General features: G+C 34.3%; 62 protein-coding genes and 3 pseudogenes (2 of these 65 cut by a window edge). 19 read left to right on the top strand and 46 right to left on the bottom strand.

Annotated features, from left to right (window positions below):
• Window positions 1-964, top strand: partial view of a calcium/proton exchanger gene (gene cax / locus JNUCC25_RS08545; protein WP_013056387.1) — the 3' portion only. Its footprint begins 80 nt before the window's first position; only the last 964 of its 1,044 coding nucleotides appear in the window; the start codon falls outside the window, past its left edge; its stop codon occupies window positions 962-964.
• Between the two features lie 308 nt (window positions 965-1,272).
• On the opposite strand, the gene JNUCC25_RS08540 is transcribed toward cax, so the two are convergent.
• The 4 genes from JNUCC25_RS08540 to JNUCC25_RS08525 all read right to left on the bottom strand — a co-directional run bounded on the left by JNUCC25_RS08540 (window position 1,273) and on the right by JNUCC25_RS08525 (window position 3,541).
• The gene (locus tag JNUCC25_RS08540) at window positions 1,273-1,650 is read right to left on the bottom strand and encodes a hypothetical protein (protein WP_029324366.1); all 378 of its coding nucleotides are present in this window, start codon (window positions 1,648-1,650) and stop codon (window positions 1,273-1,275) included.
• 309 nt (window positions 1,651-1,959) lie between these two features.
• Window positions 1,960-2,142 carry a hypothetical protein gene (locus JNUCC25_RS08535; RefSeq protein WP_098239462.1) on the bottom strand — a complete coding sequence of 61 codons (183 nt, stop codon included), beginning with the start codon at window positions 2,140-2,142 and terminating at the stop codon, window positions 1,960-1,962.
• A gap of 159 nt (window positions 2,143-2,301) precedes the next feature.
• Window positions 2,302-2,790, bottom strand: a complete 489-nt coding sequence (locus JNUCC25_RS08530; RefSeq protein ID WP_029324360.1) for a hypothetical protein — start codon at window positions 2,788-2,790, stop codon at window positions 2,302-2,304.
• A 163-nt stretch (window positions 2,791-2,953) separates the two neighbouring features.
• Complete coding sequence (locus JNUCC25_RS08525) at window positions 2,954-3,541, bottom strand: NDxxF motif lipoprotein (RefSeq protein ID WP_029324358.1); 588 nt, start codon at window positions 3,539-3,541, stop codon at window positions 2,954-2,956.
• Between the two features lie 192 nt (window positions 3,542-3,733).
• On the opposite strand from JNUCC25_RS08525, the gene JNUCC25_RS08520 reads away from it, so the two are divergent.
• The 4 genes from JNUCC25_RS08520 (at window position 3,734) to JNUCC25_RS08505 (ending at window position 8,950) form a co-directional block, all read left to right on the top strand.
• Entirely contained in the window at window positions 3,734-4,627 is an 894-nt protein-coding gene (locus tag JNUCC25_RS08520) for an AraC family transcriptional regulator (RefSeq protein WP_013056385.1), read from the top strand.
• A gap of 473 nt (window positions 4,628-5,100) precedes the next feature.
• Window positions 5,101-6,603: a spore germination protein gene (locus JNUCC25_RS08515; protein ID WP_029324355.1), complete on the top strand. Its 1,503-nt coding sequence runs from the start codon at window positions 5,101-5,103 to the stop codon at window positions 6,601-6,603.
• Window positions 6,604-6,633: 30 nt separating this feature from the next.
• Window positions 6,634-7,827, top strand: a complete 1,194-nt coding sequence (locus JNUCC25_RS08510) for a Ger(x)C family spore germination protein (protein WP_029324353.1) — start codon at window positions 6,634-6,636, stop codon at window positions 7,825-7,827.
• A 19-nt stretch (window positions 7,828-7,846) separates the two neighbouring features.
• Window positions 7,847-8,950, top strand: coding sequence for a GerAB/ArcD/ProY family transporter (locus JNUCC25_RS08505; protein ID WP_029324350.1), 1,104 nt, complete (start codon window positions 7,847-7,849; stop codon window positions 8,948-8,950).
• Between the two features lie 9 nt (window positions 8,951-8,959).
• Here the strand turns inward: JNUCC25_RS08505 and JNUCC25_RS08500 are convergent, their stop codons facing one another.
• The 4 genes from JNUCC25_RS08500 to JNUCC25_RS08485 all read right to left on the bottom strand — a co-directional run bounded on the left by JNUCC25_RS08500 (window position 8,960) and on the right by JNUCC25_RS08485 (window position 12,216).
• Window positions 8,960-9,331, bottom strand: a complete 372-nt coding sequence (locus JNUCC25_RS08500; RefSeq protein ID WP_029324349.1) for a hypothetical protein — start codon at window positions 9,329-9,331, stop codon at window positions 8,960-8,962.
• A gap of 546 nt (window positions 9,332-9,877) precedes the next feature.
• Window positions 9,878-10,000, bottom strand: a complete 123-nt coding sequence (locus JNUCC25_RS08495; protein WP_013056379.1) for a hypothetical protein — start codon at window positions 9,998-10,000, stop codon at window positions 9,878-9,880.
• Window positions 10,001-10,304: 304 nt separating this feature from the next.
• Window positions 10,305-11,012 (bottom strand): polysaccharide deacetylase family protein, encoded by a 708-nt coding sequence (locus JNUCC25_RS08490; protein WP_140456726.1) that lies wholly within the window; start codon window positions 11,010-11,012, stop codon window positions 10,305-10,307.
• Window position 11,013: 1 nt separating this feature from the next.
• A complete protein-coding gene (locus tag JNUCC25_RS08485; protein ID WP_140456725.1) occupies window positions 11,014-12,216 on the bottom strand; it encodes an MGDG synthase family glycosyltransferase in 1,203 nt (400 codons plus the stop codon).
• A gap of 484 nt (window positions 12,217-12,700) precedes the next feature.
• On the opposite strand from JNUCC25_RS08485, the gene JNUCC25_RS08480 reads away from it, so the two are divergent.
• From JNUCC25_RS08480 to JNUCC25_RS08470, 3 genes are all read left to right on the top strand, one after another.
• Complete coding sequence (locus JNUCC25_RS08480; protein ID WP_181160230.1) at window positions 12,701-13,993, top strand: VTT domain-containing protein; 1,293 nt, start codon at window positions 12,701-12,703, stop codon at window positions 13,991-13,993.
• A gap of 93 nt (window positions 13,994-14,086) precedes the next feature.
• On the top strand, window positions 14,087-14,806 hold the full coding sequence (locus JNUCC25_RS08475) for a response regulator transcription factor (protein ID WP_140456723.1): 720 nt from the start codon (window positions 14,087-14,089) through the stop codon (window positions 14,804-14,806).
• Window positions 14,784-16,136 (top strand): sensor histidine kinase, encoded by a 1,353-nt coding sequence (locus tag JNUCC25_RS08470; protein ID WP_029324339.1) that lies wholly within the window; start codon window positions 14,784-14,786, stop codon window positions 16,134-16,136. The genes JNUCC25_RS08475 and JNUCC25_RS08470 overlap by 23 nt, the downstream gene beginning before the upstream one ends.
• 219 nt (window positions 16,137-16,355) lie before the next feature.
• On the opposite strand, the gene JNUCC25_RS08465 is transcribed toward JNUCC25_RS08470, so the two are convergent.
• The 3 genes from JNUCC25_RS08465 to JNUCC25_RS08455 all read right to left on the bottom strand — a co-directional run bounded on the left by JNUCC25_RS08465 (window position 16,356) and on the right by JNUCC25_RS08455 (window position 19,122).
• Window positions 16,356-16,589 carry a hypothetical protein gene (locus JNUCC25_RS08465; protein ID WP_140456722.1) on the bottom strand — a complete coding sequence of 78 codons (234 nt, stop codon included), beginning with the start codon at window positions 16,587-16,589 and terminating at the stop codon, window positions 16,356-16,358.
• Between the two features lie 674 nt (window positions 16,590-17,263).
• A complete protein-coding gene (locus tag JNUCC25_RS08460) occupies window positions 17,264-18,055 on the bottom strand; it encodes a phosphotransferase enzyme family protein (RefSeq protein ID WP_029324334.1) in 792 nt (263 codons plus the stop codon).
• A gap of 290 nt (window positions 18,056-18,345) precedes the next feature.
• On the bottom strand, window positions 18,346-19,122 hold the full coding sequence (locus JNUCC25_RS08455; protein WP_140457068.1) for an SDR family oxidoreductase: 777 nt from the start codon (window positions 19,120-19,122) through the stop codon (window positions 18,346-18,348).
• A gap of 442 nt (window positions 19,123-19,564) precedes the next feature.
• Between JNUCC25_RS08455 and JNUCC25_RS08450 the strand changes: the two genes are divergently transcribed.
• Entirely contained in the window at window positions 19,565-20,404 is an 840-nt protein-coding gene (locus JNUCC25_RS08450) for an alpha/beta fold hydrolase (RefSeq protein WP_098526663.1), read from the top strand.
• 318 nt (window positions 20,405-20,722) lie between these two features.
• Here the strand turns inward: JNUCC25_RS08450 and JNUCC25_RS08445 are convergent, their stop codons facing one another.
• From JNUCC25_RS08445 to JNUCC25_RS08415, 7 genes are all read right to left on the bottom strand, one after another.
• A complete protein-coding gene (locus tag JNUCC25_RS08445) occupies window positions 20,723-21,136 on the bottom strand; it encodes a YjdF family protein (protein WP_098322036.1) in 414 nt (137 codons plus the stop codon).
• A gap of 526 nt (window positions 21,137-21,662) precedes the next feature.
• A complete protein-coding gene (locus JNUCC25_RS08440) occupies window positions 21,663-21,893 on the bottom strand; it encodes a hypothetical protein (protein WP_063671160.1) in 231 nt (76 codons plus the stop codon).
• A 250-nt stretch (window positions 21,894-22,143) separates the two neighbouring features.
• Window positions 22,144-22,833 (bottom strand): alpha/beta fold hydrolase, encoded by a 690-nt coding sequence (locus JNUCC25_RS08435; RefSeq protein WP_013056370.1) that lies wholly within the window; start codon window positions 22,831-22,833, stop codon window positions 22,144-22,146.
• A gap of 165 nt (window positions 22,834-22,998) precedes the next feature.
• Window positions 22,999-23,922: a LysR family transcriptional regulator gene (locus JNUCC25_RS08430; protein ID WP_025601740.1), complete on the bottom strand. Its 924-nt coding sequence runs from the start codon at window positions 23,920-23,922 to the stop codon at window positions 22,999-23,001.
• Between the two features lie 404 nt (window positions 23,923-24,326).
• Window positions 24,327-24,902 carry a hypothetical protein gene (locus JNUCC25_RS08425; protein WP_025601741.1) on the bottom strand — a complete coding sequence of 192 codons (576 nt, stop codon included), beginning with the start codon at window positions 24,900-24,902 and terminating at the stop codon, window positions 24,327-24,329.
• A gap of 95 nt (window positions 24,903-24,997) precedes the next feature.
• Window positions 24,998-25,216: a hypothetical protein gene (locus tag JNUCC25_RS08420; protein WP_143256310.1), complete on the bottom strand. Its 219-nt coding sequence runs from the start codon at window positions 25,214-25,216 to the stop codon at window positions 24,998-25,000.
• 227 nt (window positions 25,217-25,443) lie between these two features.
• A complete protein-coding gene (locus JNUCC25_RS08415; RefSeq protein WP_025601743.1) occupies window positions 25,444-25,749 on the bottom strand; it encodes a hypothetical protein in 306 nt (101 codons plus the stop codon).
• A gap of 131 nt (window positions 25,750-25,880) precedes the next feature.
• Between JNUCC25_RS08415 and JNUCC25_RS08410 the strand changes: the two are divergent.
• Window positions 25,881-25,985, top strand: a pseudogene (locus tag JNUCC25_RS08410) (GNAT family acetyltransferase); the annotation flags it as partial.
• Window positions 25,986-26,183: 198 nt separating this feature from the next.
• Here JNUCC25_RS08410 and JNUCC25_RS08405 read toward each other — a convergent pair.
• Window positions 26,184-26,687 carry a DinB family protein gene (locus tag JNUCC25_RS08405; protein WP_053487079.1) on the bottom strand — a complete coding sequence of 168 codons (504 nt, stop codon included), beginning with the start codon at window positions 26,685-26,687 and terminating at the stop codon, window positions 26,184-26,186.
• A 96-nt stretch (window positions 26,688-26,783) separates the two neighbouring features.
• Here JNUCC25_RS08405 and JNUCC25_RS08400 point away from each other — a divergent pair, with 96 nt between their 5' ends.
• Both JNUCC25_RS08400 and JNUCC25_RS08395 read left to right on the top strand, forming a co-directional pair.
• The gene (locus JNUCC25_RS08400) at window positions 26,784-27,218 is read left to right on the top strand and encodes a hypothetical protein (RefSeq protein ID WP_029324321.1); all 435 of its coding nucleotides are present in this window, start codon (window positions 26,784-26,786) and stop codon (window positions 27,216-27,218) included.
• 274 nt (window positions 27,219-27,492) lie between these two features.
• Window positions 27,493-28,107, top strand: a complete 615-nt coding sequence (locus JNUCC25_RS08395) for a DUF998 domain-containing protein (protein WP_140456721.1) — start codon at window positions 27,493-27,495, stop codon at window positions 28,105-28,107.
• A 112-nt stretch (window positions 28,108-28,219) separates the two neighbouring features.
• Here the strand turns inward: JNUCC25_RS08395 and JNUCC25_RS08390 are convergent, their stop codons facing one another.
• Together JNUCC25_RS08390 and JNUCC25_RS08385 are read right to left on the bottom strand one after the other, a co-directional pair.
• Window positions 28,220-28,816 carry a YdcF family protein gene (locus JNUCC25_RS08390; RefSeq protein WP_013056361.1) on the bottom strand — a complete coding sequence of 199 codons (597 nt, stop codon included), beginning with the start codon at window positions 28,814-28,816 and terminating at the stop codon, window positions 28,220-28,222.
• A 145-nt stretch (window positions 28,817-28,961) separates the two neighbouring features.
• On the bottom strand, window positions 28,962-29,873 hold the full coding sequence (locus JNUCC25_RS08385; RefSeq protein WP_057274689.1) for a C40 family peptidase: 912 nt from the start codon (window positions 29,871-29,873) through the stop codon (window positions 28,962-28,964).
• A gap of 315 nt (window positions 29,874-30,188) precedes the next feature.
• On the opposite strand from JNUCC25_RS08385, the gene JNUCC25_RS08380 reads away from it, so the two are divergent.
• A complete protein-coding gene (locus tag JNUCC25_RS08380; RefSeq protein WP_029324317.1) occupies window positions 30,189-30,701 on the top strand; it encodes a DUF2062 domain-containing protein in 513 nt (170 codons plus the stop codon).
• A 166-nt stretch (window positions 30,702-30,867) separates the two neighbouring features.
• Here JNUCC25_RS08380 and JNUCC25_RS08375 read toward each other — a convergent pair whose 3' ends face one another.
• The 18 genes from JNUCC25_RS08375 to JNUCC25_RS08290 all read right to left on the bottom strand — a co-directional run bounded on the left by JNUCC25_RS08375 (window position 30,868) and on the right by JNUCC25_RS08290 (window position 49,305).
• Window positions 30,868-32,337 (bottom strand): hypothetical protein, encoded by a 1,470-nt coding sequence (locus tag JNUCC25_RS08375; RefSeq protein ID WP_035439291.1) that lies wholly within the window; start codon window positions 32,335-32,337, stop codon window positions 30,868-30,870.
• Window positions 32,338-32,437: 100 nt separating this feature from the next.
• Window positions 32,438-32,821 carry a YkvA family protein gene (locus JNUCC25_RS08370; protein WP_013056357.1) on the bottom strand — a complete coding sequence of 128 codons (384 nt, stop codon included), beginning with the start codon at window positions 32,819-32,821 and terminating at the stop codon, window positions 32,438-32,440.
• Between the two features lie 104 nt (window positions 32,822-32,925).
• On the bottom strand, window positions 32,926-33,363 hold the full coding sequence (locus JNUCC25_RS08365) for an NUDIX hydrolase (protein WP_029324315.1): 438 nt from the start codon (window positions 33,361-33,363) through the stop codon (window positions 32,926-32,928).
• Between the two features lie 285 nt (window positions 33,364-33,648).
• On the bottom strand, window positions 33,649-34,113 hold the full coding sequence (gene rpiB, locus JNUCC25_RS08360) for a ribose 5-phosphate isomerase B (protein WP_013056355.1): 465 nt from the start codon (window positions 34,111-34,113) through the stop codon (window positions 33,649-33,651).
• 75 nt (window positions 34,114-34,188) lie between these two features.
• Entirely contained in the window at window positions 34,189-34,323 is a 135-nt protein-coding gene (locus JNUCC25_RS08355; protein WP_107917869.1) for a GapA-binding peptide SR1P, read from the bottom strand.
• A gap of 114 nt (window positions 34,324-34,437) precedes the next feature.
• Window positions 34,438-35,394 (bottom strand): 6-phosphofructokinase, encoded by a 957-nt coding sequence (gene pfkA, locus JNUCC25_RS08350; RefSeq protein ID WP_029324311.1) that lies wholly within the window; start codon window positions 35,392-35,394, stop codon window positions 34,438-34,440.
• 106 nt (window positions 35,395-35,500) lie between these two features.
• A complete protein-coding gene (locus JNUCC25_RS08345; protein ID WP_029324309.1) occupies window positions 35,501-36,832 on the bottom strand; it encodes an MFS transporter in 1,332 nt (443 codons plus the stop codon).
• A gap of 712 nt (window positions 36,833-37,544) precedes the next feature.
• Window positions 37,545-38,255 carry a FadR/GntR family transcriptional regulator gene (locus JNUCC25_RS08340; RefSeq protein WP_025749192.1) on the bottom strand — a complete coding sequence of 237 codons (711 nt, stop codon included), beginning with the start codon at window positions 38,253-38,255 and terminating at the stop codon, window positions 37,545-37,547.
• A 208-nt stretch (window positions 38,256-38,463) separates the two neighbouring features.
• On the bottom strand, window positions 38,464-39,222 hold the full coding sequence (locus JNUCC25_RS08335; protein ID WP_013056351.1) for an SDR family NAD(P)-dependent oxidoreductase: 759 nt from the start codon (window positions 39,220-39,222) through the stop codon (window positions 38,464-38,466).
• Window positions 39,223-39,271: 49 nt separating this feature from the next.
• Window positions 39,272-40,219 (bottom strand): transketolase family protein, encoded by a 948-nt coding sequence (locus tag JNUCC25_RS08330; RefSeq protein ID WP_029324306.1) that lies wholly within the window; start codon window positions 40,217-40,219, stop codon window positions 39,272-39,274.
• The gene (locus JNUCC25_RS08325; protein WP_049787032.1) at window positions 40,219-41,070 is read right to left on the bottom strand and encodes a transketolase; all 852 of its coding nucleotides are present in this window, start codon (window positions 41,068-41,070) and stop codon (window positions 40,219-40,221) included. The genes JNUCC25_RS08330 and JNUCC25_RS08325 overlap by 1 nt, the downstream gene beginning before the upstream one ends.
• 313 nt (window positions 41,071-41,383) lie before the next feature.
• Window positions 41,384-42,730, bottom strand: a complete 1,347-nt coding sequence (locus JNUCC25_RS08320) for an MFS transporter (protein WP_025601767.1) — start codon at window positions 42,728-42,730, stop codon at window positions 41,384-41,386.
• 16 nt (window positions 42,731-42,746) lie between these two features.
• A complete protein-coding gene (locus JNUCC25_RS08315; RefSeq protein WP_013056347.1) occupies window positions 42,747-43,331 on the bottom strand; it encodes a TetR/AcrR family transcriptional regulator in 585 nt (194 codons plus the stop codon).
• Between the two features lie 92 nt (window positions 43,332-43,423).
• On the bottom strand, window positions 43,424-45,937 hold the full coding sequence (locus tag JNUCC25_RS08310; RefSeq protein ID WP_454223088.1) for a PEP/pyruvate-binding domain-containing protein: 2,514 nt from the start codon (window positions 45,935-45,937) through the stop codon (window positions 43,424-43,426).
• 645 nt (window positions 45,938-46,582) lie between these two features.
• Window positions 46,583-47,254, bottom strand: a complete 672-nt coding sequence (locus tag JNUCC25_RS08305; RefSeq protein WP_025601773.1) for an HAD family hydrolase — start codon at window positions 47,252-47,254, stop codon at window positions 46,583-46,585.
• Between the two features lie 168 nt (window positions 47,255-47,422).
• Window positions 47,423-47,947: a hypothetical protein gene (locus tag JNUCC25_RS08300; RefSeq protein WP_454223086.1), complete on the bottom strand. Its 525-nt coding sequence runs from the start codon at window positions 47,945-47,947 to the stop codon at window positions 47,423-47,425.
• Window positions 47,948-48,532: 585 nt separating this feature from the next.
• Window positions 48,533-48,700 (bottom strand): hypothetical protein, encoded by a 168-nt coding sequence (locus JNUCC25_RS08295; RefSeq protein WP_253880731.1) that lies wholly within the window; start codon window positions 48,698-48,700, stop codon window positions 48,533-48,535.
• A 140-nt stretch (window positions 48,701-48,840) separates the two neighbouring features.
• Window positions 48,841-49,305, bottom strand: coding sequence for a hypothetical protein (locus JNUCC25_RS08290; protein WP_454223084.1), 465 nt, complete (start codon window positions 49,303-49,305; stop codon window positions 48,841-48,843).
• Window positions 49,306-49,541: 236 nt separating this feature from the next.
• On the opposite strand from JNUCC25_RS08290, the gene JNUCC25_RS08285 reads away from it, so the two are divergent.
• Window positions 49,542-49,736, top strand: coding sequence for a hypothetical protein (locus JNUCC25_RS08285; protein WP_013056341.1), 195 nt, complete (start codon window positions 49,542-49,544; stop codon window positions 49,734-49,736).
• A 121-nt stretch (window positions 49,737-49,857) separates the two neighbouring features.
• On the opposite strand, the pseudogene JNUCC25_RS08280 reads toward JNUCC25_RS08285, so the two are convergent.
• The 3 genes and pseudogenes from JNUCC25_RS08280 to JNUCC25_RS08270 form a co-directional block, all read right to left on the bottom strand.
• Window positions 49,858-49,998, bottom strand: a pseudogene (locus JNUCC25_RS08280) (type 1 glutamine amidotransferase domain-containing protein); the annotation flags it as partial.
• Window positions 49,999-50,024: 26 nt separating this feature from the next.
• Window positions 50,025-50,549, bottom strand: coding sequence for a GNAT family N-acetyltransferase (locus JNUCC25_RS08275; RefSeq protein WP_035439286.1), 525 nt, complete (start codon window positions 50,547-50,549; stop codon window positions 50,025-50,027).
• Between the two features lie 19 nt (window positions 50,550-50,568).
• On the bottom strand, window positions 50,569-51,021 hold the full coding sequence (locus JNUCC25_RS08270) for a MarR family winged helix-turn-helix transcriptional regulator (RefSeq protein ID WP_029324290.1): 453 nt from the start codon (window positions 51,019-51,021) through the stop codon (window positions 50,569-50,571).
• 114 nt (window positions 51,022-51,135) lie between these two features.
• On the opposite strand from JNUCC25_RS08270, the gene JNUCC25_RS08265 reads away from it, so the two are divergent.
• Window positions 51,136-51,780, top strand: coding sequence for a YczE/YyaS/YitT family protein (locus JNUCC25_RS08265; protein WP_013056338.1), 645 nt, complete (start codon window positions 51,136-51,138; stop codon window positions 51,778-51,780).
• Between the two features lie 109 nt (window positions 51,781-51,889).
• Complete coding sequence (locus tag JNUCC25_RS08260) at window positions 51,890-52,390, top strand: GNAT family N-acetyltransferase (RefSeq protein WP_029324288.1); 501 nt, start codon at window positions 51,890-51,892, stop codon at window positions 52,388-52,390.
• 51 nt (window positions 52,391-52,441) lie between these two features.
• On the opposite strand, the pseudogene JNUCC25_RS08255 reads toward JNUCC25_RS08260, so the two are convergent.
• The 3 genes and pseudogenes from JNUCC25_RS08255 to JNUCC25_RS08245 all read right to left on the bottom strand — a co-directional run bounded on the left by JNUCC25_RS08255 (window position 52,442) and on the right by JNUCC25_RS08245 (window position 54,302).
• Window positions 52,442-53,084, bottom strand: a pseudogene (locus JNUCC25_RS08255) (SAM-dependent methyltransferase).
• Window positions 53,085-53,228: 144 nt separating this feature from the next.
• On the bottom strand, window positions 53,229-53,678 hold the full coding sequence (locus JNUCC25_RS08250) for a GNAT family N-acetyltransferase (RefSeq protein WP_029324286.1): 450 nt from the start codon (window positions 53,676-53,678) through the stop codon (window positions 53,229-53,231).
• A gap of 51 nt (window positions 53,679-53,729) precedes the next feature.
• Window positions 53,730-54,302 carry a GNAT family N-acetyltransferase gene (locus JNUCC25_RS08245; RefSeq protein ID WP_454223082.1) on the bottom strand — a complete coding sequence of 191 codons (573 nt, stop codon included), beginning with the start codon at window positions 54,300-54,302 and terminating at the stop codon, window positions 53,730-53,732.
• 285 nt (window positions 54,303-54,587) lie between these two features.
• On the opposite strand from JNUCC25_RS08245, the gene JNUCC25_RS08240 reads away from it, so the two are divergent.
• A complete protein-coding gene (locus tag JNUCC25_RS08240; protein WP_454223080.1) occupies window positions 54,588-55,334 on the top strand; it encodes a phosphorylase family protein in 747 nt (248 codons plus the stop codon).
• A 243-nt stretch (window positions 55,335-55,577) separates the two neighbouring features.
• Here JNUCC25_RS08240 and JNUCC25_RS08235 read toward each other — a convergent pair whose 3' ends face one another.
• Window positions 55,578-56,846: an MFS transporter gene (locus JNUCC25_RS08235; protein WP_029324280.1), complete on the bottom strand. Its 1,269-nt coding sequence runs from the start codon at window positions 56,844-56,846 to the stop codon at window positions 55,578-55,580.
• A 420-nt stretch (window positions 56,847-57,266) separates the two neighbouring features.
• On the opposite strand from JNUCC25_RS08235, the gene JNUCC25_RS08230 reads away from it, so the two are divergent.
• Entirely contained in the window at window positions 57,267-57,461 is a 195-nt protein-coding gene (locus tag JNUCC25_RS08230; RefSeq protein ID WP_253880729.1) for a hypothetical protein, read from the top strand.
• Window positions 57,440-57,522: the 5' end (the start) of a Type 1 glutamine amidotransferase-like domain-containing protein gene (locus JNUCC25_RS08225; RefSeq protein ID WP_253880727.1), read on the top strand. Its footprint extends 346 nt past the window's final position; the window shows 83 of its 429 coding nt (coding positions 1-83); it begins with the start codon at window positions 57,440-57,442; the stop codon falls past the right edge of the window. Before JNUCC25_RS08230 ends, JNUCC25_RS08225 begins: the two co-directional genes overlap by 22 nt.

Here is a 57,522-nt window from a genome sequence, read left to right as displayed (position 1 = left end):
TTTCATGTTCTTTATTTATTGTGTGACATTAATTAGTTTGGCTAATTACATCAGACGTTCTACTGAAAGCCTTAGCGTTGTAGTAGGTCCAACAGCAGGGGGATTACTTAATGCTACGTTTGGCAACGCTGCAGAAATTATTATTTCGTTTTTTGCATTAAGTAAAGGACTAAATACAATCGTCATTTCCTCCATTACTGGAGCAGTTCTCGTTAATCTACTTTTCGCGAGCGGAATATCAATGATTGTTGGAGGAATTCGATTTAAAAAGCAAAAATTTAGTGTGTTTAAAACACGACATAATACCTCCCTCTTAATGTTTGCTATTATCGTAACTTTTGTATTGCCATTTATCTTTGCAAAACGCCTGGATGATAAAGATATGCAGGTTCTATCAACTTCTTTTGCCATTGTGATGCTGACCATTTACCTGCTTGCTCTTCTTTTTAAACTTGTCACGCATAAGGGGATTTTTACTGGAAACGCAGAAGAAAATGGAGAGGAACCAGAATGGGGAAAAAAGAAAGCAATCGTTGTACTTGGACTGGCCACAATTGTACTAGCTTATATTAGTGAAAAACTTGTTGGCACCATTGAGCCAGTAGGTGCTGCCTTAGGCTGGAGTCACGTTTTTATTGGAATTATTGTTGTGGCCATAGTGGGAAGTGCTGCAGAGTACGTGTCAGCAATTGCAATGGCCTATAATAACAGAATGGACGTAATGGTGGAGATTTCCATTGGTTCAACCGTCCAAACGGCTATGTTTGTTGCTCCTATACTCGTTCTGTTCTCATACTTGTATGATTTCTTGCCTCTTGTGTTTAATACAGCGGAAATGATTGCGATGATCCTTGCCGCTCTCATGACGGTGACCGTTGTGAACGACGGTGATTCCAACTGGTTCGAAGGTGTTTTACTTGTTGGTACCTATATTGCGATAGGCTTCAGTTTTTACCTTTTATAGAATTAATCTCGCAACAAAGAGGAAATTTTTAAACATAATCAAAGTCTTTCTATATCAATGATGCATAAACGAGCCCTTCATAAACAAGAGCTCGTTTTTTACGTATGTTTTATCTATATAAGTATTTAAAATATACTAAACACTTCTATTTATTAAATTTTTTAACTTTTTCGTCCAAGATCCTTCCATATTAATATTTTTTCATCTGGAAAATTCTCTATCTTTTCCTCTTCCCTTCCATTTGCGGCTTTATTTTTATTTATAAAGTCTCTGCTACTTTTCGTTTTATACTTCTCTTGACCTGCTAATCACGAGCAAACATGATTCCATTTAACAGTTAAAATCATATATTCAGGTTTAATTACATCTTTACTAGCATCAACCTTTACTTTTTCTTTGAAATTCCCTTCTTTATTTAACCTTGCGTCTCTCACTGCAATTCCATTTTGATTATTTGAAGTGTCTAAATTAATCCCAAAATCTCCTACGGATTCTACCTCACCACCTAGATAATTTAAGTTCATTTGAGCTATTTCTTTACTATTTTCAACGGAATATAACGTAGTAGTAGCTGACCAGCTTTGAGTTTCACCTGAAAACTCTAAAGGATCCTCAGCTTTACTTTGACATCCAACTAATGAAATAAAAAAGAAAAGACTAAATAAAGCAATATAAAACTTTCTCATGCTCTTCCTCCATGTAAACACCATAATGTCATTTTTACTACCTTATATTTTATTAGAATATATATCTTTAGTTAACATGGCGTAGAATATTATCTAACAAAGAACATATTTAAGATCTTTTTTAATAACTGTTCGTAGGTTTTGAAAGCCGCACTAAATGTGGAACGTTTCTTTTCATTTCCCATCATAACTTTATCCCCTTTTATCTTAAGCGGGTATATTATATACAAGTTTATACAAAATGAATTGTCGTTAGTTTAAATAATGAAGGGTCTCCCAGAAATAATTCTGAGAGATTAGTAAAAAAAATTAACCTGTAAAAAAGCTTACAACACCTATTAGCACAAAAAATATGAGAATTGCAGATAAAATGAGCACAACTGTAAAGATAGGTTTATACTTTGTTCTATTTTCTTGATTACTTATCTTATTATGTAAATCATCTAATTTTCTTTCAATTTCATCCAGACGTTTTTCCGTGTTAATATCCATCACCTCCTACCTTTTATACGAATTACTTCTACAAAAGTTTCCTAATTACTGTATTTTAAAGAATATATATGTAAAAGCCGTTTTAAATTGTATTTATAGTTAGTTACCGAAATCCCCTTTTCACATAGTAAACTTTCTTTTTTTTAATCTTAATCTAAATTAAAAGTGAAATGGACTTACTTGTTTGATAATAAACGAAATGATAAACGAAACAGAAATTATTGCCGCTAGCTGCTTTGGATTTTTGTAAAAGACTCCGCATAAAACAGCATACATAATGAATTCTTCAATATAACTTACATATATATAAAATACTCCAACCGCTAAGGAAAGACTTAGCAATAACCCCATAGGCAACGCTGGTAATATCCAAGCTAGACGTAAATTATTTTTAGCCATCCATACAATAGCTGCTAGAAACGGAGACGCTAGTGCGATACTTCCCCACAGTAAAAAATAACTAGTTGGAAAAGATCCAAATAGAAAAGCGGAATATATATAATAGCCTGTTAGCATTCCTATAAAGAACATGAATGTATTAAGAGCCGCACTAATTTGGCTTTTACTATACGCGGCTATAAGGGTAGCAATCAGTACCCAAATACCGGCCCTAGAACACAAATCCCCAAAGCACGGCAGAATATTCATCCACCAGCTTCCATCAACACCTGCGATGGTATCTAAATATTTGGCTACTATCCCCAAAGCTGTACCGAAGACTAAATAGATAATAGAAAATGCAAGTTTGTTTGTAGACTTAACTATTCCAATAGTAAACTCCCCCTAACCAAAGCAAATCTATTAAATTATTTTAACTCTTTCGTCCAAAAGCTTTTGTATCAATATTTTTGTCATCTAGAAAATGCTCTATTTTTTTCTGTTCCCTTCCATTTACACCTTCATTTTTATTCATAAGTGACTCAATTTCTGTTTCAGAAAAATCTCCTTCGCTCATACGCTCAACCATGTCATCGATTGCTTGATCCAGTTCATCCAAAATTTGATTGGAACCCGTAATAAAGCGGCTAATTCTCTCTGACTCTTTTTTATATCCTTCTGGTAGAGTGTTGTGCGAGATATATGTGGAAAAGTTACGATCATTTTCTTTGACCAGATCGTTTAGTTGTTCAAGTTTTTTCGCTTCAGCTTTAGTTAGCTGTTGATCAGAATCCATCATTTCTTCAAATTGATCACTGGTGTTGAGTAAATCCTCGTTAGCATCTAAGTAAGTCTTTATACTTTCTTTTATTTCCTTTTCATCAATTACGGCATTATTTTTTGATGAACTAAATGTGGAAGTTGGTAATACAATTTCTTCACTAGCTTCTTTTGTACTTTCCTGATAAGAACAAGCACCTAATAAAAAAATAATCATTAAGCTAAAACAAAATTTCTTCAATTCAAACGCTCCCTTTAATAATGTAATCATACCATTAATTTACATAGAAAATTTCAACATTAAAATCCCCTTAGGGCTATACATCCAGAGGCGTACATTACAAAAACATCCTCACCTAACTGAATGTAGCAAAAAATGTTAAGAACAAAGATTTGTTTGCTGTTATAGTGAACGTAAGGTAGGTGGATGTAAATGAATTATGTAACTTGTATACAGAGAACGCTAGATTACATTGAGGAGAATTTGGAGACACAAATTACTTTAGAAAAGTTAGCAGAAATCGCTTGTTTTTCTCCTTTTCATTATCACCGTGTCTTCCAAGCCATGGTTGGAGAATCAGTGATGAATTATGTGAGAAAACGAAGACTTACACGCGCAGCAGAACGCTTATTTTTCACAGATGAAAAAGTCATTGATATCGCACTTGATGTTGGTTTCCAATACCAAGAATCATTTAACAGAGCGTTCAAAAAGTTTTATGATGTTTCACCGAAGCAATACCGTAACGCAAGGAGAATATCTGGACCGCTGCGGGGAAAAGCCTACCTAACTATCACACTTTTGTCAGGAGGAAATAAGATGGAACCAAAGCTAGTCACTAAACCTGCTTTTTATGTCATTGGATATGAGCTAAAAACAAAAAACGAAGGTGGCCAGAATAATAAAGACATTCCTGAATTTTGGCAACAGTACATGCAAAATGGATTAGGCTCTAAAATCCCCAATCCCCTAAACGAAAACGCGGAGCTTGGCATTTGCACTGATTTTAATCCTGAAACGGGTGAATTTGTTTATGTAATTGGCATGGAAGTAGAGGAAGGCACTCCAGCGCCTGAAGGAACAGTTTACAGAAGCTTCCCTGAACTAGAATATGCTGTATTTACTACACCAAAATCAAATGAAGAATCTTTTACTTCTTCCATTCAGTCCACATGGAATTATGTTTTTACAGAATGGTTCCCTGAATCAGGTTATGAGCACTACGGATCAATGGAATTTGAATTGTATGACAAAAGATGCTATGGTTCGGAAAACAAAGAGATTGATATCTATATTCCTGTGAAAAAACAGACCGTTAAAGCATAAAAGAGAGTACCCTTTCTTAATAGAGAAGTAATGTAAATAGAAATTTATCTATCATATTAAAAATATTTCTATACAAAAGCCCAATCTCTAAGCAATTAAATTTAGGATAGGGCTTTTTGTTATTTCACATTAGAAATTTTGAAATTCATCAACGTGGATATTTGCTTCCTTTACAATACCGATATAAAAAGCTCCAAGTATACAAAGCAATATGGGCTGCTTTTTATATCGAATTACTTAACTTTTTTTAAAATACCTCCTGATTTGTCACTGAATATAAAGTCATATTAGCTGACTAGCTTTGTCTTTCACCTAAACGCTCTAAAAGATCCTTAGCATTACTTTGATACCCAACTAATGCGAAAAAAGAAGATACTAAAGTTCCTACATGTACATATTTTTTACAAATTATAGAGACAATAACAGTGCTCATTGCATACACAAATATTCATTCATATAAAAGGTGGTAAAAAGTGCGACAAAGACATCTTCTAAGAGAATCTAAGGAAAAAAAGACAATAAATTATTCGGTAACTCCTCTATATGATGATGTAAATAAAAATATAGAGCGGTTATTGAACGAACTAGGAAATAGTTCTGATGTGTCATTTCGAATAGTGGAGTCTCCATACCAAAAAACGGCAAAAGCAGCTGTTGTCCACCTTGATGGATTAGCAGATGAAAACATTATAAATGAGAATATCATGACTCCTCTTATTCAGTGGCTTAAGGAAAGTAATCAAGTAGTAACCGTCAAAGAGATAGAAGAACAAATATCCCAGATATTAACTGTATCTCAATTGACTATAAAAGAGAATTGGCATGAATTTATGTCAGCCGTTTTAACTGGTGATACGGTCATACTACTGAATGGAAGTTCTAAAATTTTTATTGGCAATACAAAAAAACTTCAGTCCCGCGCAGTAACAGAACCAACCAGTCAAACTGTTGTTAGAGGACCTAAAGATAGCTTTACAGAGAATTTAAGAACTAATACTTCTTTAATACGAGCTAGAATTCAGGATTCTAATTTACGTTTAGACAGCATGAAAATTGGAAGCGTAACCCAAACAGATATAGGGATCATGTATATTCAAGGGAATGCAGATGAACGTATTGTAGAGGAAATCAAAGAACGTTTAAAAGAGATTAAGGTAGATGGGGTCCTTGAGTCGAACTATATTGAGGAATTTATCCGGGATGATAGGACCACTATTTTTCCACTTCTATTAAATACGGAACGACCTGATGCCGTTGTAGGAAATTTATTAGAAGGCCGAATTGCTATTATTGTACAAGGAACACCTTTTGTATTAATTGCGCCTGCTATTTTTTCTCAATTTTTCCAGTCTCCCGAAGATTATTATCAAAATGACTATATTTCTTCCTTTTTAAGGATCTTGAGATTTGGTTCTTTTTTTCTTTCTATGTATGCGTCTGCTATCTATTTAGCATTGATTACGCATCATCAGGGACTTATTCCAAACACATTAATGGTCAGCTTAATGGCTCAACGAGAAAGGGTTCCTTTTCCTGCCATTGTAGAAATAGTAGTGATGGAACTAGCCTTTGAGATGTTACGAGAAGCAGGAATTCGAATGCCTAGAGCAATTGGACCAGCAGTCTCCATTGTAGGAGCACTGATTTTAGGACAAGCAGCTGTAGAAGCAGGTTTCGTATCAGCAGCTGTTGTGATCATTGTTGCTATTTCTGCCATCAGCAATTTCACACTGCCATCTACTAGTATTGTCAATGCGGCCCGTGGTTTTCGATTTATCTTGATTCTAATTTCAGCATTTATTGGCTTATATGGAATTTTGCTTATGACCTTATGTATATGGCTTCATATAAGTAGCCTAAGGTCTTTCGGTATCCCCTACTTTTCACCTTTTGCTCCCTTGGATTTTAAAAAGCAACAGGATACTTTAGTTCGATTCTCTTTGCCATCTCTTTTAAAAAAACATCAAAATAAATAGAAGTCATATAAAGATGAATGAGGATAAAAAATGAAAACATACCTTTCACTTTTTTTGATCACGGCCATTTGTTTATGCATTTCAGGATGTTCAAATTATCGAGAATTAAACCAAATAGGAGTCATTATAGGATTGGGAATTGATGAGAATAAGAATTCGGAACAACCTTATAAAGTAACCTATCAGGTCATTAATCCAAGTGGTTTATCACAAGGCAGTTCGTCAGGAGGACAGGGTCTTCCCATCATTAACTACACAGTAACTGCTAAAACGCTAGTTGAGGCATTAAAAAAAGCTTCCGTCGTCATTCCAAGAGAACATATTACTTCACATCTTTCGCTTATCGTTGTAGGTGAAAAGTTAGCAAGAAGTGACCTTAGCTCATTATTTGATGCTTTGGATCGAGGCAAACAAGCCCGTACCAGTATTCCAGTTTTTATTGCACGTGATGGGACTGCGGAAAAATTGCTTGGTGTGATTGAACCTTTTGAGGTTACTCCAGTTAAAAGCATCATAAGCACAAGTCAAAATGCTCAAAAAGTGTACGGAATAGTTAGCAACGTACAAGCATATGAAGTTATTTCTATGCTTGTGAGTGAGGGAAAAGATTTATCTCTTCCTGGAATCAGCATTAACAAGCCCTCCCAGAACGGCGAAGAAGCAGGAAATTTAGAAAGTACCAGCCCAAGTGCGATGCAGGTAAAAGGATTAGCTATATTTCGAAATGGAAAGTTAGTGAGGTGGCTGGATGATGAAGAGGCTCGATCTATCCAGCTTGCTACGTCTAAAGTGAAAGGTACGGCTCTTGTTTTCCCTTGCAGTATAAATGGAAATAGCACACTTACAACGACCGGAATAAAAAGCAAAATAAAAACAAAAATCCGCCATGGACAACCTGTTATTCATACAGATTTGAACGTCATGGGAGAAATTACGGAAACATCATGCCGGAAAGATTTAAGCAACCCTAAAGTATTAAAAGAGTTGGAAAAAGAGGCAGAAAATGAACTACAAAAGGAAGTTACAAAGGCTATTACCATCGCACAAAAAGAAAAGTCAGACATATTCGGCTTTGGTGATAGCTTATCTCGAACCAATCCTAGTTATTGGGGTCAGCATAAACAGAACTGGGAGAATCTATTTTCAAGCGCTAAGATATCGATGAATGTGAACGTTAGTATTGTAAATACTGGCATGCGAACAAATCCTTATGAGGTAAATTAGATGAGGAGCTGAAAAAGCATTGACTAAAATAAAAATCGATGGATTTCAATTATTTTGTATGATGTTTATCTTTATATTAGGCAGTACGTTACTTTTAGATATTGGAAAGGCTGCTAGGCAAGATGCATGGATAGTCCCCCTTTTGGCTACTATTTTTGGCTGTTTACTGTATTTAGTCTATATCTCCTTATATAAGAAATATCCCAATATGCCTTTGACTGGCTATATCATTAAAATTTGGGGTAAATACGTAGGCAGTGCTATCAGCTTTTGTTATATTATCTATTTTGTTTATATTGCTTCCAGAGTACTACGAGATTTTGAAGAATTACTAATTAGCTCTTCTTACTATGTTACATCGATTATTACGCTGGGCATATGCATGACCTTTGTGTTAATTTATAGTATTCACTTAGGAATAGAAGCATTCGCACGAGTTACATGCTTATGTTTTGTTGTTATTTTACTGACTCTTTTTATATTAAATGTTTTGTATATAGTAGGAGGCTACATCAAGGTGGAGAACCTTCAACCCGTATTAGCGAATGGATGGGGAAACATAGGGAAAGAGTTAGTCCCTCTTGGCATTACTGTACCTTTCGGGGAATTGATTACCTTTACTATGATTCTTCCTTATTTAAATAAAAAAGGTCAGGCCGCAACAATTGGTTTGTCCGCCATTATAATAGGAGGAATTGTCTTAACCATTAATTCAATTATTCTTTTGTGTGTACTCGGACCAGAGACTGTTTTAAGATCCTCTTTCCCGGCTCTTACAGCTGTGAGTTACATTAACATAGCTAGTTTTATTCAAAGACTGGATACCTTTATTCTTATTCTCATGGTCATTTTAGGTTTTGTCAAAATAACTATCTATTTCTTTTGTGCAGTGATTGGCGCGGCTGATTTATTTCGAATGAAACCTTCTGTTACAAACATTTATTTAATTGGCGGTGTTATTTTTTTCTCCTCACTGATGATTGCTCCTAGTTACCAAGCTCATATAAATGAAGGACTCAAAATTGTTCCTTATTTATTGCACCTCCCTTTTCATATAGCAATTCCCATCCTATTGCTGATTACAGCATATATAAAACAAAAAATAAAGCCTACCCTTTCATGAGAAGGGAGGCTATTGTTTTTTTAAAGCAGGAAAAATGCTAACAGCAAGGAATATTAAAGCAAATAAAATAACCAAAAAATAATCTTCCCCACGGGCAATTACAAAATATTGTTTTAGGTTATAAAACGATTGAAACATATAGTTTCCCTGAAAAACGTCGATGAATACAATAAGAACATAAGCCCCGAGCAAAATGCATAAGGATGGAATTATTTTAGCCATTATATCAGCCTCACCTTTTTCTTTTAAATTGCGGTAAATAATATAAAAATATACAAGACGTCCATGAGATTTAATAATATTTATTAAATGATGAAAAATAATTGATTTTCTGCAAAGCAATCTGTTATAAAAATTTAACGCAACAAGAATTGTGGACATTGATCTCCAAGGAACTTTGTTCATTCTAATGCACGATTCTATTTTTATAGACTCTTAAGAAATAGTACAAGCCAAGCAGAAGTAATCCTACATTTGTATAAACATAAAAGATAAATCCATACAAAAAGTTCTTTTGAGCCAATGAATCAAAAACATAATGCAAAGAGTGGTATAGCGCTACATAGATTAAACAAAGATTCCAGAAAATATTTTCTTCTCTAGAATAAATCTCTCTTAGTAATAAAAGAATGATCCACCAAAACACAAGTATGGATAATGTACTGAGTAAGTTAATTGGGTAAGTCTTATAGTAAAAAAAAATACGCGCTGCTATAAAATGAAAGCATCGATAGTAACAACATGAATAGTGGCTTTCTAGAGTATTTATTGGTGATAAAAAAGTACAAGCCAACTAAAATAGCAACAAAAAAATAAATGTAATTTAAAGAATTTCCCATCTCAAACCTCAAAATTTTTATAATTTAATACTATGATATTTAAGTTTCTAATAAAATCTTTTATGTATTGGGTGAAAAACACTGCACCTTATGCTACCTTGCCTTTTTTATGTGTATAATACTCAAAGATAGCAATCCCAAAGGAAACTCCAAAAGCGGTTGAAAATGCTGGTAAAAGATCAAAATTAGAGGTAAACAGAATATTAATCATTAAGTTTCCTCCAAAGAAGATTGAAAAAATATACCAATAATTTCCAAATAACTATTTTCAAGAATTACCCTACTTTCATAGATGTCGTTTAGATTGACTGCTGATTCAGCACAGATTTTAAAAATCATGAAATTGAAAATATAACAAATATATGATTATATTACCATATATTTTTGCTGGACATAAAAAAGAACCTCTTTAAAATAGAGGTTCTTTTTTTATAACAGACAAGATATTTAGTTACGGTAATAACAAGAATTAAAATTTCATTCGCAAGCTTTAATAAAGATAATCTTCTTACTACCTATAGCTTTTCTACCAATTCATCAACTTCATCAACACGGACACAAGTGAATCCTTTTGTTTTCACTGTTTTTAATACATCTCTTAACGCATTAATTGTGTTTCTTGGAGCGTCGGATTCCGCCCCGAGCGTATCTCCGCAGTCGTGCAGCAAAATGACGTCCCCGCCTTTTATGTTGGCCAGGCGTTGTTTAATCTTTTCGCTTCCGCCAGAGGTTCGCCAATCTTCCGCCATGATTGACCATAGAATAATCTTATATTTACCTCTTCTCATAAAATCGAAAAGGTTGAGCATTCCCCAAGGTGGGCGATAATAAATAGGTGTAACTCCAGTGATAGATTTAATCACCTTGGCTGTATTCTTAAGTCCATTTCTAACTTTCCAAGGCGCCATAAACCAATTAGAATGATGGACGTAATTATGAATTCCGATTAAGTGGCCTTCATTATGCATGCGCTGAATCAGTTCAGGATATTTCTCTGCTTTAGTACCTACCACGAAAAAGGTGGCCTTTACCTCATTTTCCTTCAGTAAATCAAGAAGGATTGGCGTATAAACAGGATTCGGACCATCATCAAACGTAAAAGCAATTTTGGATAAGTCCCTTCCCCTTTTAACTACGTTCACTCCTAGACCACGTGATAGGACATACGGAATAACGCTGTATAATAAAATTAAAAAAATAATAGCAGAAATTATGAATCCCATATTATATACTCACCTCTATCTCCTTTTGCTTTTGTATCGTTTTACTACTTGTTACGTTGCGTAATGGACCGCTTCTTGCTGCTCCGACAATGACATGGAGAGCGTCTATGGATGATGTTTTGGTTTGAGATTTTCTCATTCTTTGTTTCATCCATTTTAAAGGTGCTGAATCGCAGACAAGATTTTCAACTTGCGCAATTAACTCTTTTTCTGACTCTGCAGAAAGTGCGAATCCTGAACGACATAAATAATCCGCGTTGTCTTCTTCCTGTCCTGGTAACGAATGATAAATTAATATCGGTAAATCCATCGCCGTTGCCTCAGAGGTTGTTACTCCCCCGGGCTTGCTGATCATTAAATCTGAAATAGCCATTAATTCCTCGACCTTTTCACAGTATCCAAGAATTCTCACTTCATGCTTCGAGTCTTTTAATTCCCACTCTAATTGTGTTTTTAATTTCTTATTTTTACCACATACTATAAAAAGTTGAATCGGTGTGGAAATGGATTCTAGTGCCTTAAAGGTTGAAATCCCTTTTCCAAAAAATCCGTCGCCCCCTCCCATGATGAGCAGGGTGAACATATTTGGATTGATCATATATTTATCTAAGAGAAGGTCTTTTGGAAGAACATCCATAAATCTTTTCCGTACAGGTATTCCAGTGTTTTTAATTTTGTCTGCCTCTACTCCTAACGCAATTAATTGATCACGCAGTTGGGCAGAACCTACCACATATTGATCTGTATAGGGATGAATCCAATAAGAATGATCTGTATAATCCGTGATGATGGTTACTGCTGGAATATCAATTAACCCTTGCTCTTTTAATTTTGATATAATCCCGGCGGCAAATGGGTAGGTACTGACCACTACTTTCGGTTTTATTTTCTGTATAATTTTAAGCACGGTTTGCATTCCCGACAAAAAAATCGAATTTAACTTGATGGAAAACGAATTTTTTACACGAGTTTTTTTATACAAAAAGCTGTACACTTGAGGAAACTTCTTAATGCTTTTTTTGTAAATATAATGGCTGATTGGATAAAGATTTGGATGAATCCATTCCATGATGTCCATGGTAATAGGCTCAGCATCAGCAACCATATCATTTACCGCCTCGCTTATCGCATTAGCCACTTGTTTATGCCCCTCTCCAAATGTAGCGGAAAGAATGAGGTATTTATCCTTCTCACGATTGTTCATGACTTTTCCCTCCTTGTAGTTTGTATGCTTTTGCTATGTGGTAAAGCCTGGGCTGTTTCCCACACCTTTTTGTTCTCTTGTTTATACGATTAAAGAATTACTCTACTTGGAAAAGAGTAAGCGTTATAAAAAATTAATAATGGGTAGTTACCCTTTTCAATTAATTTGTAAGATTTATCTTTTCTTCTCCTCCATTACATAGATTGTTTAGGAACTCCTTACACTATTTATTAGAAAAATAAACGTTCTTATGTTGACCTTTCAAATACCACATTTTCAGTCTACGGTTTGTAATTAAAAATAGGCTAAAAATAACATTAAAAATCAATGAAAAAGAAAGTTTTTTTTATAAATAGTGCTACATTAAAAGAAAAGCAAAGGTGAAATTAACCTTTTTCCTCCTCTTATTTTCAATCAAATTCAAGCATATTTGAGTTATTCACTATGCTTTAGGCAAATACATATTATGAAAGAAGGACAAACCATGGATTTTATCACATCTTATATAAATCAATACGGATATATCGTGCTGTTTCTAGCATTGATGCTGGAACTTCTTGCACTTCCTCTTCCAGGGGAGCTTCTCATGGGCTACGCTGGGGTTCTTGCTTTTCAAGGACATTTAAGCTGGGTGGGAAGTATCCTGGTGGCTGGTATGGGGAGTATGGTTGGAATGACCATAGCTTACGGGGTAGGCTATAAGTTAGGGACTCCTTTTTTTGATAAATACGGAAAAACCCTTCATATGGGACCAGAGCGAATTGAAAGAATGTCAAAATGGTTTGGTGTACATGGAAACAAGCTGTTGATTATTGCTTATTTCCTCCCAGTTATTAGACATATTACAGGATATTTTTCAGGAATTACTCGGCTTCCCTTTCGTACGTATGCACTGTACGCCTATAGTGGATCATTTCTTTGGGTCACCACATTTATTACTCTAGGAAAGTTATTAGGACCTCAGTGGGAACAGTTTCATCATTCTATTAAGAAGTATTTTGTCATTGGGATGATTGTAGCTGTAAGTTTGTTCGTTGCTATTTACATTTATAAAAAGTTCAAAGTAACGATTAAAAAGATAGCAATTAATTTCCTCAAGTGGATAGTAAATGTGTTTCATACGCGGAAACGGGCAGGTCTTGTTTTTATATTTACAGCATTAGTTACATTAGGATTTATTCTGCTTACAATTGGAATGACGCAAGACTTTATCGCAAACGAGTTTGGAGATTTTAACAAAATAACGAGTCTATTAATAACAGCCCTTTTTAATAAAGATTGGAATGTACCAATGCGGATATTTTTCATGCTGGGATCCAGGCAAGTGCTAGTGGCATTAATTTTCTTTACACTTGTATGGATTTTATGGAAAGGCAGGGATAAAAAAATCGAATTCTTATCTCTGGTAGTTATTGCAGGCGGCGGAGAGGTGTACGAAGAAAGCCTGAGACGAATATTTCATCATTTTTCCCCTATTACAAAATCGTTTACAGAGCAGCTTTCATACACCTTTCCAAGTGAGCAATCATTAATGGCTTTTGTTATTTATGGATTTGCTGTATTTATGCTGGTTCGACACTCTAGAAGGTTATGGATTCCTACATTAGCACCAATAGCGGCCATTCTTATTTTATTGCTTATTGCGATTAGTCGTTTGTATCTGAGTATCCAATATCCCAGCGACATTGCAGCAGGATATGTATTTGGAGGAGTATGGCTAGGTTTAAACGTTTTGCTTCTTGAAACCTTCCGTCTTATGAAAGGTATTAATCTATAGTGGTTCACTCAAAAGAAAGGTCTAACTAAACAGGAACTTATCTTGTCCAAATGGCGTTTATTATATTTTGAACGATGCGAAAGGAGAACCTGCATGCAAAACCGTATTTTAATCGTTGAAGATGAAGAAATGATTGCGAGAGCTCTTCAAATTGAGCTTGAGCATGAAGGATACCAAGTATTCGTAGAACACGAAGGAAAAAGCGGCCTTGAAGCTGCTTTACATAATAGCATTGATCTAGTTTTATTAGATGTCATGCTTCCAGAACTTAGCGGTATCGAAGTCCTTCGAAGAATCAGAAAAAAGAACGCCTACCTCCCTGTTATTCTTTTGACAGCCCGTGACACCACGTTAGATAAAGTGATGGGACTAGATCATGGAGCAAATGATTACATCACCAAGCCCTTCGAAATAGAAGAGGTATTAGCTAGAGTGCGCAATAGTCTTCGTCATAGAGCTATCATTCAAGAAGCTATTGAAAAAAAAGATGTTCATTTATCAATAGAAGATTTATCTGTAAATTTAGAGACCAGAGAAGTGATAAGAAAAAACAAAATGATTATACTAACCCCGAAAGAATATGATTTGCTTGTTTATTTACTGAAAAATCAAAATATCGTACTGAGCAGAGAAAATATCCTTTTGACCGTTTGGGGCTACGATTATGAAGGAGAAACAAACGTAGTAGATGTGTATATTGGACATTTGAGAAAGAAAATAGAAGAAGAGATTAACTCTCCCTTGATTCGCACCGTCAGAGGAGTAGGATATGTGATAAGAAAGGAACCATATGAAAATTACTACCAAGGTTAACTTGTTTATTACAGTTTCTCTGTTAGTCAGCTTGCTCATTGTAAATACGATTGTATTTTTCTTATTTATGAAAACGACCGTTAATATGGAAGCACACTTAGTCTTCAAAAATGCGAATGAAATGTTGAAAAAATACCACATTTCTGAATCCTTAACACTAGACAAAAACCTTTTAAACTCTTACATGCCTAGTCACTCTTTTATTCGAATCGTTGGGCCGAACTCTACAACTATTAATCAAGTCACTAACGACAAAGTCCTTGTTCAGAAAATCTCCCCTACTTTTTCAACAGAAAAGAACTTTGAACTTAGACCTTTTCAAGAACATCAAAATTTAGTAGTTCACGTACCGATTCATCAGAATCACAAAGTAATAGGTACGTTAGAAATAAGTGAGCGGTTATCAGGACTAGAAAGTCGCAAAGATGTTATTTTGTCTATAATGGGGACTGTTACCGTTGTTTCTGTTCTTCTCTCTTTTCTAGCTGGCAGATGGTTATCAGCTATCATTATGAAGCCTATTGTATCAATGATCTCTACAATGGAGGATATTGAACAAAGTGGAACGCTGAAAAAGATCGGTATACAAACTGAAACAAAAGATGAAGTGTACAAAATGGCAGCTACATTTAACCGTATGGTTAGTAAACTGAAGGAAAACTCAGATAAACAAAGGCAATTTATTTCCGATGCCTCTCATGAGTTAAAAACACCTGTGACTGTTATTAGCAGTTTTATTACGATTCTTAGAAGGCATGGAACACAAGATGAAACAATAGCAAAAGAAGCAATTGAGGCTATTTATTTAGAAACAAATAGAATGAAAAATTTGACTAAAACATTATTAAGTTTAGCTGAATTAGAGGGCTCTGAACCTGTTGATATAAAATCAGTTGACCTTGTCTCTCTCAGTACAGCCCTTGTAACTCAGTTCATGCAAGTTCATGACCGACCTATTATCCTGCATAAAAATTCCCACTCCATTTTCATCAAGGGAGATGAATTGAAGCTGAAACAAGTGCTCATTATCTTTTTAGATAATGCCATAAAGTATAGTACCGATGTAATTGAGGTCTTTTTGGAAAGTGATCAGCATAAGGGAATTCTCCGAATAAAAGATTATGGCATTGGCATACCAGAAGAAGAACAATCTCATGTTTTTGAAAGGTTTTATCGAGTAGACAAAGCCCGCAAACGGGATTCGGGAGGAAGTGGACTCGGATTAGCTATTGCTAAAAATATTGTGAACCTCCATAAAGGAGAAATTGATATACAAAGCAAAGAACATGCTGGAACAGAGATTAAAGTTACTTTTCCCCTTACGAACTGAGTATGTCGCTTTTATATAAATTAGCTCATGTACCACTAGTGAGGCAGCAACTATCAATATTTAATTTTTAAAAATGCTGCCTACTGGATACATTCAAAACAGAATCACCAGTTTTTTATGAGAAAAAACACCTCCAAGTGATTGCTCGGTACTCCATACCCAGTTATCAGCTTGAAGGTGTTTTTTTTATTTATATAAAATCAGAGCCTGTCCAAATTATTAGCAACTACGTTTTCTTAATCTGCGAACGCTGATACTTTCTAAACTAGTCGTATTTCTATTACCTGAATTATCTTCCCATACTAAAAATCCGCCTTCTGCTCGAATAAACGTACCATTTCCATCAAGCTGTCTTCCAGCAGAAAAAACTTGAATTTTATCTCCTCTTCGAAAATTATCTACTATAGAACGAGATTGAGATGTACGACGATCTCCACTACAACGTCCTGGCATAACTTTACCTCTCTATACATTTATAGTACATACTATGAAAAAAACGAAAATTGGCATAAGCAAAGCGCATAAAAGCACAAACAATATTTTACAAATTGAAAATTTGGTCATGCCTGTCCTTAGCATTTCTGCAATTTCTCTTACATTCATTCCTACTCAACATAATGCCTCTTTCTAGAACACATATAAAAAGCTAGCTCTTAGTGCATAACGATCGTTTTTGTTGCTGCAACTTAAAAACACACTGAATCTCTTTCATCTTGTATTACTGTTGTTGCATTGATTCATTGAGTACAAAATACATATATGATTAAAGTGTGTGATATATATAATTTAAAAAGTTATATCTTTTAAACACAAAAAAAGAACCCTCCATAAAAAGAGGATTCAAACAGGGTAAGTAAGAAAAAGAAATATACATGCATGTTCCTGGGGGGCACTACGCTTGTATAATCAACTTATACCCCCTGTTTACTGGTTGAAACAACTAAAAATATTCTATAAAAAGAAAATAAGGAATAAATCATCAGCGTACTCTACCTGTTCTCTAATATTAATAATCCGCATAACAAGTGCTCCTCTACCAAAAATAAAACTCATGATTTACATTACATAAAGATGTTATAGACGTCCTTTCAAGGAAAGTTTGTTGCCTCTTCAATTAAAACCTATCCTCAAGTCCATTCTTTCCTATGTTCATGAATAAATTTAATATCATTTTGATAATGTTCAAGGTGCCCTTCGTCTATCATTTTCTGGAACGCACTGTCGCCTTCGCTGGCTTTTCTTGTAATTGTTTTACATAACCCTTCTAATCGCAGCAATACCATTTCCAAATAACCTTCTTGTACTTCTTCGCCGTAAGCTTCAAGGAATAATTTCACTCTTTGGTTTATATGTTGAGCATGCTGCAATGAATTATAATAGATCCTCCCACCTGTTTCAGAAAGATAAAATCTACTTAAGGGGACGCACGTATAAAGAGTATAAGCAATGTCCCAAATTCTTGGACCGGGCCCAGCAACATCAAAATCAATGATGCCTACTGGTCTTTCGTGCTTGAAAATGATGTTGTATATGGCAAAATCATTATGACATAGTATCTCAAATGGTTTAGGAGTGTTATCTATTGCTTTCCAGCTATCATCAAATGAAAAATCACTCACTGAATCATGATAAAGACGGAGCATTTTCCCTATTTCTATTAAAACATCGTCAGACCACATATATTTCTTCAAGGGATAATTACCAGCTTCACCTTCAATAAATGACAAGACCTCTCTCCCTTTTTCATCAATGCCTAAAAATTTTGGTGCATAACTAAAACCTTTGTTCTCTAAATGCTTTAATAGCTTATGAAATTTATGACTATCTGATTTTAATTCTCGTCGTACAGTATCTCCCGAGCGATAAACGTTAGAGACATTCCCTCCTGTTAGCACTTCTTCGTCCTCAAAGCTTGACATATAAACATTCCTCCTGAATATATCCTATTTGTCGTCAATAAGTGAAAATGATAAAGCATTCGTCATAAATGAAATATCTCATTTTACTACTGATGATTTAGAAAAGCCCGTACTTTTTCTTTTGTAGCCGATCAACAATCCTTTGGGCCTGACTGATAAGTTGTAGAAACTAGGTTATCGTCATGTTACGTTACATTATAATAAAAAAAGAATCTTCATTCGAAGATCCTTTTAACTGCTTGTTTCATACAAAAATCCGCTAAAAAGTGGAAGGCCGCTACTATGTTAAATCACCAAAAGCCTCCATCTGAGTGAATAATTTGTCCGGTAATCCATTCTGATTCTTCACTTGCTAAAAAGATAACTAATTTTGCGGCATCCCGGGGCTCACCAAGTCGCCCCATCGGGAACTTTGGCAGTAACTCTTCCTTTAACTTACTGCTCATCCAGCCAGTGTTAATTGGTCCAGGATCTACAGCATTAACAGTAATTTTAAGAGGTGCTAATTCAATAGCAACTGATTTAGTAAACGTAGAAACAGCCCCTTTCGTTGCAACATAAGCCAAATTCCCAGGCTCAGGTGACTTATCTTGACCTGAAACCATATTAATAATTCGACCGCCATGCTTACCTTCTATTAGACGTGCAAACTCAACAGTCAAAAGACACGTACCTCTAACATTCACGTTATAATGAGCATTAAGAATATCAGCATCTATAGAACGAAAATCTACGTCCACAGAATGTGTTGCGTTATTTACAAGGATTGATGGAGAACCTAGTTTGTTTTGAACTTCATCAAGCAGCTTTCTTGGTGCATCGGGTTGCGATAAATCCAATTCCATTGATTCACATCGCACTCCCAGACTGCGAATCTCTTCCATAAGATGTTTCGACCATTTAAAATCATCTTCATTGCAATAATCCATTAAACGATCATACTTTGACCAATGAGTGAAAAAAATATCTGCGCCTTCTCTAGCTAATTCCCTGCATATTTCAGTACCAATACCTTTTGCCCGACTAGCACCAGTAACAACCGCAATTTTATTTATTAACCGCTTCATAAAGCATCTCCTCATGAGAACGTTGAATTCATATGCTCACCAATAGCACACGAATTCAGCAATCCTGTATATGTATATTAATCTATCAAGTTGTAATAAATGAAAAAATGTAATTAAAGTTTAAAAGGTATTTTCTCCATATTAATCATTCATTCTTATTTCACCTCACATAAGTATTTTTCCATACATGCATTCAACTTTCCTGCCTTATCAACATGTTACAAACAGTAAAAGCTGTATCCCCCCTAGTCTCCAACAAGTTTAGGCTCTTTTCTTAGTTACATTTTCAAGAACGTTATATTTTACTTTTTAGTAAAAAGGTAAAGAGGTAGACAGAATAATGGATTTCCTAAATAAAATTTCAAAAGGAAATATCCTTATTTTAGAGAACTTAATAAAGGGCTGCTTTTCATTTCTCTAACATTTAAAAGGAGGTACACCAATGAATGAACAGATACTGAAAATTAACAAAGTGGAAATTTGTACAGAAAGTTTTGGAAACCCTAACAACCCGGCTGTACTGCTAATAATGGGAGCAATGTCTTCGTTAGATTGGTGGGATGAAGACTTCTGTCTTCGTCTTGCCGAACGGGAGAGATTTGTTATTCGTTACGACCATCGTGATTTAGGGCGATCTACCACTTATCCACCCGGTACTTCTAACTATACAATAACGGATATGGCTGATGACGCAATTGGTGTTTTAGACGCTTATTCTATAGAAAAAGCTCATATTGTTGGAATGTCTTTGGGCGGAATGATAGGTCAGATTCTTGCTCTTAGATATCCGGATCGCATAGACTCCCTTACTTTAATTGCATCAAGCGTATTTGGAACGGAGGCGGAAAAATTGCCCCCAATGGATCAGCAGATACTTGATTACCACACAAAGAGCACTTCCATAGACTGGTCAAATCAAGAGGAAACCGTTCCCTACCTTGCAGGTGGATGGGAAATTTTAAGTGGGACAAAACCTTATGAAGAGGAAAGAATGTATAAGCTAGCAGAAAGAGAAGCTGCCCGTGCTAAACAGCTGCCGAGTAGATTTAATCATGCTTTGCTTCAAGGAGGCGGACAATATTATGACAGGCTGAGTGAAATTAACATACCTACGCTGATCATTCATGGAACAAAAGACCCCGCACTGCCGTATGAACATGGGCTTGCTCTTGCAAAAGCTATTTCTCATGCTAAATTAATAGCTCTTGAAGGTACAGGACATGAAGTTCACAGCGAGGACTGGGAACAAATTATCCAATCAATTGTAGGGATTAGCTCCTAAAAATAAACTGGATAATGCTATTTATTTAACGATACTAATACCTAATGCTGGAGGGTACAGTTTTAAAATAGATGATCAGAAATTCTCAGTATCTAGGCAAGAAATGAAACAATTCATTTCCAAAAACATTCAAACTTTACCAGATAGCAATAAGTTATTTGATAAAGAAAAAGCACAGCAATTTATAGATTATAATAAAGAAAAGATAAATAAAACAGCTAAATCGGCAGCTATTCGACAACAATTCTTTAAGAATGTTCCTATCATAAAAAAATAATAACAAATAAAGAGCCTTATGCAAGGCTCTTTATTTGTTTTCTATTTGCCTTTGTGCTTGGCTTTTGCCTTTTGTTTTTTTATAAAATACTTTTGTTCCTTCAGCTCTTCACGATATTGTTTAGCTTTCTTTTTTCTACTTTTTTTCTTTTCTTCGTACTCCTTCTTCACGGCTTCTTGAGCTTTAGTCGAAATACCAACATTATTTATCTCTTTTGCTACTTGGCGCTGTAAGCGTTTTGGATTTACCTTTTTATTAGATTTTATTTTTACATCAAGACCTGCATGAACTGATTGATTGATCACCTCTAGCAATCTGTAATTAATAAAGTCTAATATCTCTGTATCTTTTGGTTCTGCTCCAAATACATAACGAAATGCTTTTAACTTACCGCCTTCTACAACTTCAATAATTCCTATCCAAAACTGACCATCATGGTAAATCGTTAGTGACATAACGATTCCCTCCTCTAAACATACTATGAAATGATGGACATCCCGAGGAGGGGAAGGTCACTGACATTAATATATTAATGCATCCGGACTACCAAGCGAATTGTGTTTTTACATCTTATATACAAATTTTAACATAAAGCTATTTAATATCACTACCTTCTTTTATTTGTCGCCAAAATTCATTGCAAAAAATAAAAAGCCCGCCATAATAAATATTGGAATTACTACAAAAGAGATTAAACTAAAATATTTCATTAGCCCTTTTTCTTGTTTTCCAAAAGCTATTATTCCAAATGAGAATCCTATTAAGTAAACAGTAATACATACAAAATTTTGGATCTATGTATGGGTGTGAAATATTGTCCAACACCAACAACCATTCCAAGCAACGATAACCACAGTGAATATTGACTAAAACGTTTTTCCAATTTGGTCCTCACTGAACTAGGTACATGTTTATATGGCCCATTTAGTTATCAGTTACTATAATGTACTTAATCATCGGTAGAAAAAGAGCTTGGATGAATCACTCCAAACTCTTTTTTCTATAAAGAAAGAAACCTATTACCGCTCCGACTACAGCTATAACTACACTAAAAGGAATTAAATGAATAATAAAATCACTAAGGTTTAAATAAGTTGTTTCTGTTGCACCATCACCGACTGATTCAACTTCTTTATATGGGATTACAAAGAAACCCATTGATCCTCCTAAAATAAGGCCATAGAAAAAACCTTTTTCTATAAATTTCAACAAGAAACTCTTCTCCTTTCAAAAATGCTCATTTAATGAGTTATAGCATTCCCTATAGCTATTAAAAGGCATTTATTTATCTTCCATAAAAATTATTTAATTATGAATTTTATTACATATAAGATATATATTAACATATGTACAGATTAAAAGGGAGACTAACGTATAGTCTCCCTTTCTATAAAAGTTTAATAACTTTTAAAAATGCTATTTACTTAAACAGTCTTTCAAATTAAATAAAAGATCCAGAAAGTCACGAAGCAAGGAAGCTTTTCACAGCAGTTAAAAAAGCGGATAAGTTTCCTACATGCACCTCATGTCCAGCCCCTTCTATCGTTACTAATTTACAATTTGGAATGCGCTTAGAAACTTCCTGCAATTTATCTTGAGGAATATGGCTGGATCCTCCTCCTATGATGAGAGTAGGTGCAATTATCTCTGTAAGACTTCCCCACCATTTAGGATTGGGGTTGTTTAACTGTTGAAGAATTGAAGGTACAACCTCCCAGTCAAACGGTAAAGAACCAGGCGGTTTGGCAGGAGTTTCAAACTTTTCTCCTGTAAAAGGTGGAGGAGTGTCTTCAACAATCAATTGATCTACCCTTTCTGGAAATGTTTCAGAAAAAAGATAGGACACCGTACCACCCATAGAATGCCCAATCAACGTAAAGCTCTCCAAATTCATCGCATTTACAAACTGAAGTAAGTCATCGCACATAAGTTCAAACGTATAGGTGCCGGTTCTCTCACTTCCACCGTGTCCTCGCTGATCTAAAGCTAAAAACCAATATTCCTTCCCTAATACAGCTGCTACTTCATCCCAAGACTCTGCACTCATTCCCAAAGCGTGAAGTGCAATAATGGCGGGTGCCGAAGCTTCACCCGCCTCTCGATATTGAAATGTTAAACCATTTAGTTCGATTTGATTTACTCTCATTTCCAAATCAGATCAACTCCTAACTCAGATTTCACCAATTAAAATCTAGTTTATTAAGGTTCATCTATATATTAGTGAAGGAATGAAGATTTCCTTCACCTCTTATCTTATTGGGAAAGATATTAGATTATTTTATGGATCCTGTTTAATTCTTTAGTCAGCATAATGCACCTAGAGTTTTTTACTTTCGATACCTATATAATTTAAACCAAAAGTACTGCAAGCCAATTGAATAAAAGATTGTAAAGGAAGAGACATAAATTTATCTTTATGCCAAAACATTTGTGTATAAAGAGGCGTATCAACTTTAGTACAAGCCAATTCTTTTAATATGCCTTTCTCAAGCTCTCCTTTTACTACTACTTCGGGCAATATGGCAATACCTAAATCTAGCATGACGCATTGCTTAATAGCTTCCACGCTTGCAAATTCAAATTTAGTTGATGTACAAATACCCGCCTCGCGAAACAAGTTTTCCAATACTACCCGGTATGAACACCCCGACTCAGTATACAAAAGAGTCTCATTTTCAAGCTCTTCTAAGTAGATATCCGCTTTATCAGCTAAAGGATGCTGAGGAGAAGCAATAATTTTTAAGTCTTCTGCAACAAGACATTGTGTATGTAGATTTGCATCATGATGCTGAATAGGCTCCATTGTAAAGGCGATATCAAGAGTGCCGTCTAGTAGCTGCGCTCTTGTTTGTGCTTGAGAGTAAATGGGCTTAAAAATCATTTTAACCTTTGGAAATTGATCCTTAAACTCTTTTAATATTGGAGGTAACCTATACGTGCACTGGCTTTCAGAAGATCCAATAATAAGTGTACCCGCAGGCTCCTCCACTCCACTTACAGCGTTTTTTGCTTCCTTAGTCAATTGAATCATTTTATCAGCGTATCTTTTAAATTCTCTACCTGCCTCTGTTAAAACCAAGCGCTTCCCTAAACGTTCAAATAAAGGCGTTTCAAGTTCATTCTCAAGAGCTTTTATTTGAGCGGTAACGCTTGATTGAGCAAAGTTCAAAATTTTAGCTGTATATGTAAAATTTAAATTTTCTGCAGCTGTTTTAAATGTAATTAGTTGTTTTATTTCGATTGTCCTCACCTCTGTGTAATCGGATATTACGATTGATTCAATCGTAATGTTCATCTGTAACGATTGTTAATTTCATTATAAAATATGGTAAATCAAACCACAACATACTAAATATAAAGAGATAAGGGGAAATCATAATGACTACAAGAAAAGAGAATAAAAAGGAATCAATCAGTTTAACACAAAAAGATACAAGTGAAAAAAACTTCAAATACTATTGGAATGAAATTATTCGAGCGCTTATCATAACTAAATAAGTAAGGCTAATCAATTTTATTTTTGGTTAAAAAGGCTATATAAAATAAATCCACCTACAAGCGCTTAAATATAAAAACAATAGTCCGCTAACTCTGTATATCGTCAGAGTTAGCGAGCTATTAGCCTATTTAAATTTAAAATCATGTTTATTGACTTGAATCTAATCTGAATTTGGCAATATCCTTTCCATCTTGGGAGATAATGAGTGTACCCTTTAACGCATTAGCTTGTAACTTTTTTAGTTTTTCTTCAGTTGGCAAAAGAGGTAATTCATTATTTTTTTGTTTTGCTCCTAAGGTATAATTAAGAGTAAATTTACTGGTTCCTTTAGATGGGATCTCTCCTATACTCATACCAAACCCTAACTTACTGTTATCCATATCATAAATATTTGAACCAATTGCTTCTTTTACAGCTGATACTAACTCCTTATCTGGTTCTATGCGAAGTTTTGTTTTATCAAGATCAGAGAGAGCCATAATATTATTGGACGTGTTTTCAATCGTGAATGTATAGTATAACTCGGTTGGAACGATACGTTTACTTTTATTCTTTTTATCAGGTACTATCATCTCCCCAACGATTTTTTTATCATCTGTTAGCCTTACCTCTGTTTTTTGTAATTTTAAGTGCTCGACATTGTTTACATACTCTGTATTTGAACAAGCAGAAATTATAAATACTAGAAAAGCAATAAATAAACTAAGAGAGAACTTTTTCATAACGCAGCCCCTTCTTTATTCCAACTATATTTCAAGAGAAAAATAATACACCCTCTTTAATTAACATAATGGATTTTGTAGACACTTTAGCGTCTTTATTGACGAGAATATAAAAACCACATAGGCATCTCCGTGTTTTCAATTAGCAACGCTTGTTTATGCTTAGGATCACCTTTAATAGCATAAACAAAATCCTCATTTTGTGTTTTACCAAAGGCTCTAAAATATTTCTTAGAGTCATACTTTGTTTGATCAGCCATCTCCGTACATTCATAATTTCCATACGTATCGCTTGAAAGCTTTGTGTTAAACATATTATCGTCTTTTCACATCATGACTCCTTTCAATTTAAGCTGCATCCTTCTTTTTTAATTCCCAGATAAGAGCAATGGTGGAAATAGCTCCACCTACCGCAAAGAGATAAGAAGAAAACGGTATTGTTTCATGTATGAATAAACCTCTTACTCCATAAAAACACAGGATAATAGTGCTGATTAAACCAATCATAAGCCGAATATTTTTATTAATCTTTTTCTCCCCCTTAGGATTTTCCCTGCACCTGATCCTTTATCATAAGTCCAAATATAGAGAAGAAGTTTAATGCAATCAGCAATCCATAATAAAAGCCAAGCCCTTCAAAAAACAAAGAGAGAATAGAAAATATTATAGATTCAAAGCCAAATAACATAATAATAAGGCCAATTCCTTTAGCGAGCTGTTTTTCATCCTTAGGTGTAAATATCTTTCCATACCCAGCAATGAAATTAGTATTACCTTTTTTCCATACACGTTTCCCAATATAAATAATGAAGCAGCTTACTAAACATATAAATAATACGTGCAACATCAGATATTACCCCTTCTTTACACACTCTAATTTAACATATATAGTATATTTTACCATAAATAATTTACAAATATTATGTATTAAAGGTGGACTCATAAAATATAACACTATAAAATATATACATACTAATTATGGATATCTTAATTAAACAAGAACTCACTGAAGAATATAATAAAACTGAAGAAGTTGTGAAAAGCGCTTTTTTAAATGAAGAATACAGCGATAAGAAAGAATATTTTGACGTGCCTGAAGAATTCTTTATGGCCTTAGAGTTAACAGAGGATTATTAAAAAATATGCAAGGTGTTGTGCATTACTCAAAAGCTTTTTCAAAGTAAGTACTAACTGATTAATTAGGTTTTACGTAAAGGCTGCCTGGAAAATAATTTTATAGTATTTTCTGTGGACAGCCTCTTTTTTATTTACCTGATATTATTAAAGCGGTGGGTTTTCCACACCTAAATGAACCCAATCTTCTTTTGGAGGTCCATAAACTCCAGCAGGTTTTAGGCCTGCTTGACGCATAAGAACTGTAATTTGACCTCGGTGATGAACAATATGCTTGATTAGTCCCATTAAGATTGCCGCATTTGATTGCTTTCTACCAAACGCTTCTTGCGTATGTTCTAAAGATTCATCTGTCCATTGCTGTTCAATAATTTTAGCAGCGTGAGAACTTACATTTTTGAAGGTTATAGCGATTTCCTGGGCAGAAGATGGAACGCTTGCTGTACTTTCTATCCTGTCTATACTTAATCCAAACTCAGTTAGGTAATCTGGAATATTTGTTGTAAAATGCCAAGCGATTCTTCCTAACGTACGTCCTTCAGGGTAAACTTGTTGTTTCAACGAATCATCTGTCAAGCTATCCAAAACTTTTTGAGTTAGCGTGGCTTCGCTGTTCCATTCTTTGATAAAATCTGAAATGGTGTTATACATGTAAAAAACCTCCTAATATAAATCTAATCTAAATTAACACTTAAATAATATCATAGAAAAAACCAGTTGGCTTATTTACTAAAGAAAGGAGATTCTATGTTATTTAAAGCTACTGCTCAAAAAACTATTGTTTTTCCTTTATTACTTTTAAATAATTTATTACTCATTCAAGCAGTTCAATATAAAGCACTTGATTTTTTACTTCTTTTTGCTATCCTTTGTTCGTTTCTTTCCCTTTTCCTCAGATATGAATTTCAGATAGACAAAGATACTTTAACCTATAGAACATATATATTATGGTTTAAAGTATATGCAAAAACAGTTAAACCAACGGACATTAAAAAAATTGTATTTAAACGGTTAAGTTGGAAAACAAAATTAGCAGTAGTAAAAGTAGAAAACGGGTGGAATATGCGAATAGCATTATTTAATCCACCAAATGTTTTTAAGGAATTAGAAAGATTTGCACATGAATATGATGTAGATATTCAAAAAACATCAGATTATAAAATTCTAGAGAAAACGTCCTGAATTTCACCGCGTTTAGAATACATTAACTTTACGTATGGGTGCATAATCAGCATCTATTCATTTCTAATTAAGACGCTTTTGGACCTCTTTACTCCTACAAAAAATTAGTAAAGAGGTCCTTCTATTCTTAACCTACTATAAGCATCTCTAAGTTTAAACACTTTGTCCTCCCTCCTCACATCAACCTCAAGCCCTACATAAAAATAGGCTTCAAGACCACTCTGTTTAACATTATTTGGATATACAATTCGTATATAACGCTTTTTAAGAGGTGATGATTCTGTATATATCAAAAAAGGTTGGCATTTTAAGCTGGTTTGCTACTTGCTTGTATTTTTTAGTTGAACCTTTCTTTATTTTGACTTCAACTGCTCCCTACAGTGTTTTAAATCACGCAATGAGTGATCTTGGCGTAACTTCTTGTGGAACCTACACCTATTCAATTGCACCTCATGAAATTTGCTCTCCTGACCATTTCTGGATGAACGTATTGTTTATTATAAACGGATTAACACTTTCAATTGGTGTTCTGTACATTTCACAAAACCTAAAGAAAACAAAAATAACCCAACTAGCAACAGCTTTTATTCTTATATTAGCTTTAGGTAACATTGTTTCAGGCCTTATACCGGCTGATATAAATTTATTTTGGCATTCAATATTCGCTCAACTTGGCATGATCACTGTTTTAGCTGGTCTTTGGATATATGCATCCTCTTTAACCAGCGGCAAGTATTGGACTTATGGCTGTTTAGTCTCCTTACTAGTCATCCTCATACTCATCATGCTTGTATTTTTTGTTCCTATGCCTACCGGTCTGCTGCAAAGATTATTCTATTTAGTAATCTTTATATGGGGCACCGTGCTTTCCTTTATGTTAAACAAGTAATCCATTATCATTCCGTTTCATATGAGCTTACAAGATTACGTTCAACTACTCGTAGTTTTAAATAGCAAAAAGTCCATAGAGGCATCCCCTATGGACTTTTTATACGATTTTGTTAGATAAATTCTCTTAATAATTCTTTAGATTTCTTTCCGCTAAAACCAAAATAATTGCCAATAAGCTTGACGTATTCTGTGTAGGTAACTTTTCTATTTAAAGCAGTTTCCCACCACCTCTGTGGATTATAATAGCGACTTCCACTAGAACAATAGGTTAATTGTATTTGGGTATCCTTAAATTCTTTATTAAAGTTTTTTTCTGCCCTTTTCATATGATAGTTGGAAGAAACAACGATAGCGGATTGAAAATGATAGTTCATCATTAGCCTTTTTGTGAATTTAGCGTTTTCCGTAGTACTTGTAGCGTGATTTTCTAATATAATTGAATCCTCAGGTATCCCTGATTCCTTGGCTTGATGATAAAAATTATTCTCTTGACCATTCGAAAGGATTAAATGAGCCGCATAGCCTTTTTTATATAATTCAATTCCTTTCTCCAGTCGATCATTATCACCACTTAACACAATAATCACATCAGATTTTACCGGCTTTTCGTTTACCACAAGCTCTTTCCCGGCAAACAGAAAAAAAATAATCCCTAATCCCAGCATAAATATACTAATTTTTATCCTTTTACCTTTAATTTTTTGCATATAGACCCTCATTTAAAAAGTTCACTTCATATCGTATCATAAAGCTCAATATTCATAAAAATAAAAAGGTAATCTCCAAAAAAATTTTAATTCTTAACCTTGATCTTAGCCTTCTCGTTCTTGGTAACTAGTGCTTTGTAGTTTATTAGAAGACAGACTTACTTCCTAAATAACGAGGTGCCCAGTAAGAATTGCTTAACGATGCAATAGTTACACCAGTTGAACTTCCAGCATGAATAAACTGCCCGTTTCCAATATAAATTCCAGCATGTGAAGGACCTCCAGTAGTATCAAAGAACACAATATCTCCTACATTTGGAATAGATGTATTTTTTCCTGACTGATACAAGGTAGCTACTGTTCGCGGTACAGTTACTCCACCTCCATTTTTAAATACATAATAAATGAAACCACTGCAATCGAAACCACTCGGAGACGTTCCTCCCCAAACATATGGTACGCCTATGAATTTTTTGGAATAAGCAACAATATCACTAGCTGTCGCTTGCGTTGAACTATTGACAGTTGAAGAACCAGTGGAGCTGCTAGATGCGTTATTTAAGGCATTTAAAGTAGCCGGACCTACTATTCCATCCACGGCTAAGCCATGATCCCGTTGGAAATTCATAACCGCAGTTTGAGTAACTGTACCAAAATATCCTGTTGGTGTGGCGTTAAAGTAACCTTTGTCCTTTAACAGTTGCTGTACTTTTTCAACTTCATTACTAGTCATTCCATATTTTAAAAGTGTACCGTTTGTAACCGTACTTGTTGAATTACCTATTAACGCTTGATATGTATTAGATCCTACAATTCCATCAGCGGTTAAACTATGAGAACGCTGAAAGCTTAAAACTGAATCTTTTGTAATTGAACCAAAATAGCCAGTCGAAGTAGCTGAAAATATCCCCTTCTGTCTTAAAACATCCTGTAATTCTTTTACGTCTGGATCTGTCATACCTTCTTTTAATAGCTTGTCTCCTAAAGCTGCCTGGCTTATTGTTGGTAAAACAATCAATGACGAGCATAGAGCTAATGAAGAAATTATCTTTTTCACTAAGTATATCCCCCGATGTTATATTTTTCTTGTTCTTGACTATAAAATTTTAGCAGGGAGAAAGAGAAAAGAAACAACCTATTTATGAATTTTTTGTGACATTTTCAAAAATCACTTGATTTATTAGGAGGTAATTATTTGTTTTGTCATATAAAGTATAAATATACTTATAATGGTTAAACCTGTTGTTCTTGAATCTCATTTTTCTTTTTAATTATGTGACGCTAAATCTTAAATACAATAAAACACCTTTCTGTAATGGTGGACACCAAAAGGAAAGATAGGATGCCAGCGCGAAGAGATAGGAGGAATAATATGAGCAAATTAGTATTTTTGAAGCGCCGGTTTAAATACTTACTTATTAAACTATTAAGATTAAAAGATCATTCACATAAAGTTGCGCTAGGTTTTAGTCTAGGTTCTGTTGTGAACTTTGTTCCTACCTTTGGATTGGGCCTTATAATATCCGTAGGTTTAGCTAAATTATGTAAAGGAAACAGCATAGCAGGTCTCATTGGTGGAATGTTTTTTATGTGGGCCTTTCCGTTGATGTTTTACTTGAATACAGTAGTGGGAGGATATATATTTCCAATCGACCTTGATCAAACTTTATTTCAAAGTGCAGATGAAAATTTGGACAATCGACTAGAACTAGGAGCGAAAGTAGGAAAGAATTTTTTAACGGGAATGTTTCTTAATAGCTTTTTGTTTGGAAGTATACTCTATATTGTTAGTTACTATATTATAAATCAGTACAGAGGCTTCCTCTTACACTACATCTATAAGAAATGGATAGTAAAAAAACACACTAAAAAAACGGATAATTAGCTCAATTTCAACATTTATTTTTAATTGTAAAGCGATATAGCTGAACATTTTTTAAAAAGGCATAGAGATAAATTAGCCCATAATTGATACCTATGGTTATCAATTATGGGCTATACGATCGTTGTTTCTGTTTTAAGATAAATATGGAGGAAATAAAGGACTGCTCTCATTCCTTTGTTGAAGATAATACAGTTTGTTTCACCCATTTTTTTCGATTTCTTTGGTCAATTATCCATTGATATAAACTTTGTATACCTAGTATCAGAGAAATTATGACACCGCTAGCTGCCAGGATTAATGCAAAATATTCTACAGGATTGTACGCAAGTATATTTCTCCATGTGATTTTTCCGATAAAATCATTTACTACAAGCCCCATTCCAAGCATTTGACCTACTACGGAATAAAGAGTCAAAATCAGCAATAACAGGCTGTCTTTTTTCGCGTTAACGTTTTCCTGGTATCTAAATAAACTCTCTAGAGATTGTTTAGCTTCCTTATATAACAACTCAATATTGAAATTTTTCCTAAGAAGATAGAAAATATCACGGCTTCGGGACTGAGATACTATTTCAAGCGAAAAATAATTGGCGGTAAACGAATTAATGGAATAAATTAATTTTTCCATTTCTTTCACGTCTTTTTCAATATTTAGCTCTGTATAGGTATTAGCTAATTTTAATAAAACGATCTTGTGAAAAAGATTTAATACAAGCCCGTAGTAAAATTCTCCATAAAACTGATTAGCTAGATCAGGAGTTGTACGTTCATCTTGAATCGTTATACAAGTAAAAATATGTTCTTCTATCAGAAAATAAGTGCTAGGAGCCCAGCGCTGATAAGCATGTTTTTGTAAATATTCTTGAATGTAAGGCAGGTTATTAGCATGAACATATGGCTTCCCCTCTACAGTTAAGCCGCAAAGACTTCCCATTCGATAAACATCAACTACATCGATTTTTTCATTTTTCTCTAACGCCACTAAAGATTGGACATACATTCTTTCATCTTCAAAAAAAGAAAAGGTTTCAAAATAAGAATTTTCCTTTGAATCACCTTCAAAAAAGCGGGAGAGCCCCTCAAAGAGGTTGTTAAATACAAATTCCCCTGCTCCCTTGTATATCTTGCCATCGCATTCAATTTTTGTACTGCTATCTTTTCGTGTTCGTGGTTCTAATACGCGAAAGCGATCTGCGAATTCTAAAGAATGAGACAATGACATAGACGTAAAGGGTTTCAACTCAGTTCGAATGGTTAAAAACCCAAGTTCATAAGGACATGTAGTTAAATCAACAGAGTGTATTTGAAAAGGAATGCACTCTGTATCTGTAATTAGCTTACCTCTTATATTTAAAGGTTTTGAATATCTATGAAGGCCTTTTTCTTTTTCTGAATGTGGAAAGAGTATCTTATTAGTGAAAGACAAATAATACGCCTCCATATCACGATGTGAGACTTTAAAATCGCCGTAATATGCACATTCGTCTTCTAGTTGATTTAACTGAAATAGCTTAAATCCGCTCTTTTTTAAAAAAGAGGAGATAGTAGATTCTGTTCCTTGCTTTAAGGAAAAAGGGAAAACAAATTGAAAGAGAGCTCTGTCTATCTTTTTTTCTTGGATATCAATTTGCTGCATTTGCTCTAATGTACTCCTTTCAATTATATATATCATTTACCATTTTGTATCATAACGATCGATAGTAAACCTAATATATTTTTTCTTGATAAGAGTTCATTCAATTTAATAATTTAAAAACAGTAAAACAGCTCCAAGTAAAAATAAGTAGCCATACTATGATAATAATTGAACCCGCAACCCAATTTTTAGGTCGTTCATTTTGAATGAGCTCTTCTGCTTTTATTGCGCAGTCCTCTATAATACTTGTAGGTAGCATCTTCAAAGCAAGCATAATTCCTAAAGGAACAATGATTATATCGTCAATATAGCCTAAAACCGGTATAAAATCAGGAATTAAATCGATTGGACTGAAGGCATATGCAACAACACAAGCAGTAAATACTTTGGTATACCAAGATACTCGTTCATCTTTATAAGCTAAGTATAAGATAAATAGCTGCTTTTTTAACTTTTTAGCCCACAGCTTTAATTGATTAAGCATGTTTCCTATTCTCCTTTGCTATATATCTGGACGGTTTTATGTAATATAAAATTACTTTTATTCCCTTTGATACCTGCATATTTCTCTTATTAATAAATTTAGAACTATAAAAGTAACTGATTAATGCAATCATCTTGATTTACAGCTAGTTTGGGAACAGCTTGAATAGGAACCCAATAATACGAAAAGATTAGTCCTGCATCTTCACCTTCAGAATTAACCTCATATTCCCAGTGTTCTGGAACTTCTTCGCTAACTGCTAAATGAAAAACATGTCGTTCATGATACTGACTTTTACCTTCATGATGATAAACATATGTTGTCAATTTTGTTACTGATAAAAACTCCATTAATCCAGATTCTTCTTTGACCTCCCTATATAAAGCTTCTTCAATTGTTTCTCCCTGTTCTACAGTACCTGCTGGAACTTGAACTCCTGCTTCTCGATAATCTTTGTGTTTGTAAACTAATAACTCTGTATGATGACCATTAAACCTAGTTATGTAAGCCATAACTTTTGTTATAATCGTTTTATCCTGCATATTCGCTTCCTCCTATATATAGATACTAACCGTACAGATTTCTTCATCAGCAAACAAACTTCTTTAACTCCCAAGAATAAATCAGGCATATTTTATTATATCTATTTTAATTGCAAAAATAATTAGTCTCAGTGTTGTCATAATAAGCTGCTTTTACGGAAGGTTAACTGGTATGAGAATTGGAATGGTTAGTTTCGCTATTCTGATAGGATATATAATCATCATATCAGTAAGTGAAATAATAGGAAGAGGCAAGAATCAAATTGATTCTTGCCTTTTCTGTCTTTATTTTCTTTCAAGAGAAGATTCTGATACATTTTCGTATTCTGTAATTTTACAGATGCGATTTTCATGACGGCCCCCGACAAATTGGGTTGTTAACCAAGTCTTCGTAATTTCGCGAGCTAAACCTGGTCCAATTACTCGTTCCCCCATAGCTAAAATGTTCGTATCGTTATGTTCACGCGTCATTTTAGCTGAAAAAACGTCATGAACGAGTGCGCAACGAATTCCTTTTACTTTGTTAGCGGCAATACTCATGCCAATTCCCGTACCGCAGATTAAAATTCCAAAATCGGCTTCTCCATTTGCTACTCTTTTGGCAACTGGAATCGCATAGTCCGGATAATCGACTGAACTGCTGCATTCACAGCCTAGATCTTCATATATTATGGACATTTCACCTAGCAGATTTATAATCTCTTTACGAATGTTTATTCCGCCATGATCTGAAGCAATTATGACTTTCATAAGATTACTCTCCTCGTTCAGCTATAGTCTTAATTAAAATTCTAATGATTTTTGGAGTCTCTTTTTACCGATACGTTATTTCCTAGAACAATCCTCAGAACACTTCCCGTACCATGTTTTAACCCCTTCAGAGTTGTCTACATTCTCAATAACTTTCCCACATACTTGACAAACGATAGTTCCCTGTTTTACATTAACCTGCTTATTCATGTCTATTTCCTCCTTTTTATTAGAAAAATTCGTTTGTATTCAAATACATTTCCTTAGAGACAAATTCGTTTTATCTCTATTTTGATAAATCATTGTATGTTAGAAAAGATATCCTTAAGCTAGAATGGTATCCAGTAAGCTGTATTTATCATCATTACTAGATAATTTCGAATGAACTTTTTCAATATCTACATTAATCAAGTCATTTTCTTTAATTCCTACGGCTCTACCAGAATACCCTTTTAGTAATAATTCTACTGCTGTAATCCCCATTTTACTTGCTAATATACGATCAAATGCGGATGGCTGCCCTCCTCTTTGAATGAAACCTAATATACTTGTCCTTACGCTAACATCTAATCGATCCTCAACATATTTTTGTAGGTCTTGAATATCGTACATTTTTTCAGTAATTAGAATTAGGTTATCTTTTTTGCCACTTTTAATTTTCTCGTTCAGTTTGGAACATATCTCTTCAAAACTTAATTTTCTTTCCGGTGTCGAGATAATTTCTCCTGCGCCTGCTAAAGCAGAGTACAGGGCTAAATCGCCGCAATATCTTCCCATTACTTCCACAATCGTCGTCTTTTCATGAGATAAATCTGTATCCTTAATTTTACCGAGGCACTCTAATATCGTATTTAAAGTAGTATCAAATCCAAGTGAATAATCTGTGTAAGATAAATCATTATCAATCGTTGCCGGTATACCAATGACATTTACACCTAATTCGTGTAATTTCTGTGTTCCTTTAAAAGAGCCTTCACCGCCGATTACTACTAAATGATTAATTCTATAATCCTTTAATATACTTAAGGCTTTTATTCTGCCCGACTCTTTCATAAATTCTGCGCAACGGGAGGTTTTTAAAAATGTCCCTCCTTTATCCGCAATGTAGTCTACATCCGTAGAGGTTAATCTATGAAGTTTACCTTCTATTAAACCTTGGTAACCACCCTCGATTCCCATTACCTCTATGTTATGATAATCAGCTGTTTTTACTACTGCTCTAATAGCAGCATTCATTCCTGGAGCGTCTCCGCCACTTGTTAAAACTCCTAGCTTCATCATTGCCATACACCCCTGTTATTCTTATCCATGTAAGAAAGTTGGCCGACAGCCTCTAGAAACTAATTGTCGGCCCCTCCTAGTAGTACAAATTTCTTTCAAACAAGAATCAACTAGTTTTTTCTAATCGATCGACTGTATTTTTTTTAATAGCTCTTCCTGATTGTTTTAATAAAAAAGCTACGATAAAGGACGCTACGAACATGCTAATACCTAGAAATGTCATACTAGCATTAAAAGATCCTGTTAGATCTTTGATGTATCCCACGATATATGGTCCGAAGAAACCGCCTAGATTACCAATACTATTGATAAGAGCGATGGCACCTGCAGCAGCAGCTTCCGTTAAGAAAGACGGTGGAATTGCCCAAAACGGAGAATATGCTCCGAACGCTCCGCAAAGACTGATCGTTAAGAATACAAATGATAAAACAATGTTCGTACTTGCAACGTAGCTACTAATAATCAATGCGACGCCGCTTGTTACTAAACAAGCAACTACGTGAAAGCGTCTTTCATTTTTCTTGTCAGAGTGGTTACTAACCAACATCATGGTTACCATTGCACAAACATACATTATTCCTAAAATCCACCCCATAGCATGTGTACTAAGAGAAGTAGTTTTAGATAACCCTTCTGAAATTGTCGGTAAAAACATGACGATGCCATAGTAGCCAACCATCCAGAAAAAGTATCCTAAAGATAGAGTTAATACGTCACGATCTTTTAAGGCCTGAGCAAATGTATAGTGTTTGGCTTCCTGTTTTTCTAACTTCTCTTTTGTTGTAACGTCGATTAACCATTTCTTCTCCTCGTTAGTTAACCATTTTACATCCTCAAGCTTATCGTCAAGATAGAAGAAACATATAATACCTAGGATTAAAGCTGGAATCGCTTCCAAAATGAAAAGCCACTGCCATCCAGCCATGTTTAACCAGTCAATACCTAATAAATAAGTAGAAAGAGGAGATCCTATTGCATTAGCACCAGGGATTGCAATCATAAATCCAGCAATTGCTTTTGCATGATGTTTTGTTTGATAAAAACCACTTAGATAAAAGACCATACAAGGATAAAAGCTAGCTTCAGCAACTCCTAAAAGAAATCTTGCTGTATAAAACTGCCATGGTGTTTGGATAAAAGCCATCAAAATAGCAATTACTGCCCATGTAATCATGATTCTACTAATCCATCTTCTAGCCCCAACCTTCGTCATCATAGCACTGCCAGGTACCTCTAAAAGAAAATAGCCAAGAAAGAAAATCCCTGCCCCTAATCCAAAAACAGCATTAGAAAAACCTAAATCTTCATTCATTTGTAATGCAGCAAACCCAATATTTACTCGATCAAGTATAGATATGGTAAAACATAAAAATAGAAATGGAATGAGCCTTAACGTTACTTTTTTAGTAGTTGAACGTTCTAAGTTAATTGGATCCAAAATAATTCCTCCCTGGGTTACCATCTTTCTCCTCTTCATGTTCTTCGGTCTTTGACCTGAGTATTTGCTCTAGGCTAATTGACAGAAAGAATTAAAAGTTTATATAAAAGATGATTGATCTATTTCTAAGTCTAAGTAAATCTAGTCCCTACTTCTGTAATCCCTTTCATATGGAAATATAAAAAAATGAAAAGCGAAGTATCCCCCTGTATTATTTATCCTTTAAAAAAGTAAGAACTATTAGAAAATATCATACACCAAAACCTTACTAGCGATATGAAAACACTATAAATCTACTTTCTAATTTCTATCCTAATAATCCAAAACATTTGTAATGCACAATAACGGTAAAAAACGCTTACATTTTCGAACCCTTCTGCTAATCTCTTCAAAAAATATCGAGCTGTAAAGAATGTAAAGAATAATGAATTTTAAGATTTACATTACCTCCGTTTTATAGATTTAGCTACTTGTATACTAAGTTACCTTACATAAACAGTGTACTTACATACCTATCAATTGTCAATATAATTATTAGATTAAATATTTTCTGAATTTTATTAAAAACGAAAAGAAATATACAGTTTGTTTGGAAAGAAAACACTGAATCTTGCCCATTTTATGCTGTCTTTTTAACAGCAAAAAGACAGCTACACTTTAGCTGCCTTTTGACTCTATATTTGGTATTAGTTTAATAAAAAATTAGTTGGAATTAAGCTTTCCAATAGCGATCATACAAATTTCGCATGTGAAAATTCATGATTCTCACAGCTTCTTCTTCATTATGTTGTTCAATTGCATTAATAAGTAATTTATGTTCATTAAAATTAACTTCTCGATAGTCAGGTCTAGTGACGGTTCGATCTCTTATAAACTTCCACATTTCCTGCTGTTTCATTGCATTGCTAATAGCTGCCATAATACTAATAAATAAATCATTATGAGAAGCCTTCGCTATGCCGTTATGTAGGGCTTCATCTGTTTCAGGTACATACACCCCTGCGTTCGTTTCTTCCTCCATCTTATCAATTGTTGCGCGCAGGTCCTTAATATCTTCTTCTGTAGCTCTCAAAGCTGCAAAACGTACAATAAGAGGCTCTATGTTCATTCTTGCTTCTACAATGTCTTCAGGGGAGGTAGATTCCGTTAAAAGTGTTGATTGAGAATTTTCAGCTTCTGTTTGAAACTCTTTAACGTATACACCTTCTCCTTGACGAGAATAAATAAAACCGTTCAATTCTAGGGCGCTAAGGGCTTGTCTAACAGGCACTCGGCTTACACCAAATTGTTCACACAACTCCCTTTCAGCAGGGAGCTTATCTCCTACTTGAAACGCTCCAGATTGAATTTCAGAAAGAATTTGATTATAAATTTGAATATATAATTTATTATTGGAAACTGGATTAAAACTAATGGAAATCACTTCTCTCTATAATTATTAACTCATTTTATTCATAATTAAGTAGACATAATTATTATATACTGTTCTATTTTTAGGGGCAACAAGCCTAGCATCTTCTAGCAAAAAAATCCTTATTTATGTAGTCAGTTTCTCATTTTACTAATGATTTTATCAATGAACAGCTATACAGGCATACCATAATGGCATGCCTGTATAACGAACCTGAATATTAATCCATATGTGAGCCACCGTTTATATCAATTTCTTCTCCTGTAATATAAGAAGCTTCTTTTGAAGCTAAAAAGGCAATTGTAGCCGCGATTTCTTTCACTTCACCTGGTCTACCCATAGGAATACTATCAATCACAGACTTTGCATCTTCTTCAGGAAGGGACTTCCAAATTTCTGTATTAACCAATCCAGGAGCTACACAGTTAACCGTAATGCCATCTAAGGCTACCTCGCGCGCTAAGTTCTTTGAAAAACCTAGCACTGCTGCCTTAGATGCCGAATAGTGAGGCCCCCCAAACACGCCTCCACCTCTTTTAGCTGAAACAGAAGACAGGCTTATAATTCGACCGTACTTTTGATCTTTCATTGTTTCTAATACTGCTTGCGTACATAGAAACAACCCAAACATATTGACGTTAAACACTCTCGTAATGTCTTCAAGCGTCATATCTTGAACGGTAACCTTTTGAGAAATCCCTGCATTATTAATTAAAATATCAATTCTACCGAATTCTTCAAGTGTTTTTTTAACCATCGCATCGCAAGAATCTTTACTTGTTACATTTAACTCTATTCCTAAGGCTTTGCCGCCCGCTTCTTTTATTTCATTTACTGTATCCTGAACACCATCAAAATTAATATCTGCTATAACAACAGCCGCTCCTTGCTCTGCAAGTGTCAGGGCGATTGTACGTCCAATACCTTTTTTGGAACCGCTACCAGTAATAATTGCTACTCTCTCTTTTAAATCAAACATATTATATTTCCCCCATCTTGTTAGCTTCTTCTATTTAATTTAGTTAGTCTTAAATCAGTTCTTTAGCTGTTTTAACAATATTTTCTACAGTAATTCCATTTAACTCTAATAGTTTTTCATAAGGCGCAGATTGTCCAAATTGATCCTGTACACCAATTCTTCGAACTGTACCTTTTCCTTCTTCCGCAACTACTTCACATACGGCGCTGCCAAGGCCATTTAGAATATTGTGATCTTCAACCGTAATGATTTTTCCGATATTTAAGCAGTCAACCACTGCTTCTCGATCTAAAGGCTTAATAGTATGCATGTCTAGTAATTTCACAGATATGCCTTGTTTCTCTAATTCTTTAGTTGCCTCTAAAGCGAGTCGTACTGTATCACCGTTGGCAATAATAGCGATGTCACTTCCATCTTTAATTTTCTTGGCTTTTCCAATTGTAAACTCTTCATTTTCATCGTAAATCATTGGAACCGTATCGCGGGTAAAACGAAGATATACAGGTCCGTACACTTTAGCAGCTTGTTCTACTAGTTTTCTAGTAGAATAATAGTCAGCTCCCATAATGACGGTCATATTTGGAACCGATCTTAATACTCCCATATCTTCTATAGCTTGATGACTTCCGCCATCATTAGCTGGCGTTAAACCGCCATGTGAACAAGCAATCTTTACATTTAAGTTAGGATAGCAGACTTCTTGTCTAATTTGTTCAAGCATTCTTAACGAACCAAAAACCGCGTAAGTGCTTACAAAAGGAATTTTACCAGTCGTAGCAAGTCCAGCTGCTAACCCAGCTGCATTTTGCTCTGCAATACCAACATTAATATGCTGGTCGGGTAATTGTTTGATAAAGTTTACTGTTTTACACGACTTTGCAATATCTACATCAATGACATAAATATTTTTATTTTCTTTCCCTAATTTTACGATTTCATCTCCAAAGGCTTCTCTCGTAGCTTTTTTTACTGTAAGATCTTTTTCTAGTATGCTCATTACCTTAAACCTCCTGCTACTTCTTCCATTGCTTGATGATATTGTTCTTCATTAGGAGCAACCCCGTGCCAATCAGCCACATCCTCCATGAACGAAACGCCTTTACCTTTTACCGTGTCACAGATGATACATTTTGGTCTTCCATTCTTCGCTACTCTTACTTCATCCAATGTTTCTACAATCTCTTCCATGGAGTGTCCATTAATTCGCTTTGTTTCAAAACCAAACGCATCAAATTTTTTCTCTAAATCTTGCAATGGCATAATTTCATCACAAAATCCATCGATTTGAAGTCTGTTATTATCTACAAATACAACTAAATTATCTAATTGGTACTTAACTGCTGTTTGAGCAGCTTCCCAAATTTGTCCTTCTTGACATTCTCCGTCTCCTACTAAAGAAAAAACTCTATAGTCTTTAAAATCTCGTTTCCCTGCGATTGCCATACCTACGCCACACGAAAGTCCTTGTCCTAGTGAGCCTGTTGAAATATCAATACCTTTGCACTTTTTCATATCTGGATGCCCTTGAAACGGAGAACCGTATTCTCTTAACGTGTATATCGTTTCATAGGGAACGAATCCTCGTAAAGCTAAAGCAGAATATTGAATGGGACAAACGTGACCTTTAGAAAGTACAAATCTATCACGATCTTCCCAGTTAGGGTTGTGCGGATCAACATTCATTTCTTTAAAATAAAGCGCTGCCATAATATCTGCTGCAGAAAGTGAACCTCCTGGATGGCCAGACTGTGCTCCATAAATCATTGTAAGAGCTGTTTTTCTTAATTGAATGGCTTTTTCTTTTAATTCTTCAATACTAATTTCTTTCATTTTAGTCACCTCATTAATTTATGACTTGCTGTTTTCTAAATGATATATTCATTAAAATATAATTCAGTATACTTAGGTAACTTGTATACTAAGTAGCTTTGTGACTTAAGTGTACATCTGAAATGTGAGTTCGTCAATAACAAGATTGAATTATTAGAATTTTTTTATTTAAAACAAGTCATTTTTGAAGGAACAGATGAATTCATCTGCCATTTTGTCTAAGATTTTTAAGCAAAAAAATAAGTACTGCTCCTATTTTAGAAGCAGTACTTATTTTTTATTGATTGATTAGTAACTGGTGTATATAACCAAAAGCTTTATCAAAAAACAACTATGCTTTTGCACTGGAATTATTGCTGCTTATCATGTCTTGGCTACCAGATTTAATGTTTTTAGCTACTAGTATACCTACTATCCCCGATACTCCTAAAATAATAAAGATGTAGTTATAGCTTGTAACGAGAGCAATAAGCGTGGATGAAACAATACTTCCGAAATAACGAAACGTTGAGTAAATGCCAGAGGCTGTACCAGATTGCTCTTTACTTACGGAGTCCAGCGAGGCAACCTGCATGCTTGTTAAACCTATTCCTGTAGAAAAACCTCCAATAATTAAAGCCACTATAAGAAAAAGAATAGATCCAACATTCTCTAAAGATAAAAAAAGAATATTAGAGACGATAATCATAGCAAAAGAAAATCCAATCACTTTTTTAGAACTAAACTTATTGTTTAATAATCCTCCTATCCAGCCGCTTAGAGACATTGAAATCGAGAAAACTGATAAAACAAGCCCTGTTTGCGCTGTAGATAAATGAAATTGAGACTTCATTAACAGAGGCATAATTAACAAAATCACATACATAACAAAATTGCTAAGCATAATAGATAAATTAGCGCTTGTAAAGGTGGAATTTTTAAATAAAGAAAAATCGATAATCGGGTTTTCTGTCGTATTTTCTCTTTTGATAAACAAGATTGTAGATAAAATAAATATTATTCCCATTATTAAAGCCTTAGTAAATTCTATACCGTGTGTCAACAAGATCAATAAAGAAATACTAATTGCTAAATAAATGGAGCCTTGAATATCTAAAGTGCTTGTTTGCTTTTTAACATTAAATTTAGGAATCATAACTATTCCACTGATTAAAGCTAAGAAAAGAAAAGGAACATTCACCCAGAATATAGCTTCCAAGTTGAAGTTTTCAAGCAGTACAGACCCTAGCAATGGTCCAATTGCAGCACCCAAGCCCATTCCCATTCCAAATACACCTAAAATTTTAGGAAGCCTCTCTTTTGGCACCACATATCTAATGATTGCTATAGTGTTTGGAGTAAGTAAAGCTCCTCCTACTGCCTGCAGTGATCGAAAGATAATAAGGGAAATGAGATTAGTTGAAAATATACAGCCTAAAGATGCTATAAGAAAGAACACTACGCCCCATAAATAGATATTTCTGTTTCCATATAGATCTCCTAGCTTTCCAGCGATAGGCTGAGTAACAGCCATTACAATTAAATAAATAGTTACTACCCACGAAATATTTGCAAGTGGTTCATTAAAATGAGCTGATATGGTTGATAGAGCAACGGCAATCATTGTCGAATTTATTGGTACAAGAAATGTCCCAATTAGTAATGAAATAATCAAGATAAGCTCTTTATGTTTACCCAAACATTATTGCCTCCTTTTAATGGAGAGAAATTCCTTTTATAAACGTTTTTATACTGTTTTTTATCATATTTTGATAATCTGCATGTAAGGCTTTGTCTCCAAAATTTAGTTTATACATAAAATATCCCCAATACGTACTTAGGAAAATCTCCGCTTGTGTACAGCAATCTAATTCTTTGATATATCCTTTCTTTTGCATTTCTTCAAAGTATTCTTTTAGTATTTCTTTCGTATCATTAATTTTTTTTAAAATTTCTTCGTGCGCCTGTGAGAAAATTAAAGGGTCCTTTAAAGCAATTGAAATCATGTCTCGGTTATTATCAAAGTCTTTTAGTAACAGGTAACCGAAATTCGTCAAATCTTTTTCAAGCTCCCATTCAATTGATTTATCAAAAATCTCAAGCGAAAAGCTTGTTGTTTTGACAATAGCTTGAATAATGCCTTCTTTATTGCCAAAGTGGCGAAAAACAGTTAATTCATTAACGCCAGCTTGTTCTGCAATTTCTCTAGTGGTAGTACCTTTATAGCCTTTTTCTTTAAGCAGTTCTATTGTAGCTTTTGTTATCTTCTTTTTTGTTTCATCTTTTTTCATGTTAATCATCCTTTATGCTTCCTGAATGTAAGTATTTACTTTCCATTAGGCAGTATATAAAGGAAAAAGAGCTGTTGTCAAATGGAAGCGAAGAGAATTATTTATTCATTTAAAAGCGTGACAATTCCATTCGTACCATCGACCATAACCATATCGCCATCCTTTAGCTTATCCGTACTTATTTTCGTACCAACCACTGCAGGAATTTCATATTCACGTGCAATTATTGCCGAATGAGAAAGAATACCTCCAGCGTCAGTAATAACAGCCCCCGCAGTCTGAAATAAAGTAGTCCAAAGTGGAGTAGTGGTCTTACATACTAAAACATCACCTTTTTCCAGCTTGGAAAATTCCTTCGTATTTGAAATGACTTTTACTTTTCCAGTATATGTTCCCGAGGAAGAGGCTAACCCTTTAATAGAATGTTCGCTGTTAGCGTCATTTTCCTCAATAGCTCCCATATATTTCTCAGCTTCTTTCAGCTGAGCTGGTTCAGGGACGCCGAAGTATTTAGGCAAATTAGACATTTTCTCATGTTCTGCGTGTTCTTTTTTACGTTTCTCAATTAATTCTGTCATGTCTACAGGATTTTCTAAAAGAGACTCTAGCTCATCAAGATATAAGAAGAAAATATCTTCTTTCACTAGAAAAACATGATGATGTACTAGTAAATTACCTAGCTTGAGTAGGAATAAACGGGCTTTTGCATCCAACATTGCATCGATATAAAAATGATGGTCATCTCTTATAACGGATGCATCTAATGCCCAATGATAATATTTTTTAAATTCTTCTTTATGTTGGCTATCCTCTATCTGCATCAATAATTCATTATAGTTCTGTTCACGTTTTTTGACCGTCTGTTTGAAATTCTCATCAAAGTTGTAACCGTCATTAACATATCCTTGAATAATCGATAATGCGTGAAGAGGATTCTCTAGCCAAGTTTCTCCTACAAAATCGTGACTTACAACGCTTCGATATCCATACTGTTTTAGAAAAGCATCTACTTCAGCCATAAAGCTTTTTGCTGCTTTATTTTCCTCTAATTTCTTTAATAAAGTTTCTGTGCATTCTTCTTGAAAGATCTTAGTAAGTTCCGCATCGCCTTTAACTGTTAAAGCAAGTCTAGAAAGCTGTTGATCCGTTTCCAACGATTTGTTCATTTTCCCGGTTAATAGCTCATAAACATCATGTCCGGATTTTTTATTTGTAAGGTTTTTATAGTATTCTTCAACTATAGTATTTAAAGACATTTGAGGCATAACAATGTCAAAATGCAAATCATATGCCGTTTTATAAAAATCAGTCAAACTTTGAAGAATCTCTTTTCCTCTCTGAAGGTTGAGATTTTCCCAGGTAGAGCTATCTAATTTGTCATAGTAAGGTAAAAATTGTTCCTTAATAATTTGATTCATTCGTTTTGTTAAGACTGGATAAATACTTTCCATTAATTCTTTATGTTCTCGGCTTCTCTTATCAGAATCTCCTTTAAAAGGCTCCGTTCTTGTGTAGATATGTCCTTTATACACTTTTAAATTAAGTCTATTAAATATAAAGTTTAACTTTTGAAAACTAGAAGCTGTTCCTTCAGAAAATGCCGGAATAATAAATGAAGCGTACAAAGGACTAACAGCATGAGAAAAACTTGTGTCATTTAAAATCCAAAACTCTTCCATATCCTCGAAATTTAAAGATATATCTTTTTGGAAAGGAGTTAATTCTTTGGCCTCTGTTAACGTGGTAATCGCTCTTGCCTGTAATAGATATACTTGATTGTCTTGAATACCAAACTCTATGTCTACGGGATGTTGGTAAAGAGCTTCTACTTCTTTTGTTATTTCGGCCAATTCAATGATTTTCTCGTCTGTTAAACAAAACTTTTGCTGCTCATCTTCCGTTGTTTCGATTTCTTCAACGCCTTCAACAAGTGGAATTATTTTTACTTCCTTTAGCCCTTTTTCTTTCTCTATCTCAAAGGTTTGTTTATTAACCAGGTAAACATCAGGTGTTACTAAGCCCGATACGATTGCTTCTCCTAGTCCATAGCTGGCATTAATCATCATTTCTTTTGTATTATGAGTGACGGGGTTTTGACTGAATATGACTCCCGATGTTTCGGACTCAATTAACCCTTGAACAACAACTGCCATTGAAGCTTCATCAAAATCAGCATACATATTTTGAGTATATTGTTCGACTCTTTCAGTAAAAAATGAGGCCCAGCACGCTTTCACTTTACTCAAAAAATCCTCGGTACTTTTCACATTAAGATAGGTTTCATACTGGCCAGCAAAAGATGCGCCTTCTAAATCTTCAGCACTGGATGATGAACGAACAGCTACTGACGTATAAGAGCACTTTAGGTTTCGAAATGCCTCTACGAGATCCGATTCAATTTCAATAGGAATTTCCCCGTGTAAAATTCTCTCATGTATATTATCTGTTTGACGATCAATCTCATTCCATTCGATATATCGCTTTAAAGCTTCCGTTTGAATAACAAACCCATCTGGAATCGGTAAATTTTTTCTTTTCATTTTTATAAGGTTTAAAGCTTTTGCTCCAACTTTTTCATTCGCCTCGTCCACCTTTTGAAAACTTAAACTATACATTAAAAATATTCATCCTCCTACAAAACAATTTTAAAATGTAAGTAATTACTTACTTTATATTTATTTTAATTCTTTTAAATTTTTATGGTCAATAAAAAGTGGTAAAACATTTAAAAAATGCATATTTAGTTGTGCTTTATTTTAATTTCACTTAAATAATATTCCTCTTTTTTATTACATTTTTTAACTTTTATTAGTCTTTTTTATTATAAAGTCTAAATAGTTAACCAATTAAAAGGTTAATAAAAGAAATGCAAAAAACCCCATCTAAATTAAGATGGAGGTTTTCCTCTTTTAATAGTTGGGTTAACCATTATCTCCGAGTGCTTACAAGCTTCCACTGGCTGAGTGTCAATTTTATCTTATACCCTCTAATACATAAGTGAGCGCTATCAGATTTACGAATCATATGCGAAGTCATAATCAAAAATCTCCTTTCTCATAGAATTATTTTTAATATAAAACTATTTTGGAAATCTTAACCTAAGCATAGCTCAGTATTGTAAACCATTTATTAATGACAAGAAAAGATTATGTAAACATTTTAAATTGCAAGGGAACCGCTCATTATTTATGTTTCAACTTCAGTAGATTTAGGTCTATAATTGAGACATTAACCATCTATAATGGTTATGTAAGAGGATCTTAGATTGACAAGCTACTATTTATGTTAGATACAATAGTTTTTAACTCCTTCAAATCATCTATTACCACATCAGCCTGCGCAAGTTCAGCTTCTTGAGCAAAATCAAAATTACACCCCACTGCCATTAAACCATTATCCTTTGCAGCATTGATATCAGATAGGCGGTCTCCTACTACTGCAGCGTATTTGATATCGTATTTCTTTATAATCGTTTTGACTAACTCTCCTTTATCGAGAGTTTGGATTTGTTGAATACTAAATGTCTCTGTCACCCAATTATTCAAATCGTAATGATCTACAATCGCTTCTAAATATTCCCTTAAACCGTTACTTGCTATGTAAATGGAACAATTATTTTCTTTTAAATAGCTAAAGACCTCTTTTACATTGGGATATAAAGCACCCTTCCCTTTTCTTATATTCTCCACTAAGCTTTTCAAAAAATAGTCATCCGTATACTTTCTCATTTCATCTGAATGAATAGGTAATAAAGCTTCCCATACTTTTGGTAAAGGTACACCCATAATCTCACGATACTTATCAATAGGAGTGCCAGTATCCCATTGATTGAGTGCACGCAAATGGTTAAAGGTATCATCAAGTGATAATTCTAAAATCTTATCTGTTTGAAACAGCGTTCCATCCATATCAAAAATCAGTGATTGCAACATTAAGTATCTCCCTCTTTCGGCAGTATTAAATATGTATTTATATATAATACCATAAAAAGGAAAACCTGCAGTTGTTAAAAACCATAATGAATGTTCTCAGCACAAAAAAGCACCTAATCATTTATAGGTGCTCTTTTTCATTTTGCAAATAGATCATTATTACTCATCCTAATTATTTATTTTTTGAACCAAAATACCTCCAACTTTACTATTATCATCTAAAGAAAACTCAATATTGAGTTTATGGTTTTTATCAAAATAACCTATTATTGTGGCTCCGGTATCTTCTCTTTCGTAATAATTTTCTCCGTATACCTTACTGACATCTTGTTTGCTGTCACCAGTATGTATTCCCTTCTCTGTAGCATACTTGTCACTAAGCAAATAATATCTGCTGACTTTATTATCTGCAATTTTAAATTCAGCGTCATACTTTTCTTTACTTTTTCCGTAAATGTAGGTAGTATACGGAGGTTGTTCTGTAACCTCTATAAATTTTGGTTTCTTCTTCAAACCAATTGCTATGTCATATTTAGAACTTCCTATTGATACTGACTTAACGTTTTCTGATTGAAGGTTTGTGCTTTTGGTGCTTGAATAGTATTTTTCTTTAGGTGTAGAAGATGGATCACAGCTAGCTACTAATAGTAAAACGAGTAGAAAAATAAACACAAAATAATTCTTAATGCGCACTGTTAGACTCCTTTATATCGTTTGTTTTTACTCTGACTCTCAGCATTTTCTAATCTATTAACTATTTTTCTTTTGCATATACAAGTCAATCGAATAGAAAACACTAACTGCAAAGTAATACATGGCAAGTATAGCTAACGTCTCATAGACAGATTCCGCAGCGCTATTTTTCACAAAAGAAAAAACAGTACGCACTACAAAGAAAACGATAGGATAGACTATAAATAGAGAATTAAATTTACGATTCATAACAACACAAAATCCCTTTATTTGGGTATTTAAGATTATTATAACATATAATTTTCTTTTTTATTTCTCTCCTACGTATTCCATAGGTTTTTCATTTACATAATACTGTTTATCAACATTACAACATCAAAAGAAATTCTTATTAGTAGGTCTTCTTTTGATTATCCCTTGTTTTCGATTTCTTATCTAAGATGAATTTTAAATGACTACTAAAGATGAATAAACCGCAGATAACCATCAACCAGCGCGTAATCCCTTGATTTATAGGATCAAAAAGGTTTAATAAAGAGCTATTCCTAATCCTGATAACATAGCTAGATAACGAAAAATCAAGTCTCATACCGCTACTGTATGCAAAGATACCCATTTCAGATCTCCTCTAGCAAGACGAAAAGAATCGTACCAGTTTTCAGTCGGTACCAATAAACTTTTATAAGAAAGTTCCTTTTTCTTTAAATTTTTGATTTCCAGAATAAAATCTAACATATTTTCTTCCTTAGGCACTTGAACAACCCGCTCTATAAATGTTCCATTAGGATTTTTTCGTTTTATAAATTTTTCCCCTCTCTATTTCTAACTCGGGCCGCCCCCTCATATTCCTTCCCCCTGTGTATTAACAAATAATCTCAGTGCTAAGTAGAAATCTATAATTGGTTCAGTAATTCTTCTAACTTTTCTTCAATATCAGCTTCTAAACGATTTTTTGACAAATCATACAAAGTGCCTGACCCTTTAAAATACCCACCAAAGTAATACCACAACTGGATGTAATAAACATATGCATCTTCTTCATCTGTAAATCCATCAAAGTTTATTGCCACTTGGGAACGATATTCTTTTTCTAAACACTGCTTCGAACTTAGATTTGGCAGTTGGTCGCCATCAATATCTCGGCACACCCATATTTTTAAGTTCTGCTTACCATCACGTTCAAATTTACTTCTATATTTGTGCTGAAGACTTTTGCAGTATGCCTCTCCTACTTCTTCCAACTTCACTATATCTCTTTTTAAAGTCTCATTTATTTCACTCTCAGGGACTAAAATGTATTTGCCATCTGCTTCCTGATCCTGTTTATCCATAAATAGCTTTTTCAATTTATCAAACAAGCTTTTCCCACCTATCTAAAAAAAGAATATAAGCATGTTAAATTCGACTAAAGGAATCTCATTTCCTTCCCTGAACTGCGTTTAGTCGCCATAACTAATATAATATCAGCTACTTCCTTACAAGTAGATTCTTTTCCTGGAGTGCTGATTTTCTGACATACTTGTAATTCGATATTTTTTACAGTGAGCACATATGTTAAAGTGTAAAGTAGTGAAGCGAAAGGAGTAACAACAACATGGCTCAACGAATCGTCAATATGTTTTTATCTGTTTTAGCTGCTTATGGAACGTTAATTCTAACGAAACACATGAGTATTGCAGATAATATCTTTGTGACACAGATTGTTCGTCTGATCATTTGTATTGTGGCTGTTATCATTGTGACAGGAATTACTACATACATTTTCAGAAATAAATCTTCTAATAAATAAAAGGGCAGCTATTTAGATAGCCGCCCTTTTTGTTTTCCTTAATTCTCATTTTATTTCACCCTAAAGAAATGGGGATGTCTCAATCAATCATGAGACATCCCCATTAAGGTTATAGATACTTTTATGCGTTTAAAGCACGTACAAATTCTTTTGCGAGGCTGATTGTAGACTGTGGATTTTGCCCTGTTAAAAGTTTTCCGTCTACTTCAATATGATCTGTCCAATTATCTTTTGCAATAAACTCAGCGCCTAGCTCACGAAGTTATACTTTATTTATCTTTTAAAAAACTATAAAAGTGTTTTAACCATAATAAAGTCTATTTGTTCTTCGTCTCCCATATAAAACGAGTGAGATCCAGTTTGAACAAATCCCTGTTTCTTGTAAAAAGCAATCGCATTTTTATTTTTTTCCCACACGCCTAACCAAATTTTCTTTTTATTAAGTGTCGTTGCTATCTCTACTGCTTTATTAAATAAATGTTTACCAAGCCCTCGTTTTTGAAAGCTGTTACCTATATAAATTCTTTCAATTTCAAGCGCTTCTTCCCCCATCTCTTCAGATTGAGCATCATCCGTATTAACCTTTAAATAACCTGCAATTTCATGATTAACATACATAAAAAAGAATTGCGAGGACGTATTTGATAGTTCTTTTTCTAACTGTTCGACTGTAAATGCTTTTTCTAAATAAGCTTTCATGTTTTCAGGTGAATTTTGATCTTTAAACGTTTCATTAAATGTTTTGTAGCTAATATTTTGAAGGTGATTTACATCTTCAAGAGTACATTTTTTTATATCCATCATCACTGACATGCGCCTCTCCTTTATATCATCAATAATTTCTCTTGTTTCCTTTTTTGACATACTCCCAATCTGTTTCTATATTTTTTCTTACTCTTTGAACCAGCTTAAGAATGGTATCTGCTTCTTCCTGGGTAAAACCTTCTAATGCCACTTTATCCGAATAATCATTTTCTCTTTTTATAAACGGATATACGTTCTTCCCTTTTTCAGTGGGAAAAAGGTTTTTATTTTTTTTATTGTGGAGATCGTCTTTCTTCTCAATAAAACCATTCATTTCAAGCTTTTTTATAGCCCGAGCCGCTGTTGTTCGATCTACTTTTATCATCTCAGCTAACTTTTCTTGAATGATTCCGGGATTTTCACATATTCGCACTAAATACAAATACTGCCCCTTAGTCAGGTCATACTCTTTAAATTCTATATTACTAATTGAATCCAATGCTCTTGCTATCATTCCAATTTCACGCAGAATTTCACTCATAAATATCTCCTTTGTACATATTTTTGTTGCAAATACAATAAAAATAATATAAGTTTAATGTACCTTGAAATAGTTGCATTTGCAACAAAAAAATGAGTAAAGGGGCTGATTACAGTGAAATATGCTATTTATGTAGGAGGAATTTTACTATTAACTCTGGGAATTGCTTTGACGATCCAATCCAACCTAGGAGCTTCACCTTTTGATGCGCTTTTAGTTGGACTATCCCTAAACGTAGGTCTTAGCGTTGGAAGCTGGGAAATTATACTTGCCTGTGTTTTAATTTGTGGTAATGCCCTTTTAAGCAAACAAAAGCCGGAAGTACTGGGACTGTTAACAGCATTCATAACGGGTCTTGGTATTGATTTATGGCTTTTTTTATTACAGAATTGGGCTCCCTTTGAAATGTGGTACAGCAAATTATGTTGTTTTGGAATTGGCTTAATCATTATAGGTGTAGGAACCTCAGCCTATTTACATACAAATTTTGCACCCATTCCAATTGATCGCTTAACATTAATCATACAAAAACTAGTTAAAACAAATTTATTTCTCGCAAGAACATTGATTTACTTCACATTTTTACTAGCTGCGATGCTTTTAAACGGACCAATTGGTGTAGGAACGTTATTAACCGTGTTTTTAGGCGGCGTGCTGCTTAATTTTTTTATGCCCATTACTAAAAGAGCATTAGACTGCATATTACCAAAATCTCATACCTCACAAAATCATATTCAAGATAACAAGCGTTCCATATAGATACATTTTTATTACTCAACTATCATAATATATTTGCACCATAGTACTAGATATAATAAGAGCAATGAGGAGGAAACATTTAATGAAGGAAAGGAGTTATTATTAATCAATGATTGTATTGTATGAAGATAAGTATAAAGAAGCAGTTATTCAACTAATATTGCATGTACAAAATGTAGAAGCTGGTGTAGGTATTAGAGTTGAAGAACAGCCCGATATTTTAGACATTAAGTCAAACTATCTCCATACCGGCGGTAACTTTCGGGTAGCTTTGAATGATAAGCAAGAAGTAGTAGGATGTATTGGGTTGCAAAAGAAAACCAATGAAATAGGCATATTAAAGAAATTTTTTGTATACAAGCACTATAGAGGAAAAGAGTTTGGAATAGGAAAAAATCTTTATGCTTCTTTACTTCTTTTTGTGCAGAAGCACGGGTTTTCTAAAATTATTTTAGATACTCCATCTCAAGCTACTCGATCACATAATTTCTATAAAAAAGCTGGGTTTAAACAAGTGGCCAAAAAGGATCTGACAGTTCAATATGATTATCCAGATCGAAACTCTCTTCTTTTTGAGCTAGATTTATCTAGCAAACAATTACATAATTAAAACGGAGAAAGCAGGTTTCCAGTTAGAGACCCGCTTTCTCTGTGTGATTATCTATTTATTTGCCTCAGCTCTAATAATAAAACGATGTTGTTTTACGTCAAAGAAACCTTTAGACTGTATAATTCCATGTATGTTATACAACCCTTCGATATATGTTTCTACATCAAAATTAGGAACTTGCCAAGGAATTGCCTTTAAATAAAAGACGAGCGCTCCGATATCATAAAATCTCTGTACAGGAAACTCTTCTTTGCAAGAAATGACGTTAAAAGAACTTTGTTTAAGCTCTTCTATTGCTTTCTTTAAATTCCAGTTGGAAAACTCTTTATTTATTGGAGCCCCTATACATTCATTGATTCGTGAACAGTCTAACCCGCCTACTTGCTGAGTGAAGAACGTGCCTTGGGTTGATAAAATTCGGTGTACTTCCGAAGCACAAAAAGATTCGTGCTGGTTCAAAATCAAATTAAATGTATCATCTTTAAACGGTAAATTTTCGTCTTCAGTTCGTTCAACAACTTTGACACCAAGCGGCATTAGAGTCTTGAATAAGACGAAAAGCTTCACTTCCGTATGACCACGAAAGCATGTCGCTATCCATACGACCAGTACGAGTAATAATAGAAAAATCCCATCCAGTAAAATCAACAATTGTATTGTTTACAGCGTTTAAAAAATGTTTGTCCGTTATCATATTAAACTCCTCCTTTTTATAGCTAGCATTAATCATCTATCCTAAACTAGTAAAAGGCGGACCACGGACATATAGACAGCGTTGTTATGTTTCATGTGCTAACGTATTCACACTAACCGCTCCTTTATTAAAATTACGTATGCTTCATTTGTTTGTCCATTCATATGTAATATCGGGTAGTTTCTCTTCGTTTTCACATCCTCTTTTTATAATACTGAAGCCGTGTTTCTCGTAAAACCTCTGGGCATTTTTATTTCGTTCAAATGTACTTAATATTAATTTTCCATTTGATTCTGTCTTGGCTCTTTCGAGTAAACGCTGTCCGATTCCTCCTCCTTGATAATCTACATGAACGTACAGTTGGCTAATTTCGTCAGCATGATAAGCAATCATTCCTACTATTTGTTCATCCATTAACGCTAATTCAATTTTATAGTGTGCTGACAATATATGATTTAAAAAATAGACATGACGGTCAAAACTGTGCATTTCCTTTTGTTCAATCGCTTTTTCTTTACTATCTCTCCACATTTTTACCGTTTGCTCAGCAAATTGAGGATGATAGTGAACAATATCAACATTAAAATGGGCCATACATTTTCCCCTTATCTGTCATTATGCTATATGTATTCTTAATAACGATGTCTAGATATTCCCTTCATGTGGTTGAAGCCTGTCAACATCTTGTTTTAATAAAGAATACATGTACAAATCATTAAATTTTCCACACGTAAATTCATAGCTTCTTAATAGGCCTTCTTTTATAAAGCCATTCTTTTTTATTAATTTTTGTGAAGCAGCATTAGTAGGCTCTATTAATGCTTCAATTCTCCGCAAATTAAAATGTGTAAAACCATATTTTATGACAGCCTCCAATGCCTCATTAGCAATCCCATTCCCCCAGTAATCTTTGCTTAGCTCATATCCAATTTCTGCACGGCAATGGTTATGAACTCTATTAAGAAACCCGCAGCTGCCAATAATGTCGTCTTGTTCTTTAAGAGTAATACCCCATCTTATTCCAGATTTTTCGTTTAAGATCGATTTATACCACGCAATCTCATTTGAAGCATCCTTAACCGTTGTAAAAGGCTCTAGACCGTAGTGTTTCATTACTTCTTTATCGGATAGGTATTTTAAAATATTGCCTGCGTCTTCTGCTACAATTTCCCTTAGGATAAGCCTTTTTGTTTTAATTATGGGAAAATAATTTGACACCTGTACCTTCCCTCCTCTTATTCATTCATTAACTAAACGGAGCTTTTCTCACAGCTTTATCTAATTTAAATAAGCGTTAGTAAGGAATTTCTTTTATTATTGGTGAATTCCTTTTTTAGTCATAAATATTTGTCAAAAACAAGCAAAAAAGCACACACAACTTCATTTCCAAATCAGAACCGTCATTTATTTTGTAGTTGTTCGTTTTAAAAATTAAAGGAATAAAAGCTAGTAATGAAGAATTCTTCTCCAACTAGTCTAAATGAAAAGAATAAGGAGAACGATATGAAACTATATGGGGATTTTGAAAAAGAAGATTGGCTAAACGTATTAAATTTATCTGAAAAAGAGCTGCCTAATGCATTTATTATTCATGGTGAGTGGGAATTCCAAGATAATATAAATTTATGGAAAGAGATCTTATCTACTGATATTCATACGCCTAAATGGAACACGGTAATAGGTAAGTTCAAAAACAGAAATATAGGATTTGCGAATGTATACGGCAGTCCGATGGCGTCAAACATTGTACATCAATTTGCTGGCAGCGGAACCGACTTATTTATTCAAACGGGATATTTTGGAGGTTTATCTTCTACTATACAATATGGCGATATTTTAATTGTATCTGCAGCAAAAATGCAAGATGGCGTATCACACTGGTATTTACCAGAACAAACGCTTGTAGAAGCTAACAAAGAGTTAGTGGAAGCCGCCTGTAGGTATTGTGAACAAAAAGGCTACAGCTATATAAAAGGACATGTGGTCAGTATGGGTGCCATGCTGATCGAGACGCATGACATGGTAAAAGAATGGTCGCTTGCAGATTTTCTCGGGGTGGATATGGAAACAGCTACCACTTTAGCCATTGCTCATAAATTCAACAAGCGCGCTGTCGGCTTATTAAATTTATCAGATCTCCTTCTTCACGGTGATACTGTTTATTCGTATACAAAGGACAGAGAGTTCATAGAAAGTGAAACTGATAAAGCAATTCGCGATGTGGCTCTTTATTTAAGTAGTAAATTCTAATAGCGTGCTGTCTTATAAAAATTTTTGTATTACTGATATGAGTAAAATCTATTTGGAGTAGAATGCTCAGTTATACTATTCTTTTTAGAAGTATAGCTCTATATGACTCTAAAAAATGGGATAGACTAAAAAAGATAACCACTTATAAAAGCGATTATCTTCTGCCTGCTTGAAAGTATAAAAATGAACCTTATAATAAAGATATGAATTTTTCTGCACTGTAAATGAAACAGTCATTGTGAATTAAGAAGCATTCAGCACGCTCTGCTCCTTTTTTCCTTTTTCTTTAATTAGTAAGACACCTAACAACCCCATCATTGAAAACAAAATGGGAATCATAAAAGCATAATGATACCCGATGTGCAGCGAGCGTTCGGGAAATAAATCCAGAACATTTCCGAAAATACTAGGTAATAATACGGCGCTTAAAAAGCCTCCCATATTGGCAAATCCTGATACAACTCCTACTTCTTTTACGGAGAAGGATTGACGTACTACGGCAAATGTCAAAGCGCTTGCCCCGTTTCCAAAGCCGATGATAAAAAGCAAAATAACGACTAGCATGAATGAAGGTTTCACGCCGGATAGTAATAATCCAGTCCAGCTAAGCACCACAATAAGGTGAATAAGTGAATAGATTTTTTTAATGGAATTTAACCTGCTTGTTATCCAGCTGATTAAAGGGCCACCAATCATAGCGCCAAACAGACCATACATAATAAGCTGACTTGCATCAGCGCGGGATAAATGGAACACATTCATTCCATAAGGAACTCCCCAAGAACCAATAAAACCGATATATGTACCGACTACACCAAAATGACAAAGAAATGTTGCCCAGGCTTGGCGAGTCGTCATCACTCTCCTTAGGATCCCCCATACGCTTTCCGGAGTCTTAACAGAGGATTTATTTGCTTTAGCATCCTCTTGAAATAATCGTTTAGGTTTTATCACTAAAACGACATAAAGCAGGTAGGATACCGCCATTAAAACTAGACCTATGCTAAGAAAAGGAACTCTCCAGCCTGAAAATGAAATCCACATAGACAAAGGCACGGTAGCTGATAATGAACCTAAACTTCCTACCAGCCCAATTAAACCTAATAGCTTTACAAACTCATTTCCCTTAAACCACTGACTTAAAATTAACACTAAATTCACAAAAATCATTGAGTCTCCCGTACCGACTAGTAAACGAGAGAAAATTAACACATATTCGTTAGGAGCCGTGCTGTAGATAAGACTTCCTATTCCAGTTAAAAGCGACCCTATAATCAAAAATCGATTGGGACCGTATCGGTCAGAAAGTAAACCAATAGGAATCTGAAGGCCTGCATATGCTAAAAATTGTATACTAGTCATTAACCCTATAACAGATGCTGAAACGTGAAAATCTTTCATTAACTGTTCTGTAATAAGTCCAGGGGCTGTTCGTTGACTGACAATCAAATAATATGCTAATAAAGCGGTTCCAAAAACAACCCATCTGTAACTACTTTCCTGTTTGTTCATTTTGACAGATCCTCTCATGTATAATTTTTTCTGCGTAGAAATGCTGGTATAAAACGTTTAAGAGATGAAGATGTTGATAGAATGAAGGTCTATTTGATAAATAAGGCGCTATTGCGGCCAGATCTTCTTTTTATCCTTGTTTTTCCTTTCTATCATAATTTTAAGTTTTTAAACGTTATTTTTCAATGAGGGATGTAATCTTGTATACCTTTTGCAATTTTCTTTTCACTATTAGGCATCCGAGTTAGAGTCGTTCTCGCTATTTTTCGGGTGTAAAAACCTTAATAATGACCCATAAATAACCTATATTAGACATAGAGCTTTAAAAAAATTCTTCTTTCACTGTTTTGCCGGTGTTCAATAAGTTGGTATAAAACTTGCATGTTCAACTATGAACTCCTATTAAAGGAGGAGAACTTTATGAAAAAAGCTGAACGTAAAAAAACATTAAAAAGCAGGTCATTACTTGTGCTGTTCTTGCGGCATCTCTTTTACTTCCAATCTCCACTTCCGCTGCTTCTGCACCTTACACGTTTTATCAAGTCGGAAGTACCGCAGACAAAGCGACTAGTACAAGCTTTGGACAAGTCTATATGGGAGGAAGCACCGATGTAGATGAAGCGTTCAAATGGATGATTCAAAAGGCAAACGGCGGAGATTTTTTGGTTATAAGAGC

The sequence above is a fragment of the Priestia sp. JNUCC 25 genome (genome assembly GCF_053667915.1).
Note: the sequence above shows the minus strand (reverse complement) of the source record. Positions and strands in the feature narration are given on the sequence as shown.

What these genes read in the sequence shown, in the direction of transcription:
- JNUCC25_RS08540 (WP_029324366.1), bottom strand. Translation starts at nt 1,650, where the DNA reads ATGAGAAAGTTTTATATTGCTTTATTTAGTCTTTTCTTTTTTATTTCA.
- JNUCC25_RS08535 (WP_098239462.1), bottom strand. Translation starts at nt 2,142, where the DNA reads ATGGATATTAACACGGAAAAACGTCTGGATGAAATTGAAAGAAAATTA.
- JNUCC25_RS08530 (WP_029324360.1), bottom strand. Translation starts at nt 2,790, where the DNA reads ATGAATATTCTGCCGTGCTTTGGGGATTTGTGTTCTAGGGCCGGTATT.
- JNUCC25_RS08520 (WP_013056385.1), top strand. Translation starts at nt 3,734, where the DNA reads ATGAATTATGTAACTTGTATACAGAGAACGCTAGATTACATTGAGGAG.
- JNUCC25_RS08510 (WP_029324353.1), top strand. Translation starts at nt 6,634, where the DNA reads ATGAAAACATACCTTTCACTTTTTTTGATCACGGCCATTTGTTTATGC.
- JNUCC25_RS08500 (WP_029324349.1), bottom strand. Translation starts at nt 9,331, where the DNA reads ATGTCCACAATTCTTGTTGCGTTAAATTTTTATAACAGATTGCTTTGC.
- JNUCC25_RS08495 (WP_013056379.1), bottom strand. Translation starts at nt 10,000, where the DNA reads ATGATTAATATTCTGTTTACCTCTAATTTTGATCTTTTACCAGCATTT.
- JNUCC25_RS08490 (WP_140456726.1), bottom strand. Translation starts at nt 11,012, where the DNA reads ATGGGATTCATAATTTCTGCTATTATTTTTTTAATTTTATTATACAGC.
- JNUCC25_RS08485 (WP_140456725.1), bottom strand. Translation starts at nt 12,216, where the DNA reads ATGAACAATCGTGAGAAGGATAAATACCTCATTCTTTCCGCTACATTT.
- JNUCC25_RS08480 (WP_181160230.1), top strand. Translation starts at nt 12,701, where the DNA reads ATGGATTTTATCACATCTTATATAAATCAATACGGATATATCGTGCTG.
- JNUCC25_RS08475 (WP_140456723.1), top strand. Translation starts at nt 14,087, where the DNA reads ATGCAAAACCGTATTTTAATCGTTGAAGATGAAGAAATGATTGCGAGA.
- JNUCC25_RS08470 (WP_029324339.1), top strand. Translation starts at nt 14,784, where the DNA reads ATGAAAATTACTACCAAGGTTAACTTGTTTATTACAGTTTCTCTGTTA.
- JNUCC25_RS08465 (WP_140456722.1), bottom strand. Translation starts at nt 16,589, where the DNA reads ATGCCAGGACGTTGTAGTGGAGATCGTCGTACATCTCAATCTCGTTCT.
- JNUCC25_RS08460 (WP_029324334.1), bottom strand. Translation starts at nt 18,055, where the DNA reads ATGTCAAGCTTTGAGGACGAAGAAGTGCTAACAGGAGGGAATGTCTCT.
- JNUCC25_RS08455 (WP_140457068.1), bottom strand. Translation starts at nt 19,122, where the DNA reads ATGAAGCGGTTAATAAATAAAATTGCGGTTGTTACTGGTGCTAGTCGG.
- JNUCC25_RS08450 (WP_098526663.1), top strand. Translation starts at nt 19,565, where the DNA reads ATGAATGAACAGATACTGAAAATTAACAAAGTGGAAATTTGTACAGAA.
- JNUCC25_RS08445 (WP_098322036.1), bottom strand. Translation starts at nt 21,136, where the DNA reads ATGTCACTAACGATTTACCATGATGGTCAGTTTTGGATAGGAATTATT.
- JNUCC25_RS08425 (WP_025601741.1), bottom strand. Translation starts at nt 24,902, where the DNA reads ATGAAAAAGTTCTCTCTTAGTTTATTTATTGCTTTTCTAGTATTTATA.
- JNUCC25_RS08420 (WP_143256310.1), bottom strand. Translation starts at nt 25,216, where the DNA reads ATGTTTAACACAAAGCTTTCAAGCGATACGTATGGAAATTATGAATGT.
- JNUCC25_RS08415 (WP_025601743.1), bottom strand. Translation starts at nt 25,749, where the DNA reads ATGTTGCACGTATTATTTATATGTTTAGTAAGCTGCTTCATTATTTAT.
- JNUCC25_RS08405 (WP_053487079.1), bottom strand. Translation starts at nt 26,687, where the DNA reads ATGTATAACACCATTTCAGATTTTATCAAAGAATGGAACAGCGAAGCC.
- JNUCC25_RS08400 (WP_029324321.1), top strand. Translation starts at nt 26,784, where the DNA reads ATGTTATTTAAAGCTACTGCTCAAAAAACTATTGTTTTTCCTTTATTA.
- JNUCC25_RS08395 (WP_140456721.1), top strand. Translation starts at nt 27,493, where the DNA reads ATGATTCTGTATATATCAAAAAAGGTTGGCATTTTAAGCTGGTTTGCT.
- JNUCC25_RS08390 (WP_013056361.1), bottom strand. Translation starts at nt 28,816, where the DNA reads ATGCAAAAAATTAAAGGTAAAAGGATAAAAATTAGTATATTTATGCTG.
- JNUCC25_RS08380 (WP_029324317.1), top strand. Translation starts at nt 30,189, where the DNA reads ATGAGCAAATTAGTATTTTTGAAGCGCCGGTTTAAATACTTACTTATT.
- JNUCC25_RS08375 (WP_035439291.1), bottom strand. Translation starts at nt 32,337, where the DNA reads ATGCAGCAAATTGATATCCAAGAAAAAAAGATAGACAGAGCTCTCTTT.
- JNUCC25_RS08370 (WP_013056357.1), bottom strand. Translation starts at nt 32,821, where the DNA reads ATGCTTAATCAATTAAAGCTGTGGGCTAAAAAGTTAAAAAAGCAGCTA.
- JNUCC25_RS08365 (WP_029324315.1), bottom strand. Translation starts at nt 33,363, where the DNA reads ATGCAGGATAAAACGATTATAACAAAAGTTATGGCTTACATAACTAGG.
- rpiB (WP_013056355.1), bottom strand. Translation starts at nt 34,113, where the DNA reads ATGAAAGTCATAATTGCTTCAGATCATGGCGGAATAAACATTCGTAAA.
- JNUCC25_RS08355 (WP_107917869.1), bottom strand. Translation starts at nt 34,323, where the DNA reads ATGAATAAGCAGGTTAATGTAAAACAGGGAACTATCGTTTGTCAAGTA.
- pfkA (WP_029324311.1), bottom strand. Translation starts at nt 35,394, where the DNA reads ATGATGAAGCTAGGAGTTTTAACAAGTGGCGGAGACGCTCCAGGAATG.
- JNUCC25_RS08335 (WP_013056351.1), bottom strand. Translation starts at nt 39,222, where the DNA reads ATGTTTGATTTAAAAGAGAGAGTAGCAATTATTACTGGTAGCGGTTCC.
- JNUCC25_RS08330 (WP_029324306.1), bottom strand. Translation starts at nt 40,219, where the DNA reads ATGAGCATACTAGAAAAAGATCTTACAGTAAAAAAAGCTACGAGAGAA.
- JNUCC25_RS08315 (WP_013056347.1), bottom strand. Translation starts at nt 43,331, where the DNA reads ATGATTAACATGAAAAAAGATGAAACAAAAAAGAAGATAACAAAAGCT.
- JNUCC25_RS08310 (WP_454223088.1), bottom strand. Translation starts at nt 45,937, where the DNA reads ATGTATAGTTTAAGTTTTCAAAAGGTGGACGAGGCGAATGAAAAAGTT.
- JNUCC25_RS08305 (WP_025601773.1), bottom strand. Translation starts at nt 47,254, where the DNA reads ATGTTGCAATCACTGATTTTTGATATGGATGGAACGCTGTTTCAAACA.
- JNUCC25_RS08285 (WP_013056341.1), top strand. Translation starts at nt 49,542, where the DNA reads ATGGCTCAACGAATCGTCAATATGTTTTTATCTGTTTTAGCTGCTTAT.
- JNUCC25_RS08275 (WP_035439286.1), bottom strand. Translation starts at nt 50,549, where the DNA reads ATGTCAGTGATGATGGATATAAAAAAATGTACTCTTGAAGATGTAAAT.
- JNUCC25_RS08270 (WP_029324290.1), bottom strand. Translation starts at nt 51,021, where the DNA reads ATGAGTGAAATTCTGCGTGAAATTGGAATGATAGCAAGAGCATTGGAT.
- JNUCC25_RS08260 (WP_029324288.1), top strand. Translation starts at nt 51,890, where the DNA reads ATGATTGTATTGTATGAAGATAAGTATAAAGAAGCAGTTATTCAACTA.
- JNUCC25_RS08250 (WP_029324286.1), bottom strand. Translation starts at nt 53,678, where the DNA reads ATGGCCCATTTTAATGTTGATATTGTTCACTATCATCCTCAATTTGCT.
- JNUCC25_RS08240 (WP_454223080.1), top strand. Translation starts at nt 54,588, where the DNA reads ATGAAACTATATGGGGATTTTGAAAAAGAAGATTGGCTAAACGTATTA.
- JNUCC25_RS08235 (WP_029324280.1), bottom strand. Translation starts at nt 56,846, where the DNA reads ATGAACAAACAGGAAAGTAGTTACAGATGGGTTGTTTTTGGAACCGCT.
- JNUCC25_RS08230 (WP_253880729.1), top strand. Translation starts at nt 57,267, where the DNA reads ATGAAAAAAGCTGAACGTAAAAAAACATTAAAAAGCAGGTCATTACTT.